At 39.2% G+C, this 57,671-nt stretch carries 56 protein-coding genes (2 of these 56 cut by a window edge); 38 read left to right on the top strand and 18 right to left on the bottom strand.

Annotation, left to right across the window (positions count from 1 at the left end):
• Positions 1-679: the 3' portion of an ATP phosphoribosyltransferase gene (hisG, locus tag AC1M83_RS12465; protein ID WP_481590807.1), read on the top strand. Its footprint begins 32 nt before the window's first position; the window shows 679 of its 711 coding nt (coding positions 33-711); its start codon lies beyond the left edge, outside the window; its stop codon occupies positions 677-679.
• 41 nt (positions 680-720) lie between these two features.
• Here the strand turns inward: hisG and AC1M83_RS12460 are convergent, their stop codons facing one another.
• Positions 721-1,371 carry a hypothetical protein gene (locus AC1M83_RS12460; protein ID WP_481590806.1) on the bottom strand — a complete coding sequence of 217 codons (651 nt, stop codon included), beginning with the start codon at positions 1,369-1,371 and terminating at the stop codon, positions 721-723.
• Between the two features lie 165 nt (positions 1,372-1,536).
• On the opposite strand from AC1M83_RS12460, the gene hisD reads away from it, so the two are divergent.
• Together hisD and hisC are read left to right on the top strand one after the other, a co-directional pair.
• On the top strand, positions 1,537-2,838 hold the full coding sequence (gene hisD, locus AC1M83_RS12455) for a histidinol dehydrogenase (RefSeq protein WP_481589579.1): 1,302 nt from the start codon (positions 1,537-1,539) through the stop codon (positions 2,836-2,838).
• Between the two features lie 150 nt (positions 2,839-2,988).
• Positions 2,989-4,080, top strand: a complete 1,092-nt coding sequence (gene hisC / locus AC1M83_RS12450) for a histidinol-phosphate transaminase (protein ID WP_035268929.1) — start codon at positions 2,989-2,991, stop codon at positions 4,078-4,080.
• Positions 4,081-4,128: 48 nt separating this feature from the next.
• Here hisC and pabB read toward each other — a convergent pair whose 3' ends face one another.
• Positions 4,129-5,475 (bottom strand): aminodeoxychorismate synthase component I, encoded by a 1,347-nt coding sequence (gene pabB, locus AC1M83_RS12445; protein WP_481590805.1) that lies wholly within the window; start codon positions 5,473-5,475, stop codon positions 4,129-4,131.
• Positions 5,476-5,721: 246 nt separating this feature from the next.
• Between pabB and filA the strand changes: the two genes are divergently transcribed.
• From filA to filF, 6 genes are all read left to right on the top strand, one after another.
• A complete protein-coding gene (filA, locus tag AC1M83_RS12440; protein ID WP_092768589.1) occupies positions 5,722-6,591 on the top strand; it encodes a putative pilus system protein FilA in 870 nt (289 codons plus the stop codon).
• A gap of 183 nt (positions 6,592-6,774) precedes the next feature.
• Positions 6,775-7,608 (top strand): putative pilus system C39 family peptidase FilB, encoded by an 834-nt coding sequence (filB, locus tag AC1M83_RS12435; RefSeq protein ID WP_481588027.1) that lies wholly within the window; start codon positions 6,775-6,777, stop codon positions 7,606-7,608.
• A 65-nt stretch (positions 7,609-7,673) separates the two neighbouring features.
• A complete protein-coding gene (filC, locus tag AC1M83_RS12430) occupies positions 7,674-8,882 on the top strand; it encodes a putative pilus system protein FilC (protein ID WP_481590804.1) in 1,209 nt (402 codons plus the stop codon).
• Positions 8,883-8,894: 12 nt separating this feature from the next.
• Positions 8,895-10,562, top strand: a complete 1,668-nt coding sequence (gene filD / locus AC1M83_RS12425; RefSeq protein ID WP_481590803.1) for a putative pilus system OmpP1/FadL family transporter FilD — start codon at positions 8,895-8,897, stop codon at positions 10,560-10,562.
• Positions 10,562-11,818 (top strand): putative pilus assembly protein FilE, encoded by a 1,257-nt coding sequence (filE, locus tag AC1M83_RS12420; protein WP_481590802.1) that lies wholly within the window; start codon positions 10,562-10,564, stop codon positions 11,816-11,818. The genes filD and filE overlap by 1 nt, the downstream gene beginning before the upstream one ends.
• 12 nt (positions 11,819-11,830) lie before the next feature.
• Positions 11,831-13,738 carry a putative pilus system protein FilF gene (gene filF, locus AC1M83_RS12415; protein WP_481590801.1) on the top strand — a complete coding sequence of 636 codons (1,908 nt, stop codon included), beginning with the start codon at positions 11,831-11,833 and terminating at the stop codon, positions 13,736-13,738.
• Between the two features lie 34 nt (positions 13,739-13,772).
• On the opposite strand, the gene AC1M83_RS12410 is transcribed toward filF, so the two are convergent.
• Positions 13,773-14,321, bottom strand: a complete 549-nt coding sequence (locus AC1M83_RS12410) for an NUDIX hydrolase (protein WP_035268253.1) — start codon at positions 14,319-14,321, stop codon at positions 13,773-13,775.
• 130 nt (positions 14,322-14,451) lie between these two features.
• On the opposite strand from AC1M83_RS12410, the gene AC1M83_RS12405 reads away from it, so the two are divergent.
• The 9 genes from AC1M83_RS12405 to AC1M83_RS12365 all read left to right on the top strand — a co-directional run bounded on the left by AC1M83_RS12405 (position 14,452) and on the right by AC1M83_RS12365 (position 22,741).
• Positions 14,452-15,066 (top strand): CoA pyrophosphatase, encoded by a 615-nt coding sequence (locus AC1M83_RS12405; protein WP_035268255.1) that lies wholly within the window; start codon positions 14,452-14,454, stop codon positions 15,064-15,066.
• Between the two features lie 27 nt (positions 15,067-15,093).
• Entirely contained in the window at positions 15,094-15,624 is a 531-nt protein-coding gene (locus AC1M83_RS12400; RefSeq protein WP_481590800.1) for a gamma carbonic anhydrase family protein, read from the top strand.
• A gap of 122 nt (positions 15,625-15,746) precedes the next feature.
• The gene (gene tsaB / locus AC1M83_RS12395) at positions 15,747-16,412 is read left to right on the top strand and encodes a tRNA (adenosine(37)-N6)-threonylcarbamoyltransferase complex dimerization subunit type 1 TsaB (RefSeq protein ID WP_481590799.1); all 666 of its coding nucleotides are present in this window, start codon (positions 15,747-15,749) and stop codon (positions 16,410-16,412) included.
• Positions 16,413-16,424: 12 nt separating this feature from the next.
• A complete protein-coding gene (locus AC1M83_RS12390; RefSeq protein WP_035268259.1) occupies positions 16,425-17,249 on the top strand; it encodes an undecaprenyl-diphosphate phosphatase in 825 nt (274 codons plus the stop codon).
• Positions 17,243-18,061: a class I SAM-dependent methyltransferase gene (locus AC1M83_RS12385; protein ID WP_481590798.1), complete on the top strand. Its 819-nt coding sequence runs from the start codon at positions 17,243-17,245 to the stop codon at positions 18,059-18,061. The genes AC1M83_RS12390 and AC1M83_RS12385 overlap by 7 nt, the downstream gene beginning before the upstream one ends.
• A 119-nt stretch (positions 18,062-18,180) precedes the next feature.
• Complete coding sequence (locus AC1M83_RS12380; protein WP_180028728.1) at positions 18,181-19,605, top strand: C13 family peptidase; 1,425 nt, start codon at positions 18,181-18,183, stop codon at positions 19,603-19,605.
• A 32-nt stretch (positions 19,606-19,637) separates the two neighbouring features.
• Positions 19,638-20,474, top strand: coding sequence for an S-formylglutathione hydrolase (gene fghA, locus AC1M83_RS12375; RefSeq protein WP_481590797.1), 837 nt, complete (start codon positions 19,638-19,640; stop codon positions 20,472-20,474).
• A gap of 219 nt (positions 20,475-20,693) precedes the next feature.
• Positions 20,694-21,704: a YjgN family protein gene (locus AC1M83_RS12370; protein WP_257219954.1), complete on the top strand. Its 1,011-nt coding sequence runs from the start codon at positions 20,694-20,696 to the stop codon at positions 21,702-21,704.
• Between the two features lie 11 nt (positions 21,705-21,715).
• Positions 21,716-22,741 carry a M48 family metallopeptidase gene (locus tag AC1M83_RS12365; RefSeq protein ID WP_481590796.1) on the top strand — a complete coding sequence of 342 codons (1,026 nt, stop codon included), beginning with the start codon at positions 21,716-21,718 and terminating at the stop codon, positions 22,739-22,741.
• 29 nt (positions 22,742-22,770) lie between these two features.
• On the opposite strand, the gene AC1M83_RS12360 is transcribed toward AC1M83_RS12365, so the two are convergent.
• Complete coding sequence (locus AC1M83_RS12360; RefSeq protein WP_481590795.1) at positions 22,771-23,061, bottom strand: DUF2218 domain-containing protein; 291 nt, start codon at positions 23,059-23,061, stop codon at positions 22,771-22,773.
• Between the two features lie 229 nt (positions 23,062-23,290).
• On the opposite strand from AC1M83_RS12360, the gene rpe reads away from it, so the two are divergent.
• The 5 genes from rpe to AC1M83_RS12335 all read left to right on the top strand — a co-directional run bounded on the left by rpe (position 23,291) and on the right by AC1M83_RS12335 (position 26,506).
• On the top strand, positions 23,291-23,977 hold the full coding sequence (rpe, locus tag AC1M83_RS12355) for a ribulose-phosphate 3-epimerase (protein ID WP_035268285.1): 687 nt from the start codon (positions 23,291-23,293) through the stop codon (positions 23,975-23,977).
• A gap of 614 nt (positions 23,978-24,591) precedes the next feature.
• A complete protein-coding gene (locus AC1M83_RS12350; protein WP_481588038.1) occupies positions 24,592-24,909 on the top strand; it encodes a DMT family transporter in 318 nt (105 codons plus the stop codon).
• Between the two features lie 54 nt (positions 24,910-24,963).
• Positions 24,964-25,281 carry a quaternary ammonium compound efflux SMR transporter SugE gene (gene sugE, locus AC1M83_RS12345; protein ID WP_180000188.1) on the top strand — a complete coding sequence of 106 codons (318 nt, stop codon included), beginning with the start codon at positions 24,964-24,966 and terminating at the stop codon, positions 25,279-25,281.
• Between the two features lie 31 nt (positions 25,282-25,312).
• Complete coding sequence (locus tag AC1M83_RS12340; protein ID WP_180028722.1) at positions 25,313-25,801, top strand: methylated-DNA--[protein]-cysteine S-methyltransferase; 489 nt, start codon at positions 25,313-25,315, stop codon at positions 25,799-25,801.
• 36 nt (positions 25,802-25,837) lie between these two features.
• Positions 25,838-26,506 carry a nuclease-related domain-containing protein gene (locus tag AC1M83_RS12335; RefSeq protein ID WP_481590794.1) on the top strand — a complete coding sequence of 223 codons (669 nt, stop codon included), beginning with the start codon at positions 25,838-25,840 and terminating at the stop codon, positions 26,504-26,506.
• A gap of 33 nt (positions 26,507-26,539) precedes the next feature.
• Here the strand turns inward: AC1M83_RS12335 and AC1M83_RS12330 are convergent, their stop codons facing one another.
• Positions 26,540-27,307, bottom strand: a complete 768-nt coding sequence (locus AC1M83_RS12330; protein WP_481590793.1) for a hydroxymethylpyrimidine/phosphomethylpyrimidine kinase — start codon at positions 27,305-27,307, stop codon at positions 26,540-26,542.
• A gap of 83 nt (positions 27,308-27,390) precedes the next feature.
• Here AC1M83_RS12330 and AC1M83_RS12325 point away from each other — a divergent pair, with 83 nt between their 5' ends.
• Positions 27,391-28,038 carry an HAD-IA family hydrolase gene (locus AC1M83_RS12325; protein ID WP_481590792.1) on the top strand — a complete coding sequence of 216 codons (648 nt, stop codon included), beginning with the start codon at positions 27,391-27,393 and terminating at the stop codon, positions 28,036-28,038.
• Between the two features lie 52 nt (positions 28,039-28,090).
• Here AC1M83_RS12325 and AC1M83_RS12320 read toward each other — a convergent pair whose 3' ends face one another.
• The gene (locus AC1M83_RS12320; RefSeq protein ID WP_092768640.1) at positions 28,091-28,555 is read right to left on the bottom strand and encodes a winged helix-turn-helix transcriptional regulator; all 465 of its coding nucleotides are present in this window, start codon (positions 28,553-28,555) and stop codon (positions 28,091-28,093) included.
• A 138-nt stretch (positions 28,556-28,693) separates the two neighbouring features.
• Here AC1M83_RS12320 and AC1M83_RS12315 point away from each other — a divergent pair, with 138 nt between their 5' ends.
• The 4 genes from AC1M83_RS12315 to AC1M83_RS12300 all read left to right on the top strand — a co-directional run bounded on the left by AC1M83_RS12315 (position 28,694) and on the right by AC1M83_RS12300 (position 33,075).
• Positions 28,694-29,953: a D-amino acid dehydrogenase gene (locus tag AC1M83_RS12315; RefSeq protein ID WP_035268298.1), complete on the top strand. Its 1,260-nt coding sequence runs from the start codon at positions 28,694-28,696 to the stop codon at positions 29,951-29,953.
• A 46-nt stretch (positions 29,954-29,999) separates the two neighbouring features.
• Entirely contained in the window at positions 30,000-31,103 is a 1,104-nt protein-coding gene (gene alr, locus AC1M83_RS12310) for an alanine racemase (protein WP_481590791.1), read from the top strand.
• Positions 31,104-31,159: 56 nt separating this feature from the next.
• The gene (locus tag AC1M83_RS12305; protein ID WP_481590790.1) at positions 31,160-31,519 is read left to right on the top strand and encodes a RidA family protein; all 360 of its coding nucleotides are present in this window, start codon (positions 31,160-31,162) and stop codon (positions 31,517-31,519) included.
• Between the two features lie 134 nt (positions 31,520-31,653).
• On the top strand, positions 31,654-33,075 hold the full coding sequence (locus AC1M83_RS12300; RefSeq protein WP_092768649.1) for an amino acid permease: 1,422 nt from the start codon (positions 31,654-31,656) through the stop codon (positions 33,073-33,075).
• Positions 33,076-33,128: 53 nt separating this feature from the next.
• On the opposite strand, the gene hemJ is transcribed toward AC1M83_RS12300, so the two are convergent.
• Positions 33,129-33,581 carry a protoporphyrinogen oxidase HemJ gene (gene hemJ / locus AC1M83_RS12295; RefSeq protein ID WP_481590789.1) on the bottom strand — a complete coding sequence of 151 codons (453 nt, stop codon included), beginning with the start codon at positions 33,579-33,581 and terminating at the stop codon, positions 33,129-33,131.
• Between the two features lie 28 nt (positions 33,582-33,609).
• A complete protein-coding gene (locus AC1M83_RS12290) occupies positions 33,610-34,839 on the bottom strand; it encodes a beta-ketoacyl synthase N-terminal-like domain-containing protein (protein WP_035268310.1) in 1,230 nt (409 codons plus the stop codon).
• Positions 34,840-35,111: 272 nt separating this feature from the next.
• On the opposite strand from AC1M83_RS12290, the gene AC1M83_RS12285 reads away from it, so the two are divergent.
• From AC1M83_RS12285 to rimI, 7 genes are all read left to right on the top strand, one after another.
• The gene (locus tag AC1M83_RS12285) at positions 35,112-36,539 is read left to right on the top strand and encodes an EcsC family protein (protein ID WP_481590788.1); all 1,428 of its coding nucleotides are present in this window, start codon (positions 35,112-35,114) and stop codon (positions 36,537-36,539) included.
• Between the two features lie 170 nt (positions 36,540-36,709).
• Entirely contained in the window at positions 36,710-37,084 is a 375-nt protein-coding gene (gene rpsL / locus AC1M83_RS12280; protein WP_004648013.1) for a 30S ribosomal protein S12, read from the top strand.
• Positions 37,085-37,264: 180 nt separating this feature from the next.
• Complete coding sequence (gene rpsG, locus AC1M83_RS12275; RefSeq protein WP_004648014.1) at positions 37,265-37,735, top strand: 30S ribosomal protein S7; 471 nt, start codon at positions 37,265-37,267, stop codon at positions 37,733-37,735.
• A 131-nt stretch (positions 37,736-37,866) separates the two neighbouring features.
• Positions 37,867-40,002 carry an elongation factor G gene (gene fusA / locus AC1M83_RS12270; protein ID WP_035268315.1) on the top strand — a complete coding sequence of 712 codons (2,136 nt, stop codon included), beginning with the start codon at positions 37,867-37,869 and terminating at the stop codon, positions 40,000-40,002.
• Between the two features lie 92 nt (positions 40,003-40,094).
• Positions 40,095-41,285 carry an elongation factor Tu gene (gene tuf, locus AC1M83_RS12265; protein WP_481590787.1) on the top strand — a complete coding sequence of 397 codons (1,191 nt, stop codon included), beginning with the start codon at positions 40,095-40,097 and terminating at the stop codon, positions 41,283-41,285.
• Between the two features lie 208 nt (positions 41,286-41,493).
• Entirely contained in the window at positions 41,494-42,375 is an 882-nt protein-coding gene (locus AC1M83_RS12260) for a metal-dependent hydrolase (RefSeq protein WP_035267371.1), read from the top strand.
• Positions 42,376-42,479: 104 nt separating this feature from the next.
• Positions 42,480-42,938 (top strand): ribosomal protein S18-alanine N-acetyltransferase, encoded by a 459-nt coding sequence (gene rimI, locus AC1M83_RS12255; RefSeq protein ID WP_180028765.1) that lies wholly within the window; start codon positions 42,480-42,482, stop codon positions 42,936-42,938.
• Positions 42,939-42,952: 14 nt separating this feature from the next.
• Here rimI and AC1M83_RS12250 read toward each other — a convergent pair whose 3' ends face one another.
• The 3 genes from AC1M83_RS12250 to trxB form a co-directional block, all read right to left on the bottom strand.
• Entirely contained in the window at positions 42,953-43,768 is an 816-nt protein-coding gene (locus AC1M83_RS12250; RefSeq protein ID WP_180028761.1) for an arginyltransferase, read from the bottom strand.
• A 17-nt stretch (positions 43,769-43,785) separates the two neighbouring features.
• Positions 43,786-44,517: a leucyl/phenylalanyl-tRNA--protein transferase gene (aat, locus tag AC1M83_RS12245; RefSeq protein WP_481590813.1), complete on the bottom strand. Its 732-nt coding sequence runs from the start codon at positions 44,515-44,517 to the stop codon at positions 43,786-43,788.
• Positions 44,518-44,623: 106 nt separating this feature from the next.
• Positions 44,624-45,571 (bottom strand): thioredoxin-disulfide reductase, encoded by a 948-nt coding sequence (trxB, locus tag AC1M83_RS12240; RefSeq protein ID WP_035267378.1) that lies wholly within the window; start codon positions 45,569-45,571, stop codon positions 44,624-44,626.
• 261 nt (positions 45,572-45,832) lie between these two features.
• On the opposite strand from trxB, the gene AC1M83_RS12235 reads away from it, so the two are divergent.
• The gene (locus AC1M83_RS12235; RefSeq protein WP_481590786.1) at positions 45,833-48,985 is read left to right on the top strand and encodes a DNA translocase FtsK 4TM domain-containing protein; all 3,153 of its coding nucleotides are present in this window, start codon (positions 45,833-45,835) and stop codon (positions 48,983-48,985) included.
• A gap of 44 nt (positions 48,986-49,029) precedes the next feature.
• Here the strand turns inward: AC1M83_RS12235 and AC1M83_RS12230 are convergent, their stop codons facing one another.
• The gene (locus AC1M83_RS12230) at positions 49,030-50,007 is read right to left on the bottom strand and encodes a helix-turn-helix transcriptional regulator (RefSeq protein ID WP_180028759.1); all 978 of its coding nucleotides are present in this window, start codon (positions 50,005-50,007) and stop codon (positions 49,030-49,032) included.
• Between the two features lie 359 nt (positions 50,008-50,366).
• Here AC1M83_RS12230 and AC1M83_RS12225 point away from each other — a divergent pair, with 359 nt between their 5' ends.
• Positions 50,367-52,760 carry a YadA-like family protein gene (locus tag AC1M83_RS12225; protein WP_481590785.1) on the top strand — a complete coding sequence of 798 codons (2,394 nt, stop codon included), beginning with the start codon at positions 50,367-50,369 and terminating at the stop codon, positions 52,758-52,760.
• Between the two features lie 111 nt (positions 52,761-52,871).
• On the opposite strand, the gene AC1M83_RS12220 is transcribed toward AC1M83_RS12225, so the two are convergent.
• The 6 genes from AC1M83_RS12220 to AC1M83_RS12195 all read right to left on the bottom strand — a co-directional run bounded on the left by AC1M83_RS12220 (position 52,872) and on the right by AC1M83_RS12195 (position 57,329).
• Positions 52,872-53,159 (bottom strand): PA4642 family protein, encoded by a 288-nt coding sequence (locus AC1M83_RS12220; protein ID WP_035267385.1) that lies wholly within the window; start codon positions 53,157-53,159, stop codon positions 52,872-52,874.
• Positions 53,160-53,347: 188 nt separating this feature from the next.
• Entirely contained in the window at positions 53,348-53,620 is a 273-nt protein-coding gene (gene minE, locus AC1M83_RS12215) for a cell division topological specificity factor MinE (protein WP_035267388.1), read from the bottom strand.
• Between the two features lie 2 nt (positions 53,621-53,622).
• Positions 53,623-54,435 (bottom strand): septum site-determining protein MinD, encoded by an 813-nt coding sequence (gene minD, locus AC1M83_RS12210; RefSeq protein WP_035267390.1) that lies wholly within the window; start codon positions 54,433-54,435, stop codon positions 53,623-53,625.
• 61 nt (positions 54,436-54,496) lie between these two features.
• The gene (gene minC, locus AC1M83_RS12205) at positions 54,497-55,210 is read right to left on the bottom strand and encodes a septum site-determining protein MinC (protein ID WP_092768178.1); all 714 of its coding nucleotides are present in this window, start codon (positions 55,208-55,210) and stop codon (positions 54,497-54,499) included.
• A gap of 116 nt (positions 55,211-55,326) precedes the next feature.
• The gene (locus AC1M83_RS12200) at positions 55,327-56,364 is read right to left on the bottom strand and encodes a preprotein translocase subunit SecA (protein ID WP_481590784.1); all 1,038 of its coding nucleotides are present in this window, start codon (positions 56,362-56,364) and stop codon (positions 55,327-55,329) included.
• Positions 56,365-56,399: 35 nt separating this feature from the next.
• Entirely contained in the window at positions 56,400-57,329 is a 930-nt protein-coding gene (locus tag AC1M83_RS12195; RefSeq protein WP_481590783.1) for an acyltransferase, read from the bottom strand.
• Between the two features lie 244 nt (positions 57,330-57,573).
• Between AC1M83_RS12195 and AC1M83_RS12190 the strand changes: the two genes are divergently transcribed.
• A protein-coding gene (locus AC1M83_RS12190) for a YiaD family glycine zipper/OmpA-like lipoprotein (protein WP_092768184.1) crosses the window boundary here: on the top strand, positions 57,574-57,671 show its beginning. It continues 556 nt past the right edge of the window; 98 of the gene's 654 nt are visible here — the first part of the coding sequence; it begins with the start codon at positions 57,574-57,576; its stop codon lies off the right edge, out of view.

Here is a 57,671-nt window from a genome sequence, read left to right as displayed (position 1 = left end):
TGACGTAATGGGCAATTTTGATCATGGTTTAACCTTAGCATTAAGTAAAGGTCGTATTTTAAAAGAGACATTGCCATTGCTAGAAACAGCAGGGATTAATCTTTTAGAAGACCCAGATAAATCGCGTAAATTAATTTTTCCTACGACGCATAAACATGTTCGAATTTTAATTTTACGTGCATCTGATGTACCAACGTATGTAGAAAATGGTGCGGCTGATATTGGTGTTGCAGGTAAAGATGTACTGATGGAACATGGTGCACAAAATGTCTATGAACCATTAGATCTTAAAATTGCAAACTGTAAGTTAATGACAGCGGGCAAAGTGGGTATGGAGCGTCCGAAAGGTCGTTTGAAGATCGCGACCAAGTACGTGAATTTGACGCGTCAATACTATGCGAGCTTAGGTGAGCAAGTTGATGTGATTAAACTTTACGGTTCGATGGAGCTTGCACCATTGGTTGGTTTGGGTGATTACATCGTCGACGTCGTGGACACAGGTAATACACTTCGCGCGAATGGCTTAGAGCCTCTTGAAGAAATCTGTAAAGTGTCTTCTCGATTGATTGTGAACAAAGCGAGCTTTAAGCGTAAGCAAGCCTTACTTAATCCGATTCTTGCACAGCTTGAAAAAGCGGTGGATGAACGAGAAAATGCAAAGCAAGTGAAAACTGCTTGAGTTTGTTGATTTTAAGAACCGCCCGAAAGGGCGGTTCTTTATTATACAAGACTGTATTTTCTGATTTGTTCTATTAATTGAAATTGTAATTTATCTAGATTTACATATACTGGGATAAAATCAATTTCATATTCTGGATGTTTTCTAAGTTTTAAATTTATTTGATTTATCTTTAGCTTTGTATTTAGCACTTTCAAATCTGATATGAAAATATTGCATCCTTGATTCCAATCATTAAGAAATCTATTTAATTGATTATCTAAAGTAAACCGTGATAAATCTGATATTAACGAGTAAATATAGGCAGTATTGTCTTTAATTTCTTGTACTTTATGATTAAAGTCTTCTGAAGATTTTAACTCATCATAAGAGTTTTTTCTTTCAGAAATCCAATATAATAAATTAAGCTGTTCCCTATAGTTGGTGTTTAGTAAGCTGATAATTTGAAAAGAAAGTTTTGAAATTTGTTGGGAGTTAAATTGTTTTTTCCATGAAAGAAAACCAACAATAGCAACTATTGGCGTCAGTACATAAGCTGTTGTGGTAATTATGGTATTTATTCGATGCATACTTACAGCACAAATCAATGATTGACCTTGACAGTAATAAAAGTATTGAAAGAATCCACAAATAGCTAAAACAACGACATAAACACCTAAATAGTAACCGACATTTTTTTCTATTTCTTTCATCTAAAACTCCCCCGAATAAAATCAAATCATGATAAGAACAGAGCTCAATAGAAAATTCAATTTAATCAAAAGTTATTTTCAATCATTTCTATCTGGGTTGCTTGAATGAAGATGCCCACAAATCAACAGAAAACAGGTAAACTAAAGCTTCCCTTTAATTTCATTGTGGATAAATTGATGCGACGTTTATCGACTCAAGATCAAAATTTTAAGCAAGACTTTGCTGACTTGCTCGCTTTTGAAACCGTGAGTGACCCAGAACTTTTAAAAACAGTAGACCAAATCATTGCCGATGTTCGTCAACATGGTGATGCTCATGTTCTCAAACTCACACAACAGTTCGATCGACATCCAGCGCATCAATTTTCAGATTTAGAACTGACACAAGAGCAACTTAAAGCTGCATTTGATCATTTAACGGCTGAAGTTCGAGAAGCTTTAGAGTTGGCTGCAAATCGTGTCCGTGAATTCCATCAGGCACAAAAACAAGATGGTTGGACCTATGTTGATGCTTTGGGTAACACCTTAGGCCAAAAAGTGACGCCGCTTGACCGTGTTGGAATTTATGTGCCAGGTGGTTTAGCTTCATACCCATCATCAGTACTCATGAATGCAGTTCCTGCACACGTCGCAGGAGTGCCTGAAATTATTATGGTTGTGCCTGCACCAAATGGTGATTTAAATCCATTGGTGTTGGCAGCTGCGTATTTGGCAGGTGTCACTCGAGTGTTTACGATTGGTGGTGCGCAAGCGGTTGCAGCATTGGCCTATGGTACTGAAACCATTCCAGCAGTAGATAAAATTACTGGACCGGGCAATCGTTTTGTTGCAGCAGCAAAACGCGCCGTATTTGGTCAGGTAGGTATTGATATGATTGCAGGTCCTTCAGAAATTTTAGTGTATGCTGAAGGGGACAATAATGCAGAATGGCTTGCAATGGATCTTCTGTCTCAAGCAGAGCATGATACTGTTGCTCAAGCTGTATTTATTACGCCAGACGAGCAACTGCTTCATGATGTCGCGATTGCAATTGAAGAGCACTTAAAAGCACTTCCTAAAGCAGAAATCGCACGAACTTCTATTGCTAATCGTGGTGCGCTTGTTTTAGTTAAAGACCGTGCCGAAGGTGCAGAATTGATCAACCAAGTTGCCCCTGAACACTTGATGCTATGTTTAGATGAAGCACAAGAAATGGCTGAAGGTATTCGCCATGCAGGTGCTATCTTCATGGGGCGTTATACGCCTGAAGCAATTGGTGATTACTGTGCAGGTCCGAACCATGTATTGCCAACCTCGGGTACGGCACGTTTTTCATCACCACTCGGAGTGTATGATTTCCAAAAGCGTTCAAGCTTAATCATGTGTTCAGAGGATGGCGTGAAAACCTTAGCGAAAACAGCAGATATTCTTGCACAGCAAGAAAACTTAGATGCTCACGCTCGTTCAGCACGATATCGTTATCAGTAATTTAAGCGATAAATTTAGAATGAATATTCCTCTCTAAATCTGTTTTTAAGCATTGCTTGAAATCGAAATGAAAGTGAGGTTAGGTGAAGGTAATTAAAAAATCTCTCCCTAACCTCCTTAGTCAGTGAGGGGAATTTAGAGAATTTAAAAATGAATATTACAGTAGAACAAATGCGTTTTTGGAGTCCCGAAGTACGTGAACTAGAGCCTTATGTGCCTGGTGAACAACCCAAGATCCAAAATCTTTTAAAATTGAATACCAACGAGAACCCGTATCCACCATCTCCAAAAGTTGTAGAAGCGGTACAACAAGTTTTAGCAAATGGCGCGGATGTTTTACGTTTGTATCCTGACCCTGACGCATCGGAATTAAAGCAAGCAATTGCGAAACAGCAACATGTTCCAGTGGGACACGTGTTTGTTGGTAATGGTTCTGATGAGGTTTTAGCTCATATTTTTAAGGCATTTTTTGTTCAAGATTTGCCAATTCTTTATCCAGATATTACCTACAGTTTCTATCCTGTTTATAGCCAATTTTTTGGTGTGAAAACTCAAATTTTGCCTTTAAACGAAAAATTTGAAATTGTTGTGGATGACTATAAGCAACCAAATGGCGGCATCATTATCACCAATCCAAATGCCCCTACCAGTATTGCACTTGGTTTGTCTGCAATTGAGGAAGTACTTCAATCGAACCCAAATTCAGTGGTTGTGATTGATGAAGCATATGTAGACTTTGGTGCTGAATCTGCAGTGGCTCTCGTAGAAAAATATGACAACTTGGTGGTCTGTCAAACAACTTCGAAATCACGTTCGCTTGCGGGATTACGGGTCGGGTTTGCGATTGCACAGCCGCATTTAATTGCAGCGTTAGAAGCGGTAAAAAATAGCTTCAATTCATATCCAATGGACCGTTTTGCGATTGCCGCTGCAGTGGCGTCTTTCGAGGATCAAGCCTATTTCGAAGCGCAAAATGCCAAAGTGATTGCTAGTCGTATAAAGTTAGTTGAGCAACTGAAATCCTTAGGGTTTGATGTGTTGCCTTCTGCCGCAAATTTTATATTTGCAACACTGCCTAGCAAAGATGCAGGTCAGCTTGCAAATGAATTGCGAGAGCGTGGCATTATCGTAAGATATTTTAATAAACCACGTATTAATCAGTATTTGCGTATCACCATTGGTACAGATGAGCAAAATCAACGTTTAGTAGACACCTTGAAGAATGACATTTTAAAAGTGTGAGTGCTGCAAATTTTTGTTGTTGAAAAAGCGACCAGATAGGTCGCTTTTTTATGATTCGTACCATTGATTCATCAGTTTTAGCATGGCTTCAACCTTATCAAAACATTCTTGATATTCTGCATCGCAATCTGAACTGATTGTGACACCACCACCAGCCCAAATAGACACATCTTGCTGATATTTTTGAATTGTTCGGATCAAAATATTCCAAGAACCAGTACCATCAAAATTGAAATAACCAATAGAGCCACAGTATGCACCGCGTGGGGACTCTTCAAGTTCTTCAATAATTTCCATCGCTCGAATTTTGGGTGCCCCCGTTATTGAACCGCCGGGGAGCGCTGCGTGTAAAACATCTAATTGATGAACATCGGATTTTAACGTCGCTTCAATTTCACTGACCATGTGGTGGACTTGATTAAAGCTTTCAATGTTAAATAATTTTGGTGTCTTGACAGTGCCAGTTTCTGCATAAATGCTTAAATCATTTCTGAGAAGGTCAACAATCATTAGATTTTCGGCTTTATCTTTCTCAGAGTTGATGAGTGTTTGTTTTGATTCTTGGTCTTTTTGAGGATCTTTAAAGCGTGGCATGGTGCCTTTGATCGGTTTAGTGATCATTTTTTTATTGGGTCTAAACTCGATAAATAACTCAGGTGAACAGCTCAAAAGTTCAAGGTTATCAATTTTAAGATAAGCAGCATAAGGAGCATTTGTGAGTGCCCAAAAAGGTTTAGCTATACTCAGTAGCTCACCTTCAGCTTGTGCTACAAATTCTTGAGTTAGGTTAATTTGGTAACAATCCCCAGCAACAATGTAATCTTGTACTCGTTGAAATGCAGTTCGATATTGTTGTTTAGTCCAACGTGCTTGCATGGGTGAACTGAGTTGAAATGATGATGGACTAGATTGCTGAAAACAGTCTAATAATCGTGTATAAAGGCACTCGGCATTATGTTCAGTGCTATAGAAAACCCAATCATTATTTTCATAAATCAAATAGCTTTCATACAAGCCAAAAAACAATTGTGGTTGTTTTTTTACCTTGGTGTTGATTTGAAAATTTGCTGCAAAATTATAATCATAGTAACCAATGTAACCGCCTCTGAAATAATGGCTTGCAGAATCTGGAAGTGAATTTTCGCTACATTGAACAAAATCTTTGAGTGAAGAAAATTGGCTTTCATACTGATAATTAAAATCAGAGCAACGCACAAATTGACTGAATCCGCCGTTTATATAAACGCAATATTTTTTTGGCAAAAATCCGATAATCGGTAAATCCTGATTTTCAAGATATACCAATCCTGTCAATGAACCAATTTTTTGCAAAAAATCAGCTTTACTTAGTCCTGAAATTTTTAAGTTTTGTTTAAAAAATGAAGCACTTACCATTTGTGACTTGTTACACTCTTTTCAGAAAATTTGCATCACCCATTTAATACTAGTTCACACTTATGCCATTTATCGGGAATAGGTCGAATTTTCTTAACAGATATTGATCATAAGATAACATAAGGTTAACTTAATACTGCAAAGAGAACTGCTCAAGGATGAAGTTTCAGTCGTTAAATTATAAAAACTTCAGAAACACGGAGAGCAGTCAAAAAAATGAAAAAAATGCTCTTGGGAGAGTACATAATGAAATTATTCACAAAATTGGCTTTAGTTTCTTCAATGGCGGTGAGCGTGAATGCTATGGCGATGCAGGCAATGGATGATGCATCACTCAGCGCAACGACTGGTCAAGATGGTATTACTATTGCCATTGATACAACTGCTGGTATCGAAATCGATAAGTTATATATTCATGATAATGATGGTTTTACAAATAGCGCTTTGACATTCGGTGATACGACCATTAATACAGCTGGCACTGCTGATCCAACAATTGGTGCTGGTGCAATCACGGTTAACGGTTTAACGATTTCAAAGGGTACTGGAAATACTCAAAACTTAGCAACGTTGAAAGTTGATGCCGCAGATGTTGGTGGTCAAGCGGTACTTAATGTTCTTGCTGAAACTGGTGCTTTAGACATCAATGTTGGTTCTATTGGGGTTGCAAGCTCTGGCACTTACAGTTCTGATGACAATGTTCGTGGTGTTGTTGAAGGTTCTGAAAAACAAATTATTACAGGTTTAACATTATCATTGGGTGCAACCAAAGCAAACGTTCAATTAGGTAATGCACCTCAAGGCGCTATGATTGTCGTTGATTCTGAAATCACTGGTGGTTTATCTACAAGCTTAACTATTAATGATACATCTACATCGGGTGGTGGTAGCATTGGAATCGAGGGCTTGAAAGTTACAAGTTCAGGCAGTAAAAACCTGAATGCTGACGCCAAAATTGGTGTAACAAAAGATGGATTATATATCAGCCCAGCTCAATCACCATTGAATGCTTACATCCAAAAAGTTTCTTTAGGTGAAGCTAATAAGAGTATCGGTTCAATCGAAGTTCAAGGTTTGAATTTGGGTAGCACTTCAATCAAAATTTCTGGTCACTAAGTTTTTATACAAAAAACGCGTGTTGATCACGCGTTTTTTAAATTTTGCGAATTTGAAACTAAAAAGTAAAAGTACTGTATTTTTAGGATGAAAAAGGTATTCTGAATATAAGAATAAATGTGAGTGCAAACTCCAACTACAGAATCATAAAGGCAAGTACGCCGAACTAGAACAGTTAACATTATGATAGAAATTACTTTAGGCTCTGCAATTATGTATTTTTTTGCGAGTCATGCTCTCGAAATTAAAGAAAAACCACGCGAAGCAGTTTATTACAGTGAGATTGCAGACTCACGACATCTATCTTATACAAAAAATCACCGTGAACCTGTAGCTATCAAGCCGGCTATCGAAAATCAGTTTAGAGGAATAGTTCGTCAAGCGTATGACTATAGTTGTGGTTCTGCGGCGTTGACGACAGTTCTTAATGGTCACGCTGGTCTAAATTTGACAGAACAACAAACCATGGAGGGATTGTTGCGATTTGGCGAGTATGATCGAATCATTGAGCGTAGAAGCTTTTCATTATTGGATATGAAGCGCTTCGTCACTGCTTTAGGTTATGAAAGTGGGGGGTACCGTGGTGAATTCAAAGACCTGATTAAACAGACACAACCTGCTATTGTTCCAATTCACTATGCAGGTTTTAAGCACTTTGTTGTATACAAAGCATATAAAGATGGACGGGTTTATGTTGCTGACCCTGCATTAGGAAATATCAGTTTTGATGAAGCACGATTTAAAGAAATTTGGGAAAACAATACCTTATTTTTAGTGAACGTTCCTGAATCTCAACAGAAAGATCTATTGGCATTACAAGAAACAGATTTAAGACATGTCGATGATGCAACAATTAACCGTTACGCCTTAGTTGATGCACAATTTTCGTCAGATTATATGAATAAAATCGCAGATAAAGCCTCAACTATGCGTAAAGTATTAGATCTTGATCCCAAATCTCCAACGTATAATCAACCCATTACAACATATATGCGGCTTTACTATAAACGTAAGTAATTTAAATGCAATTAAATTGAATTGAAACAAAATCCAAATAATGAAGAATTGTGGTAGGAAGTAAAATGAATAATCAATGGACGAAAAGAACGCTACTCGCAATCAGTATTCAAATGATTGTCACAGGCGTCTATGCAGCACCCGAAACAGTTGAAGCTCCATCAGAAGAGAATATTTCTCAAGATACTCAAAATAATACTGAAAATAGTTCGGCGACCCAGCTTGAACAAGCACAATCAAGTTATACGGCAGAATCTACTGAAAATGTTGATGCAACACCTTCTCTTAAGCCAGGTGTTGAAGGGCAGGCTGCAAATGCGCTCCAACAAAAAGAAGGTGATGCGACGCAAGAGACTAACTTGCAGGAAGTTTTTTCCTCTAATGAGCGACAATATTCACTGATTAAGCGTGGTGAGTTTTCAACGTTCTATGATCTTGATTATTCGTACTATCGGGATTCACAAATAAATGCTTCGATCGATGAAGGACAGTTGTATCAACTTCGTATTGATGAAGATGCAAATCATACGATTACCAATACCATCACAGCGCAATATGGTTTAAGAGATAACATCACGCTAAACGCTTCAATTCCATTGGTTGCAAAGTCTGATAGTGTCAAAGATACGACCACTGCTGGTTTGGGTGATATTAGTTTAGGGGCGCGTTGGGAGCCATTTCCACTGAAAGAAGGTCGTTTGCCACTTATTTTGTTTGGTAATCTATCGACAAAAACAGGTGATAGCCCCTATGAAATTAATCCTTTGACGGATCTCTCAACAGGTAAGGGGTATTATTCAGTTGGTGTTGGTGCAAGTACAAGAAAATATATTGATCCAGTTGTATTGTTTGCGTCAGTATCAACAAATTATGGTTTTAAAGAATCTGGCTTAAATCAAATCCGAGGGGGAGGAAATACTCAAGGTGAAGGTTTAACTGGGCGTAACCGTGTTTTAGATACTTTTGAACCCGGTGTTACGGCTGGATTCTCGTTCGGGTTTGCATATTCATTTAACTATGATGTCTCCTTGACCATGTCTTATCAGCAATCGATGAACATGGGTACCAAATTTACATATGATACAGGTGAATATTACGAGCCTGCGACTCAGACCAGCTCTATGTTTGCGGTGGCACTCGGTGTACGTGTTAGTCCGAAAACGATTGTCAATGGAACGATAGGTATCGGTTTAACTGAAGACTCTCCAGATGTTTCTCTCGGCCTATCGTTCCCATTAGATATACTTGGCTTCGGTAAGAAAAAAGCAAGCTAAAGGAGTTCGGAAATGAGTCAATTCCGTTTGCATCCTTTAGTTACAGCAATTGTTCTGAGTGGATGTAGTACGCAAGTCTTTGCACACCTTGGGCAGAATTTATCTGTAGATGTACGCTCATTATCAATGGGTAATGCTGTCACTGCAGATCCACCCGGGATTAGTGCAATTCACTTTAACCCTGCGGGTTTAACCAAACTCAAAGGGTTACAAACCGACGTTCAAGGCTTAGTTGCTAATTTTGATATTCAGCGTGAATTTTCCGCGCCATCAGGTTATGACGTCTTTGGATATTCTGATGATCCATTAATCTGTAATGATGCGCTTGATAATCCATCAAACCTCTGTACTGATTTTAAGGATTCTGTGAGAGGTGATGTCGAGTACGCATCCTTATATATTCCTGTATTGAAAAAAATGGTGGATTTAGGAGAAGGATGGCCAGTAGCAGCTCCAACTGGAGGGATCTCCTACAATCCACCAGGATCTAAGTTTACTTTCGCTACTGCAGTTTATGCACCTCTGGTTGCAGGTTTCGGTGCAGAAGATGGCAATCCGGGTAACTTCATGGGGCAGCAAGTTGCCATGGAGCGTATTACATATTTATCGCCATCGATTGCTTATCAAGTAAATGATGATCTTTCGATTGGTGCTTCAGTGGGAATGTCTTATCAAGCCATTGCCATGAAAACAGATTTGCGATTTCCAAATGAAATGATAGGTCTTCTTAGGATGGTGGATGAGTCTGTCTGTGCCCCTTTCCGTGGAGGAAATGACAATATTGTCACGAATATTTTGCTATTCGGCTTATGTAATACCAATGAGGGCATGAATCCATTTTCAACCTTTGGAAAGATCAATGTTGAACTGGAGCAGAGTTTATCTCCAAGCTACAACCTAGGTGTCTTGTGGGAACCTACTGAAGAGTTTGGTTTGGGGCTAGTTTACCAAAGCGGTGCTAAAATGCGCTTAAAGGGTAAATATATTGTAGAAAATGGAAACGCATCCCGAGAATTAATCAAAGGACTAAACTCCTCACCTACGGGGCAAGTTTTGGCAACAATACTTGGTTTTCCGAACTATGTACCTGCGATTGAAACTGGTCTAATGTCTATGGATTTAGAATATCCAGCACATTTCCAAGCAGGGATTAAGTACAAAGTATTCCCGGACTTACAGGTAAATTTCGATGTGGGATGGACTGACTATGCGGCTTGGGATAAGTTTAAATTTGAGTTCGATCGTCAAATTTCTGCTCTGAAAATTGCAAAACTGTTATCTAATGATGTAACAGACTCATCTTTATCTCTGCCTCTAGGTTTTCAATCTCCATGGAGTTGGGGCGTTGGCGTTGAATATTCTGCCAATGACCGTTTGAAATTCCGTGCTGGTTATGAACCTAGAACAAGTGCGATCCCAGATGGAAAGCGGAATACAATGGTACCGATCAATAATGCACAATTGTTTGGATTGGGTATTGGTTACCGTTTTGATGAAGATACAGATATTGATTTATCAGTCGGGTTCCTTCGTAGCCGCGATAGAATTCCAGCGGGATCAAGTAGCCTAGCCAATCTAGACGCCGTGGATAATTTATTACTTAATCCATATGCTGGCTTAAATGTATCGACGAATACCAAAGTTACGATTTTAGGTATAAATTATAGAACGAGATGGTAATGGACTTAAATCTTGAGCAATTTAAACAAATAAAAACAAGAGTGAGCCAGTCTCTCGGTTGTGTTATATGTGCAGGTTCTTTTTTAGTAAGTCCTACATTGTATGCCCAAGACTTTTACACAATTATAGGTCCAGATGGCAGACCGATTGTCATCGAAAGAGCTGCATCTAGTGCTCAAAAAAACGAATCTATTAAAAATCGAAAATCAATTCAAAGAGAAAATATTCAGCCAAAATTCATTCAAAAAAAACCAGCAGATGAGCCTAAAAAAATACATGTTGAAATCGCTCAGCCGAATATTAAAGCTCCTACAGCGAGCAAATCAGTTGGGCGCAGTCAAAATGACAATGTTGAACAATCAACAGTGAGTGTTGAAAAAAAGACTCAAGATCAAATGACGAAAATTGATCTTGCACAGACTAAAGTCAATACGAAACATGAGCAGTCATTAACAAAAAATAAATCTACACACGATCAAAATGCTAAAGAAAGCCTTCAACGTGTTGAGCAGATTTCAGATAGCAAAAACGCAGGTGGTTCACTGAAAGCTGAAACAGGAAGTCCTGTAACTGTGATTGATGGTGTTGAATACATTTATCATGAATATCTTGAGGATCATGAGTTTAATCTGGAAGGTAGAAAACGGTTTTATGTAGTTCCTGATACGCAGGGTGTAGGTGCAGCTCGTTTTGAAACGATTGAGCGACAAAAAGGGATTACCAAAGCCGTTTTATCTCAGTTCCTACGGCCGACAGAGCCTACAGCGAAAGAAGCAATGGCTTTATCGAGTACGTACATGCGTATTGAAGCAAAAGATCTTGCAGAATCTTTGGAACATACATGTTTTGAAGATAAAAAAATTCAGAAAGCTAAGCGTTTGAAGGGTGCTCAAGGTGAAATTGGTTTATGGCCAGTTGCGCCATTGAAAGAACGTTTTGCTTACGAGGTGGTGGAGTTAGATGAATCAATTGATCAGATTCAAATTCAATCATTTGCTTCATCTCAAAATAACCCAACTTTTTATTGGCCGATTGCAGTATTTTTGGATCAGCAAGGTTGCATTTTAGAGGGAGCGACTGGTTTTAAAAGTATAAATACTCAAGCCAACGTCACGACATACTCTGCACTCGAAGGTATATTAAAAAAACCACCTCAAACACGATATTTATTACTCACCCCTTTAGTCAAATCAATTGATATTCAAAATCAAAAACTCGTGAATACTGGTCAGCTAAAGCTCAAGGCCATCAAATAAAAGAGAACTATAATGAAAAAGTCTAATATTATCCCATTCACGTTTTCCACGCTTTTTTTAGCATTGACTGGATGTGGTGGAGAGAGTGCTAAAATAAATGAAGATCCTAACCGTGGTTCCGTTACAACCTCTAATGGTTGTTTAACCTCAAATGATGCTAATTGTCTGGGATTTGTCTTGGACTATCCTGTAGAGGGACTAAAGTTCGATTGTAGTACTGACAAATTGAATCACTATCGAACTGAACTCGATCCTAATGTTGCGATTGGTTCATGCAAAGTGGGAGACAAAGTTACATTTTATATTCAGGGTGAAGCCAGTGCTCGAAAAATTGAGTTAGGGACGGTCGATCTAGGTTCAATTGTGCCTAAGAAAATGAGCGATGTTTATATTCAGATTGGTGTGCAAGATATGGCTCAAGGGCTAACTGGTAAGCCAATTGAAAATTTTAATATGTCCGATCCTACCTATAATGCAATGGTCGGAATTACACGAATTTTGCAAACATTAGGTGTAGATCAAATCAGTAATGTGCCTGGTGATATACAGCAAGTTGTGCTGTCAAAAGACAATTTGGATGGGCTTCAAGTGATCAGCCAAAATATAACGGCCAATGAGTTCAAAAATGGCAGTTATGTTCAGATCCTGAAACCATGGTTAGATGTCGATAAGGTATCAATTGATGATGCGGAAAAAGTAGCACAACAGATCATTAGAATGAGAAGTGTGGGTATTTATCAGGCCAATCACTTACTCTTTATTGGACAAAATACTAATTTCGCAGGGTTTCACGGCTCAAGCCTAAACAATAATCAAGCAATTGCTGATATGAGCGTAATTACTACGCGCGAAGGTTATGCGAGTGGTTATCTCTCACAGTGGAGAGGGAAACCAATTGTTACGGGTAGTAATACTTCAGAAGAGTTAGCACGAGTATTATTAATCAATCAAGTACCACCTGAAAAATTAGATGTCGTTTCTAATTCAAAAGATTGGTTGAATAATATCTCACAAAAAATACAAAAACCTTTAGTTTTTAAAAGTATTGAATCTTCAAATGACAAATTAGAAATCTATAAAGGAACTCTGTTTGGTCAATCCATTATTCCTGGTAATCAGTATGCTTATCAAGGATTCTTAGGCAGCAAGGATACACCTACAAGCACTGAGGTATATGGGGAGTGGCGTCAAGATGTCAATTCTGAGCGCTATACAGGTAAGCTTGATATTCTAAAATACAGTCCAGTGAGCTATTTAGATCGTAAAGTGTTCAAAACACGTAAAAATGTTGAAGCTGGGGATCAAATTATTTTCCCATTATACGCAGATTTAGTGTTTAACTTTAATGATAAAACGATTCCATCACAAACAGTGAGTATTGTCATTGATGAAAATGGAGATATACGAACCAATCGTACTGCATCGAGTTTAAAATCTACCACTTGTCCAAGCATTAAGAATACTTCAACCATGACCGATGAATTGGATGTTCAACAATTCATTATTGGTACGACAGGCACAACATATTCAACTGCAAATGATAAATCTCTGACAATACGTATGATTCTAGCGAATCCAATTTTTGGGAACCTAAATGGGGTCAGAGCTGGACTAAATAACAGACCAGACTTTGGAGTCGATTCTAATAGTGAACTTGTGTCATCTGGAGGCGTACGTTTAAATTTACAAAACTTAATCGTAAATAATGACATAAGAGCGGGTATTAATATCACGAGTTGGGATAATAAGGGCTCTACAGCCGCAGCTGAATGGGTGAATACGCATGCGACATACCAACACACGTACAATTCGATTCCAGAGAATAAACCAACGACTGAACAACTTAATCTAGCAAAGCTTAGAACAGGAACAATTGAAATTGCTTTAACACCTTGTTATCAAATAGGTCGAAAAGCTTAACCAAAAAAACTTCATCTTATGAGATGGAGTTTTTTTAACCTGTTTGATCAAGTCGAGTACCTAAGGTCTCTAAGTGTGTAGGAAAATGATTCGATTTTCGGTCTTCAAAATAATGACGAAGCGTTCGTTCAACACTTGGGAAAGCTAAACTATCCCATGGAATCTCGTGTTCTTCAAATAAACGACTTTCGATGGTTTCTTCACCAGCTCCAAATTTACCTTCAACAAGGTGAGATTTAAATAATACGTAAATTTGACCAATACGAGGGATATTGTACATACAGTACAATTGCTCAATTTCCACTTCAGCTTCAGCTTCTTCACGAGTTTCACGAGCTGCACCTTGCTCCATTGTCTCGAAGAGTTCCATATATCCTGCTGGTAGCGTCCAAAGACCATAGCGCGGCTCAATCGCTCTACGACATAAGAGTACTTTATCTTCCCAAATCGCTAAGGCTCCACAAATGACCTTTGGATTCACATAGTGAATGGTTTTACAATGCGTACAGACTTGGCGTACTTTATGATCACCTAAAGGAATCTGTTCGGTCGTCGGTTGCCCACAGGCCGTGCAAAAAGGCATATGCTGTCAAGTAAAAATGAGATGATTCAGCATACCCCAAAAAAATAACTTTCGCATCATTTATAGCCTTATGCACAAAATTTCATATATGATGGGATGAGAATAAAAAAGAGAGATCGAGCTATTCAAGATGATGGATCATTCATTAACATTGCAACTGCAACAACACCTTAGGTTTTCTAAACGCATTCAAAAAGCTGATGCTGCAGTATTACTTGCAATCACCAATGAAGATGATCCTAAAATTCTGCTGACGCGTCGCTCTATTTATATGAATAATCATGCGGGTGAAGTGTCATTCCCAGGAGGAAAAAGAGATCCGAACGACACCAGTAATATTGTTGTTGCACTCCGAGAAGCGTGGGAAGAAACGGCTTTGAATCCGTTCGATGTAAAGTTGCTAGGTGATCTGCCTTCAGAGCGCTCGAAAGCGGGTGTTTTAGTAAAACCTGTGGTTGGATTGATACCGCCTAATGTGAAGCTTGTCCCACAACCTACAGAAATTGATCGTATTTTTTTTGCTTCAATCCGCGAAATGATGGATGCTCGCCCAACACCTTATGAAGTTCGATTGGCTAAGCAATCAATCTATTTTCCAAGTTTAAGAGTTGAGAATGAGGTGATATGGGGTCTTACAGCAAGGATCCTGATTTCGTTGTTTCAGTATGGCTTAAATTATAAAAAAAACTGGCCCTTTTTGCTCAATTCCCCAAGTTTTAAATCTTCAATTTTCAAACAACATTAAAATATTAAATGCATAGGATTGCTGCATATGATGTACAAATTTCAAGACAAAACCCCTTCAACGACGATTCAACCATGGAATGGATGGATTGCAGAAAATGCCACTGTGATTGGCGATGTTGAACTTGGACAAGAGGTGAGTGTTTGGTTTGGTGCGGTAATACGCGGGGATAACTGCAAAATTTGTATTGGTGATTTCAGTAATATTCAAGAAAATGCCGTCTTACACACTGATCCGGGCATTGAATTGAATGTTGGGCAATATGTCACCATTGGTCATCAAGCAATGTTACATGGTTGTACGATTGGAGATAATAGTTTGATTGGTATCAACGCCGTCATATTAAATAATGCTGTAATCGGTAAAAATTGCATTATTGGCGCGAATGCGTTGATTCCAGAAGGTAAAATCATCCCAGATAATTCATTGGTGATGGGCTCTCCTGGCAAAGTAATAAAAACATTAGATGAGTTTGCAGAAGCTAAACTCAAAATGAGTGCGATGCATTATGCGCATCATTTCAAAAATTTCACTCAGCTTGAAAAATTTGAATTTTAAATATAAGTGTTGAGATTGATACCAGCGTTCAATAATCACTAAATCTGAACAGATCTGCTCTCGCAGGAATAATTCGAGTGGAGTATGATTAGCACCATTTTTAACGATTTATAGGGGCATGCATGAAATTGCTTGCATTAGAAACTGCCAATGAGCAGTGCTCAGTTTCGTTAATTGATGAGAATCAAGTACTTTTTTATCAACTAGATGATCGTGCAAAAGCGCAGACCCAATCTATCCTCCCAATGATTGAAGCAGCTTTTCAGCAAGCTGAAGTACACGTTTCAGATTTGGATGCGATCGCTTTTAGTCGTGGTCCTGGCTCATTCAGCGGTGTGCGTATTAATGCAGCGGTCACTCAGGCGCTTGCATGGTCACATGACGTGCCTGTGATTCCTGTTTCATCCCTTCAAGCTCTGGCACAGGCTGCTTATCGAATGTATCAACTGACAGAAGTTACGGCTGTACTTGATGCAAGAATGAGTGAGGTCTACATCGCAAGTTTTCAGTTAAATGCTCAAGGTTTAATGCAGTTGGTAGATGAAGAGCAGTTATTAAATTATGAAAATGCTGCAGCCTATCAAAAGTATCAAATGATTGGTTCGGGAACAAAATGTATTCATCCCGAATTAAATGATTATTCAAATGTCCAAGCAACTGCTGAGGATATAGCGACGATTGCACGTGAACATGCTTTAAAAGAACAATGGCTCAGTGCCGATCTCGCACTACCCGTTTATTTACGTGACAATGCGTGGAAAAAAATTCCAGAACAAGGCAAAGCATAATTAGGAATTTCTATGGATCTTTTACTGCTGCTTAAAGCGGCAATTATGGGTATCGTTGAAGGTATTACTGAGTTTTTACCCATTTCTAGTACAGGCCATTTAATTTTAGCCGCTGAACTCATGAATTTCTGGACCAAGGAAAAAAGTGATGTCTTTGTGATTGCCATTCAAATGGGGGCAATCGCAGCGGTTATTTATGAATATTGGTCGCGCTTATGGGGTGCTGCAACGGGTATGGTCACTGGCGAAGCACAAGGTAGAAGACTCGGATTTGGTTTAATCTTGGCTTCAATCCCAATTGTTGCAATAGGTTTGACCTTTGGGCAAACAGTAAAAGAGCTATTATTTAATAACTACGCGATTGCAATTGGCCTGATTGTGGGTGGTTTAATTATCATTTGGGTAGAAAAAAATCCCCCAAGAATACGTGTCAAAGAAGTTGAAGAGCTCAGTTATAAAGATGCAATTTGGATTGGTTTAATTCAAGTGCTCTCTTTGATCCCAGGTACATCACGTTCTGGTGCTACGATCATCGGGGCAATGTTTTTAGGCGTTTCCCGCAAAGCAGCGACCGAATTTTCATTCTTTCTTGGAATTCCAGTCATTATTGGTGCTGGATTATTAGATTTATATCAAAGCTATGATGTGTTCCAGACTGCTGAAGATTGGGCAGTGTTGACAACTGGGTTGATTGTTTCATTTGTCTCAGCTTTATTACTCATTCGAGCTTTGGTTGCCTATGTCGCAAAACGTGATTTTATGATTTTTGCTTGGTATCGAATTGCTTCAGGTTTAGTGATCCTTCTCTTTGCATTTACAGGTTGGAAATTATGGTAAGCGAAATACGCTTATTTGCTGAACGAGATTTTCTTGAGAAAGCACAGCATTTTAATGCTGTGCTTTCTTCTCGTGGGGTGCAGTCAACAATCGAAGAGGTTGAAAAATTGAATGCTCGATTTTTCAGACATCATCCTGAACTTGCGCTTTGTGTTGATCAAGATGGGTTGTGGCTGTGCGCACAGGGCATGCGTATGCAACCTGATTGGAAAGCCGAAGTCGGTCGCTTAAAACGTGCTAGCTTGAAATCTGAAATGATTGCGAGGGCATGCCAGTTATCTGAAAAACCCCAGCTCATTGATGCCACCGCAGGGCTTGGGCATGACAGTTTACTGATGGCACATTTAGGGGCAAATGTCACATTAGTTGAACGACATCCAATTTTATATACTTTGTTAGAATCTACTCATCAACAAGCGAGTCTTGACCCATTTTTAAAGAGTATTGTTGCGCGTATTCAGCTGGTTTTTTCAGATTCTGCTGATTATCTTAAGCAATGTGCAAACCAACACGTCGATGCCGATGTAGTATATTTAGATCCAATGTTTCCACAGCGCGATCAAAATCAAAATGCCATTAAAAAACAAGCGCAAGTTAAAAAACAAATGCAGCTGTTACATCTTCTGTTACCAGAAGATGGAGAGATGGATTTAGGTGATGAATTGTTGGCATTGGCTCAAAGCGTTGCTAAGCGAGTTATTGTAAAGCGACCAAGGCATGCTATTTATCTCAATGCACAAAAACCTAATCATCAATGGTTAGGTGATGCATGTCGATTTGATGCCTATTTTCAAACGATTGTTTCTGAGTAGTTTGGTAAATGACTCAAAAATAATCGAAAAATTGTTATATAGTTAAAAGTAGCATTGATAATTATTTAACCGAGCATAAACTTAAAAAAAGCTGATCCAAGCACCTACACAGTAATCTTATGATAGACCTTAAACCTTCAATTAACTTTTGGCATGATTTAAAAAGTAACCAGCTTGCAGGGATTTGGTTATTTTTAGGTTCAAGGAAATCACTTCAGATTGTAAGGCCATCAATTCTTCAACTTATTTTTTGGGGAATTCTTGGAGGTTCAGCGAGCTCTTTATTTAGCTGGTTGTTATCGAATGGTGCTGGAGAATTTAATTCTCAAGGATTAGTAAGTTATGCGCTCTGGCCATTTATTGCTTTAATTGTTGGGATTTTCCTTTCACAGCGTACTAATAATCCACGTTTGATGTTGGTGCCAGCATTACTTTGGTTAGTACTAGACACACATATTGTTTTGATTCAGTGTCTTATCCAATATTATTTTAATAACTTTGACTATCAACCTAATTTCCTTGTTGATCATTTGCAGCACATATTTTCTTTATTGTTTGTTTGGCAAAGTTTAGCTGTTGTTTGGGTTTTTTCGCGTGAATTAAAATGGCCTTGGTGGGAGCGACTGCTCATCATGATCGCCACGTTTTTTACACTTTTTGTGTGGCAGATTTCGTCACAAAGTCAACCAATTTGGAAGGTAGATGAGGCGCCTCCAAGTATTTCAGAACAATCATTTTACGCGCAAAGCAGATTATTAAATCAGGCGCTTGAACAGATCCAATTTGGAGAGTTTGCGAACTCGCATTGGTATTTTATGGGCGTAGCTGGTGCAAGTTATCAAGATGTATTCAAATTGGAAATTCAAAGATTTAAAGATCAATTTGATACGCGTTTCGGAACCTTTGGTCGTTCAATTGCGTTAATTAATAATCCTGCGACTCGCGAAGAATATCCAATTGCGTCAAAGACCAGTATTGATTTGGCATTGCAACGTATTGGCGCTCAGATGAATCGTGAAAGTGATGTCCTGTTTCTTTATATGACTTCCCATGGATTGAGTAACCAATTTCAAATGGAAAATACGCCAATTGATTTGGAAGACATAGATCCAAAATGGTTGCGCCAAACGCTTGATAAATCAGGGATCAGATGGAGAGTCATTGTGATTTCATCATGTTTCTCTGGTAGTTTTATTCCAGCGTTGCAATCACCAGATACATTAGTCATTACTGCAGCTGCAGCAGATCGAGAGTCTTTTGGTTGTTCAAATGATGCAGACTCGACTTATTTTGGACGTGCTTTCTTTGATTTAGCGATGCGTGAAAAAAATAGTTTACGTGAAGCCTTTGAAGATGCATCAGTTAATATTGCACATTGGGAAAATGCACAAGGGTTTATGCCATCAGAGCCACAATGGGTCATTGGTAAGAATATGGAAATTATGTTGCCGCAACTTGAAAAGAGATTATTTCCTCAGGTTGGATTATCAACCGTAAGTAGTGAACACCAGAGTGATAGTGCTCAGTTTACGAATATGCGATGATGTTTTAAAAATTAAATGTGTGAGGCAGTGCAATGGAATTGGTTCAAAAGAATAAATGTTTTGATGGTGAACAAAGAGTTTATCAGATCAATTCAAAGTTTTTGAAAAATCCCACTAAATTTTCTGTATTTTTACCTTCACAGGCATTAGAAGGTCAAAAATGTATTGCGTTGTACTATCTTGCAGGTTTGACTTGTACTGAAGAAACTTTTGTTATCAAAGCACATGCACAACGTTTAGCTGCACAATTGGGAATTATCTTGATTACTCCAGATACATCGCCTCGTGGTGACGACGTGGCGGTCGGGGATTCTTGGGATATAGGGCAAGGGGCTGGATTCTATTTAAACGCAACTCAAGCACCTTGGGCTGAGCATTATCAGATGGAGTCGTATCTTATACAGGAGCTGTATCCTCTAGTTCTTACATCGTTTCCTGTACAGGATGATGGGATTGGTATTTTTGGTCACAGCATGGGAGGGCACGGTACACTCACGCTTGCTTGGAAGTATCCAGACTTATTCAAGTCAGTCTCAGCATTTGCACCGATTTGTGCGCCCTCAATTTGCCCATGGGGTGAAAAGGCATTTTCAGCTTACCTCGGAGAAGATCGTGAGTTATGGAAAGCACATGATGCGAATGAGCTCGTGAAAGCTAAGGGTGCTCTATATCACGAAGTTTTAATTGATCAGGGTGTTGCAGATCAGTTTTATGCTCAACTTCATCCAGCACTATTTGCTGAATCATGTAAAGCCGTAGGGCAAAAGCTCACATTGCGTGAGCACGAGGGTTATGATCATGGATACTTCTTTATCCAAAGTTTTATTGATGATCATCTGCAATTCCATGCTTTACAATTGCAAAATTAATCTCATTTGAATTTTAAGATATTCATACTTAAGTTCGTTATAATGTGTGCGATATCACATTTAAACCATGTTGAATGATGACATCTCTCGGGATGTCATTTTTTATAATCAGAGAAAATAATAATGAATTCATCAGAACACTCCGCTGAACAAGCACCCTTACCATTGATCAACGATCCATTTCCATTATCTGATGCAGATGAAAATCGACCGATTTATATGGGGAAAGTATTTAAATTTAAATTTCATGGCAATGCGATGGAGTACTTTGGCATATGGATCGTCAACATTCTGTTGACGATTGCGACATTGAGCCTATATGCGCCATGGGCGAAAGTACGTCGTTTAAGATATTTTTATAACAATACCGAATTTTTTCATCGCTTTTTTGATTTTACTGGTTTACCGACTAAAATTTTGATTGGTCGACTGATAGCCATTGGCATTTGGGCAATATTTGCGATTGCCTCATATATGGATATGACGATAGCAGCATTTGGTGGACTGATTATTTATATTGCTCTTCCATGGTTGGTACGTGCCACAATTCGATTTAATGCGCGCAACAGTAAATTTGGGAACAGCCGTTTTTATTTTTCTGGCACGAATAAAGAAGCCTATAAACAATTTTTAATTGCGCTTGCTATCACCATTTTTACATTAGGTATATTTAGCCCTGTCGCAATTTGGATTTATAAAAAATATACGCTTAATCATTTGTACGTTGGACAACTCAAATTTCAATTAAACAATGACTGGCCTAGTTATATGCGAGCAGTATATGTTCCCATGATTCTCTTTGTATTGATTCTTATGCTCATCGGATTTGGTGGTTCGACATTATCAATACTCAGTGGTCATGGAATGGATATGATGCTGATGATGATCTTTGCCGTTTATGCGATTGGAATGTTGTTTATTGGTCCGTTAATACAGGCACGAATTTTTATTACTACGTGGAATAGCACAACACTCAACAGCAGTCAGTTTAAGACCAGTTGTAATCAATGGCGCTATGCATGGATTGTTGCGAGTAATTGGATCGCTAGAATCTTAAGTTTAGGATTATTGTCAGCATGGGCTGCTATTCGCATTTATCGATACCAAGTTGAATCGATGAGCTTAGAATTAAATGATGATCCAAACCTGATGATGAATATTGCGCAAAGTGATCATAGTGCCATCGCGGAAGAAATTAGTGATATTTTTGATATTGATATTTCACTTTAGGAGTTAATTCAATGAATCAACCTCTCACAGTGACATATTATGATGGTGTTCTTTCTAAGCCTTTTACAGCACAGATTCGCCCTGCTAATCAAGACAGTATCGCTGTCAGTTATACAGATAAAGGCGAAGTGAAAACAGTCTACTATCATGCAGATGAAATGGTATTGCTTGGTAAAATTGGTCGACGTAATCCAGCATTAGAGTTAACACATGACGCTAGAATTGAATTTCATGAGCGTCAGCTTCCTGAATGGTTGCCTGTTGAGCATAAAAATTTTCATCAAAAAGTATGGAAACTTGAACGTACACCATCGTTGATTATTTTTAGTGTTATTTTCGTGGTCGCACTTGGTTTCTCCGTCATTAAATGGGGAATACCGACGGCATCTCATATTGTTGCTTTCCAGCTGCCAGAAAAAACGTTGAATCGTTTGGGTGGTCAGGCAGAAGTTTATTTAGCCGAATACACTAAACCTTCCCAGTTATCACAGCAAAGACAGGATCAGATTCTTGCGGATTATCTGAAATATGTTGCTGATGGTCGTCCCGCTCAGTTGAAATTTAGGGAAGGTGTCTCGCTTGGAGCCAATGCGCTCGCATTGCCAAACAATACAATTTATCTCACTGATGAATTAGTGAAGCTCGCCAAGAATGATCAGGAAATTATCGGCGTTTTGGCACATGAACAAGCACATTTATTAAAACGTCACAGCTTACAACAAGGTCTTTCGAGCCTAGGATTCAGCGTACTTTATATTGCTATCACTGGTGATGGATCGGATTTAATTGCGACTTTGCCAGTTGCCATGATTGGTGCAGGATATTCACGGAAGTTTGAGTTAGAATCAGATCAGTATGCGCTAGAACTCATGCATAAACATGAAATGGATACAGTGCATTTTGCAAACTTTTTAAAACGTATGAGTGATGATATGGGAGAAGACGAAGATCAATCAAAAATTCTTGATCTCTTTGCAAGTCATCCTGCCACTGAAGAACGAATTCGCCGTGTTACTGAATTTAAACAGCAACAATAATGAAAAGCCGACTTTATGTCGGTTTTTCTTTAACTTTCTCTAGACCATATAACTTGATAGTCAGCTTGAACCATGCGATTGATATGATCAAGCACGACATTTTCTAGTCGTATTAATTCTTCTAAAGATATTTCTTCTTTATTCACAATACTGACATGAAGTTGATCAGGTTGTATTGATAATTCAACTGTCACTTTTGGCATAAAAATTTGATATTGGTCATCGGTATTGGCGACATCAAATTTATGTTTCCAATGATTGCTTAATCGTTTAGCGATACGGAATGCTTCGGAGCTGTCTATCGTTGTGGTTGTTTTCATTATTTACCGTAATGCTTGAAATTTATTGTATCTTAACATTCATCTCACCATAAGGTTGTTCCGAATATGCAACATAGCTTTGCATAAGTCATATTCCGTCCTTGAAGATTTTTTTATCAACGATTTGCATTTTGAGTTGAAATTTAAATAGCAGTAATTTCGAAGGAATGAATAAACGAAGTTTTGCTATAATCATCTTTTGAATTCTAATTTCCCGCCAGGTCCTGACATGTCCAAGCCATTCTTAATTGCTCCATCGATTTTATCTGCTGATTTCGCTCGCTTAGGTGAAGAAGTCGAAAACGTACTTGAAGCAGGTGCAGATGTGGTCCATTTCGATGTAATGGACAATCATTATGTACCAAATTTAACTTTTGGTGCTGGTGTATGTAAGGCACTTAAAAAATATGGTATTCAGGCCCCAATTGACGTTCATCTTATGGTGAAACCAGTCGATCGTATGATCGGAGATTTCTTAGAAGCGGGTGCAGATATCATCACTTTTCATCCAGAAGCATCAGACCATATCGACCGTTCATTGCAGCTGATTAAAGCTGGTGGTGCTAAAGCAGGTTTAGTTTTTAACCCTGCAACGCCTTTACATTACCTTGATTATGTACTGGATAAAGTGGATCAAGTCTTATTAATGAGCGTCAACCCTGGCTTCGGTGGACAAAAATTTATCCCAAAGACACTAGATAAGCTTCGTGAAGCACGCAAAATTATTGATGCATCTGGTAAAGATATTCGCTTAGAAGTTGATGGTGGTGTTGGTCCAGCAAATATTCGTGAAATCGCTGAAGCTGGTGCTGATATGTTTGTGGCTGGTTCTGCCATTTTCGGAAAGCCAGATTATAAAGCTGTAATTGATGAAATGCGTGCAGAGTTGGCGAAAGTAGGTTCAATTAACGTTTGATCCGAAACATGTATAACACTACACACATCTGTGGATAAGTTTATGGATAACTTGGTGGATATCTGTGTTGATAACAGTCTGGATAATTTGATTAGATTATAATCATATTTAGTTCAATGGTTTGTTTATTAGACAATAAATGTATAAAAAGGACTCATTTGAGTCCTTTTTTACAAAAAATGGATCTTCTTATCCTTTCTGTTGAATTGTTTGGGGGAGAAATTTTCGTTGCTCATTATTTGGCTTATCTTCGTGAATAAGTCTTAAAAGAGCGAGATAAAAAATCAATTTAAATTTAAACATCCTAGACCAGTGATTTTCTATAGTGCAGTGAAGTATTCTAATTTGGTGCGGATTTATTCTTCCATCTGACAATAGCGATCGCCTTCGCAATGCAATAGCCTAAAAATGCAGAAATAATCTAGAAAAGCTAGTCCAATAATGACCTATTTTTTGTAGGTGTATTTTGGGTCAAAAATTGTAAAATTGCGCCTATTTTGTGCGTGTGTTGATATAATTCAACCATCATTTGGAGGAACGACCTCCCTCATTTCTATGAGAAAAATCGTCAGGACGGCCTGACTCTTAAATTATTTTAATTGGGAGCAGGCATCATGGCTTGGTTTATTCTTATTCTCGCGGGTTTATTTGAGATCGTTTGGGCATATAGTATGAAAATGTCTGAAGGATTTACTAAATTCACACCCACTGCAATTACTCTATTTTTTATGGTTCTCAGTTTTGGGTTGTTGGCACATGCCATGAAAACATTCCCTCTGGGAACTGCCTATACGATTTGGACGGGGATTGGTGCAGTAGGGTCTTTTTTAGTCGGCATTTTTATTCTGGGTGAGCCTGCGACAGCAATGCGGATGATTGCGGCTATTCTGATTATTTCAGGTTTAGTCATGATGAAATTAGCATCAGCGTAAGATTTAAGGCAGCGTATCCATACGCTGCTTTTTTTAATTGAGAGAGGGTTTATTTTGGCTTGGTTAGTCTTGATTGTTGCAGGGTTGTTGGAAGTGGTCTGGGCCTATTTTATGAAAGTTTCAGATGGATTCACCAAATTGACACCCAGTATTTTGACGATCGTTTTCATGATCGCAAGTTTTGCTTTACTTTCCCATGCGATGAAAACTTTGCCACTCGGGACAGCTTATACCGTATGGACAGGCATAGGCGCTGTAGGTTCATTTGTGGTTGGGATTTTTATTCTTGGAGAACCTGCAAATGCAATGAGAATGATCGCTGCAGTATTGATTATTTCGGGTTTGGTCTTGATGAAGTTATCATCAACATAGTTAGATGATTCAACTTTCAGGCGATTAAAAAATGACTCAATTTTATTTAAAAAAAATAATGACACCTGTCGGTGAACTTCAATTGGTTGCTCATGATCGAGCATTGATTGTTGTCGCTTGGGAGAATGCACTTCCTCAGTTTATCCGAAATCAAATCGTAATTCAGCGGGATGATCACGAGATTTTATGCATTGCCGAAACACAGCTTCGCGAATATTTTTTAAAACAACGTCAGGTATTTGATTTGCCCATAGAACTTTATGGGACAGAATTCCAACGCTCGGTATGGAATGCGCTGTTAAAAATTCCTTTTGGAGAGTCTAGAACGTATAAGCAAATTGCTGAGGATGTTGGGAATGTAAAAGCGGTTCGAGCGGTCGGGTTGGCCAATGGGAAAAATCCTATCGCGATCATTGTACCTTGTCATCGTGTAATAGGTGTCAATGGCAAGCTGGTCGGATTTTCAGGAGGTGTGGAAAATAAGCTTAAGCTGCTGCAGCTTGAAGATGATAAGTGGTGATGTTATAACAGCATAAACATATGAAATACAAAAATTATGTCTAATGAAAATCCTATAATTACAATTGTTTTTAATCTCATATCGCAGTTATGGTGGTTGATCTTAATTCTAGCAATCATCCCTGTATTCAAAATGTTTGTACCTTATATCAAAGGAAAATTGGGTGAATACATTGTCCAATATCATGCAAAAAAATTTTTGAATGAGGACTATATTTTACTGAATGATCTAACATTTTTGGATCAGGACAATCAGACCACACAGATTGACCATATTTTATTGAGTCCTTATGGAATATTTGTGATTGAGAGCAAACACTATAAAGGTTGGATTTTTGGCTCATCACATCAAAAAATGTGGACTCAAAAAATTTATAAATCTAGCCATAAATTTCAAAATCCATTGCACCAAAACTACAAGCATATAAAGGTTTTAGAGGGATTATTAAAAGATTTAATCGATTCAAATCTGTCGATACATGGGTTAATAGTTTTCGTGCCTAATTGTGAGTTTAAAACACCAATTCCTGTACATGTTCATTGGGGTAAAAGTTGGATTGAAGAAGTTAAAAGCTATAAAATGAAAGTGATCGATGATCGTAGACTACAGAGAATTAAATATCGTATTGAAAAAGCAGCGCTTCAAAAATCGTGGAAAACCAATAGAGAACATATCCGATCAGTCAAAGAAAGACTAAAAGATTAATAAAAAAAAGCCCACAGTCAGTGGGCTTTTTATTTAGAAGCGTTTTGGAATTCTTTGGCCACCTTCAACTGGGATTTCAGCACGTTTTAATACACCAAATAGCCATGTTTCCGCATGGTGAACTGCATTTTTAATTTGATCACCTTGTGCCAACCTCCCTGCAATAAAACTAGCAAGAGAACAGCCTGAACCATGATACTCACCTTCAAGACGAGGACATTTTGTTTCAGAGACCATATCACCGTTGATGTAGAGTGCATTTCTAATATAAGTCGGTGTGTCTTCGTGACCACCTTTGACTAATACAGCTTTAGCACCCATTTCAAATAACTTCTGTGTAGCTTGATCTAAATCTTCACAGCCTGTTAATGCACGAAGTTCAACGGTATTTGGTGTAAGAATCGTAGCAAGAGGAATCAATTCAACAAAAGCCTTGACCAATGTTGCTTGATTTCCTAATGAGCCACCACTATTGGCAACCAAAACTGGATCGAGTACGTATTGGAAATCAGGATGTGCTCTTAGGAATTCTGCCAAAGCGGCGATATTGTCGGTAGTGCCGAGCATGCCAGATTTCACTACTTTGATAGGAAGATCATTCACTACAGCATTCGCTTGAGCCAGCAGTAAACCTTTTGAGGTTGCTTCAAATCCAAAAACTTGTTGAGAGTTTTGAATGGTTAACGCTGTACATGCGATTGCTGCATGAGCACCACTTTGGCCGATCGCTTCAATATCTGCTTGTAAGCCAGCACCACCAGATGGATCTAAACCAGAAAAGCACAATACAGTAGGGCGCACAACAATGTCCTTCATCGATCAATTTGGAGTAGTATAGGCAAGTTTCTGAGAAGTCTCGATAGCATTTCTAAAAAAGGTACAGCATGATTAAAAATATTCTCATTGATTTAGATGGAACGCTAACTGATCCTAAAGTGGGTATTACGACTTCTGCACGTTATGGTTTAGAAAAAGTAGGTCATCTTATCGCGGAGGATGAGAATATTGATTGGATTATTGGACCACCTTTAAAAGCCTCGTTGGCCAAAATTTTGAAGGTTGATGTGAATGATGATTTGGCGGAACAGGCTTTACTTGGTTATCGTGAACGCTTTGCTGTAAAAGGTTTATTTGAAAATTTATTATTTGAAGATGTAACAGAGACATTGGCAACACTTAAGAATAAAGGTTACAGATTGTTTTTAGCTACTGCAAAGCCTGAAGTGTATGCTCAGAAAATTCTTGAACATTTCAATCTTACACCGTATTTTGATTATGCCTATGGCAGTGAGTTAAATGGTGACCGCACCAATAAAGCTGAACTTATTGCATATATTTTAGAGCAAGAAAAAATTAAGCCTGAAACCTGTTTGATGGTAGGGGACCGAGAGCATGACATTATCGGTGCTCGAAAAAATGGAATTGAAACGATTGCGGTGGAATACGGTTATGGCAGTGATGCAGAGTTAGCCGCTGCTGCACCCAAAGCCAGAATTCAAGCTTTCCATCAAATTTTAAATTATGTTGATTAATCTAAACCGACATTCGAGCTAAAGAGCAATTCACGAGATTGCTCTTCGCAGCTTAGCTTAAATCTAAATATAAGGATTCTTTGACCTCTTCCATCACGATGTAACTATGGGAGGATGCTGAGGACGGAAGCATTTTAAGCAGGTCACCCAGTAGTTGGCGATAAGCACTCATTTCTTTTAGTCTCGCTTTCACCAAGTAATCGAATTCACCTGAAATTAAATGACACTCTAATACCTCAGGTATCTCAACTAAATTCTTGGCGACTTGATCAAAAACATCTCCAGATTTCGCCGATAATTTAATTTCTAGAAAGACGAGTAAATTACGCTCCAATAACTCCGGATTTAAGCGGGCGTAATAGCCCATAATAATGCCATCTCGTTCTAGTCTTTTCACTCTTTCCGAGCATGGGGTTGTAGAAAGATTTACTTTTGCAGCCAGTTCACTAATGGCAATACGACCGTCCTTTTGCAGAATATCTAAAATCATACGATCAGTGCGATCTAATTTCCGCATGAATAATTTCCTTATTTTTTAATTTTTTCAGGATAAAACCCTTAAATTACCTAAATTATAACGATTAAAAGAGTGAAAAAAACTATTAAAGCAAAAATATACTAGTGAAATAAACTACACAGTGCTGAGGGATAGTTCATGCGCGTTATTGTATTAGGTAGTGGTGTCATTGGTGTTGCAAGTGCGTATTACCTAGCGCAACAAGGAGCAAGCGTCACTGTATTAGATCGTCAATCAGGTCCTGCCGAAGAAACGAGTTTTGGCAATGCAGGACAGATTTCTCCTGGGTATTCTACACCATGGGCCGCACCAGGAATTCCATTTAAAGCGGTTAAATGGATGTTTCAACATCATGCACCATTAGCAATTAATGTAGATGGAAGCTTGTGGCAGCTGAAATGGATGGCTCAAATGTTGAAGAACTGCAATGCGGCACATTACGCTATCAATAAAGAGCGTATGGTACGTGTTGCTGAATACAGTCGAGATTGTTTAAGAGAATTACGCGAAAATATTGGCATATCTTATGAGAATCGTTCAAAAGGAACATTACAAATTTTTCGTAAGGATGCGCAATTAGACGCAGTTCAACGAGACATTGAAGTTTTAAAAGAAACAGGTGTCGAATTTGAGTTATTAGATCGTGAAGGTCTAGGTCGAGTTGAACCTGCATTAGCGGAAGTTAAAGACAAATTAGTCGGTGGCTTACATCTTCCAAATGATGAGACTGGTGATTGCTATATCTTTACCAACGCGCTGGCTGAATATGCAAAAGGTATTGGTGTTGAGTTTAAATTTAATCAAAATGTTGAAAAACTCGTAGTTGAGGGCGACGAAATTAAAGGCGTTATTGTAGACGGTCAGGTACTCACGGCAGATCGTTATGTACTTGCCTTCGGTAGCTATTCACGAGATTTTATTAAACCATTAGGTCTAGATTTGCCCATTTATCCTGTAAAGGGATATTCATTAACTATACCTATCGTGGATGCGCAATATGCCCCTCAATCAACTGTCTTAGATGAAACCTACAAGATTGCAATAACTCGTTTTGATCAACGAATTCGTGTTGGTGGGATGGCTGAGTTAAGTGGTTTTAATAAAGAGTTAAATGAGGATCGCCGTGGCACCTTAGAGATGGTAACGCGTGATTTGTTCCCAGGTGGAGATATGGCACAAGCCAGCTTCTGGACGGGACTACGACCAATGACGCCAGACAGTACGCCTATTATCGGTGCGACGAAATATAAGAATCTATTTTTAAATACTGGACATGGCACGCTCGGTTGGACCATGGCATGTGGTTCTGGAAAGTTGATTAGTGATTTAGTGCTGAATCGGACTCCAGAGATTAGTACCGATGGACTTTCAATTCAACGTTATAACCACGCAGCATAAAGGCTGCGTGGTTTGCTATTAAAAAATAAATAATAGGACAAGGAATATGTCTCGCCCAATACAGGCTGTTATTCACTTAAACGCGATCAAGCATAATTTGAAAGTTGCTAAGCAACATGTACCGAATGCCCAAGTTTTTGCTGTTGTTAAAGCTAATGCTTATGGTCATGGGATCGAGCGCATTTATTCAGCCTTAGTGGATGCAGATGGAATTGCACTTCTAGAGCTGAGTGAAGCACAACGAATTCGAGATTTAGGTTGGAAAGGCCCAATTTTGCTTTTGGAAGGTATCTTTCAGGAAGCGGACTTACAGTTGTGTCACGATTTAGATCTTCAATTTACCGTTCATAACGAGATTCAAGTCGAATGGATTAAGCGGTTTAGTCTCGATGCTCATTTTAATATTTTTTTGAAAATGAACAGTGGCATGAACCGTTTAGGATTCCAACCTCAACGTTACCCTGAAATTTGGAGTCTGTTAACTGAATTGCCGCAAGTGGCATCAATCACTCACATGACACATTTTTCTGATGCTGATGGCGAGCGCTTGAATCAGGTTGGGGTTGACTATCAAATTTCAGTATTCAATCAAATCGTCAGCGTTTTAGGTGGTCCTTGTTCACTAAGTAATAGCGCAGCCATTCTTAGACATGCCAATCATGTCCACTCTAACATTGTACGTAGTGGCATTATGTTGTATGGGAGTTCACCGGATTATCCAACCCATACTATTCAAGATTGGGACTTAAAACCAACAATGTCTTTAAGAAGTGAATTGATTGCAATTCAAGAAATTAATCCTCAGCAAAGTATTGGCTATGGATCGACATTTTTTGCAGAACAAGCTATGAAAATTGGCATTGTCGCTTGTGGATATGCAGATGGATATCAACGGATTACTCAATCTGGCACAACAGTGCTTGTGAATGGACAAAAAACTTCTTTGATTGGTCGTGTAAGTATGGACATGCTAGCTGTTGATATCACGCATATTGAAGATGCAAAAATTGGCAGTGAAGTCGTACTGTGGGGCGTCTCAAAGTACGGAAGTTTGTTACCGATTGATGAGGTCGCTGCAGGAGCGAGTACTGTGGGATATGAGTTAATGTGTGGCGTAACGACGCGGGTTCCATTTGTTCTAGAAATCTAATGTTAAAAATTCAACGATCAACACTAGGATCGATACTGAGTAATCAAGGAATTAATATGCAAAATCAGGATATTCAAAAATTCAATAGTAATGGCGTGATGAGTGCAGTTACAGTCTTTAATCAAGTGGCTTATCTTTCTGGTCAAGTACCTAAGATTACGACGCCTGATATCGCCTTACAAACGAAAGATGTGCTGAATACGATCGACGCTCTTTTGGCTCAAGTAGGCACAGATAAATCTCGTTTATTGTCAGTACAAGTTTTCGTGAAGAATTTGGAAGATTTTCAAATCTTCAATCAAATTTGGATTGAATGGATGGAGGATTCAATACCACCATCACGAGCAACCATTCAGGCTGACCTCGTTAATCCAGAATGGTTAATTGAAATCGCAGTGATTGCTGCATTGAAATAACTGAATATAAGTAAGACTTCACGAGGAAGAGTCATTTATGGCTCCTCTCATAATAACAAAATCTCTCGAATCTCAGTTTGAAGCGGAATTTAGGCTGATCGATTAGATTAGATGGTGTAAAAGGATGTTGAATAATGACAACCACAAATATTGATGAACAATCATCTCCCAATGAATTACAGCGTAAGCTTTCAAATCGACATTTACAACTCATCGCCATCGGTGGAGCGATTGGTACAGGGTTGTTTATGGGCTCAGGAAAAACGATTTCACTTGCAGGACCTTCAATCATCATCATTTATATGATTATTGGTGCTATGTTTTTTTTCTTGATGCGTGCCCTTGGTGAAATTCTTTTATCTAATCTGCACTACAAATCATTTATTGATATGGCACATGATCTCATTGGACCAGGTGCAGGGTATTATATTGGTTGGTCCTATTGGCTGGGATGGATTTTGGTCGGTATTGCTGATTTAGCAGCAATTATCAATTATCTCAGTTTTTGGTTACCTCCAGATCAAATGTTTACCCCAATGGGGCAAGCAGCGATTAGTGCAGGATGTGTCTTATTCATACTCGCAATTAACTTAGTCACTGTAAAACTTTTTGGTGAAATTGAGTTTTGGTTTGCATTAATCAAAATTCTAGCCATTATTGGATTGATCTTGGTGGGTGCCTTCATGGTGTTTACGAGTTTTCAGTCACCAAGTGGTGCTGTTGCAAGCTTCAGTAACATTTGGTCTCATGGTGGAATGTTCCCGAAAGGTACCATGGGCTTTTTGGCAGGCTTTCAAATCGCAATGTTTGCCTTTGTTGGTGTAGAGTTACTCGGGACGATGGCTGCGGAAACCAAAGATCCTGAAAAAAATTTACCAAAAGCGGTTAATGCTATTCCGACACGTATTATCATTTTCTATGTGCTTTCGTTGATCATGATTATGTCTGTGACACCTTGGATCAATATCCCAGCAGATCAAAGTCCATTTGTGACATTATTCTTATTTGCGGGTATTGGTTCAGCTGCTGTGATTATGAACCTAGTGGTTTTGTCTTCTGTGATGTCTTCCATGAACAGTGGTGTCTTTTCTACCAGTCGAATGTTATTTGGATTGGCACGTGACGGCCAAGCCCCTCAAAAGCTAGCAGAACTTTCAAGTCGTGCCGTACCTGCTAAGGGATTAATCTTTTCATGTACATTTATTATGGCCGGTGCAGCATTTCAGTATTTTGTGCCAAATACGATGGAAGCTTTTACATTAGCAAGTTCGCTGTGTGTGATTCTTTTCATTAGTATTTGGGCGATTATCATGGTGTGCTATATACGCTACCGTAAATTGCGACCTGAGCTACATGAAAAGTCGAATTTTAAGATGCCGGGTGGAGTGGCAATGTCATACGTTGTATTGGCATTTTTGCTATTTGCATTAATCATTTTAAGTTTAGAGCCAGACACGCTGAAAGCTTTGATGATTAGCCCAATCTGGTTAATTCTGTTGGCTGTAACATACCGTGTTCTTTATAAACCACGTATGCGTAAGCGTAACCATAATTAATTTTTAGAGAAAGAAAAAACCTCCACGAATGGAGGTTTTTTTATATTCTTTAGTTAGAATGTAGGTTTGACCACAACTAAAATTACAACTGCGAATAAGATCAATGTGGGCATTTCGTTGAAATAGCGCCAGAACTTATGACTTTTATAGTGTGCATTATCAATGAGTTTTTTACGGTAATATCCACACACTAGGTGGTATATGACCAGTAATACGACTAAACCAACTTTTAAATAAAACCATAAAGCTTCATGATAATGTCGAGTTGCATCACCCCAGTCCACTAAAAAATGTGCAGTGATCAATGTTGCGATCATCGCAGGCCACATAATGCCACGATAAAGCTTACGTTCCATGACTTCAAAGCGTTGATGACTTATGGCATCGTCACTCATCGCATGATAAACATAAAGCCGTGGTAGATAGAACAAAGCAGCGAACCAACATACCACAGCAATAATATGTAATGCTTTTACCCATAGGAAAGCATCTGAAGGAGCATCCATCTAATCACCCATTATGGGCGGAATTAAATTAGCCTTCCCATTTCTTGAAAATGAGGCAGGCATTTACGCCGCCGAAACCAAAACTGTTACTCATTACAGTATTCAGTTTTGTATCGCGTTTTTCAAGTACGATATCAAATGGTTTTGCACCTTCATCAAGCTCAGTAACGTTGATATTTGGTGCAATAAAGTCATTCTGCATCATGAGAATAGAGTAAATCGCTTCTTGTACACCTGCAGCGCCTAAGCTATGACCTGTCATAGATTTTGTTGAACTTAAAGGTGGTACTTGACCTTCACCGAATGCGCGTTCCATTGCTTTCAATTCAGTCACATCACCAGCTGGTGTAGATGTGCCGTGTGTATTTACATAATCAATTTTTTCAACACCATGCTGTTTTGCTTCATCAAGTGCCATCAAGATGCAACGTGTTGCACCTTCACCTGATGGTGCGACCATATCAGCACCATCAGAGTTGGCTGCATATGCAACGACTTCAGCAAGAATATTTGCACCGCGCGCTTGAGCATGCTCAAGAGATTCAAGTACCACGAAACCACCGCCGCCAGCAATGACAAAACCATCACGATCAGCAGAGTAAGGGCGAGAAGCGGTTTCTGGTGAGTCATTATATTTTGAGCATAAAGCACCCATTGCATCAAATAATAGACTTTGTGACCAATGGTCTTCTTCACCACCACCAGCGAGCATTAGATCCTGTTTGCCAAGTTGAATCAGGTTGTATGCGTAACCAATGGCATCAGCTGAGGTTGCACAAGCACTTGTAATAGAGTGAGCGATACCTTGTAATTTGAATGCCACACCAACGTTAGCTGTAATAGTATTTGACATATTGCGTGGAACAAAGAAAGGGCCAATTTTACGTGCGCCTTTCTCTTCAAGAAGTTCAATCATTTCAGCGACAGAAGCTGTAGAGTTGCCGCCTGAACCACCCGCAATACCATAACGAGGATTGCCCGCAAGATCTTCAGCTGTTAGACCCGCATTTTCAACCGCAGCGACTGCAGCGTTATAGGCATACATCGCACATACACCCATGAAGCGTTTCAGTTTACGGTCAATACCGTCAAAATTTTGTTCTGCTGCAGCACTAACATGACTTTTAAAATTAAGTTCAGCATAAGTTGGGTTAAAACGTGTGCCTGAAATACCATTTTGTAAGGCATGATTTACATCTTCTAATGTATTACCAATGCATGAGTTAATGCCCATACCAGTGATTACAACACGTTTCATTTACAATTCCCTATTATGGTGAAGTCATTTTATGGAAAAATTCACATCGATTTGATTGGATGTAAAAGACCATAAGATCTTGTCAAAAATTCGTATCATGATATCAGAATCTATTTTAAATTCTTATGGCAAATCAATATCGCAGCGTTAAAACGCTTATTGGCAGATATGTTCACTATATTGCAACCGAATAAAACACGATAAAGTTGAGATAACTCTTGACTGCACATAGAATTTTAAACATAAGTGATAAATGCGAAGGAGGGTTGTAAATGGCAAATTCTAATAATAAGCAATCTAGCGGACTGGTATCAAAAGCATTTGGAGTGGCTAAAAAGCTCAGTGCTACTGGATTTGAACTGGCACAACATGTTGCACCAGGATCAATTGCGAAATTGACGCAACAACCTGATCCACAAAAAATTATTGACATAACTTTAGATGAGAGAAAAATGACTGAACAAAAAAAGTACGAAACCCCTCAACAATTATTTCGTGATCATGTCCCTCAAATTTCTCAAAAAATTTTTGGTCGTCATTACAGTAAATTAAATAATGTTGCTTCTTTTATCTCTCCGGACTTAAACAACAAAGTTGCAGATTATTTTTTTGATAAATTAAATGATTTTGTTTCTGAGTTAAGTTCAGTTGAGCATGTATTAAAGGAAGTTGGTGCAAAAAGCTTGGATGAACTTAAATCAAGCCCTGATCGTGCGAATCGTATCGGTGAAGCATTAGCCAATCAAAATAAGTTGATTGCAGCGGTTCAGGGGGCGGTGTCTGGTGCGACAGGCGTAGTTGGTACGGCCATCGATATTCCTTTCTCGTTGGCATTTACGTTGCGTTGTATTTACCAAGAAGGGCGCGCGCACGGTTTTGAACTTAATCATCGTCAAGAGCAAGAGATCGTTGAGTATGTATTCAAACAAGTCGATTTAGGTGTTATTGCAGAAAAGCAAACACTTTTAGTGGCATTAAGAACAGTCGCAAATTTATTGGAAACACAAGATACTCATCAGCTACAAACCCTATTGGGCTCTAGTAACGACTTCACGGCTTTAAAAAATTGGCTGAGTAATCCTGAAGGTGGTTATAAATGGAATTGGTTGAATCAGATTCCTCAAATTTCAATTTTATCTAAATTAGCACCTGTGGCTGGTGCTGGTATTGGTGCAGTATATAGTTGGCGTTTGGTGGAAGAGGCTCATTCTAAAGCTAGAGCTGTTTTTTCAGGAGCACAGCAGTACATTCTCCAACATCCAGATGAGCAGGTATCTGTTCAGGAGGCCTTTGAGCGCGGTACAGAATTATTAAAGCAATCTTCACTCGCATTGAATTCCACAGTGTCAATCAATAATGAGTTAGTGGTTGAGGTTGAAGAGTTTGCAAAAAAACTTGAAGGAGAAGAGTCTATTCAAGTTGATGAGTCTGCAGTTCATAATGATTCAATTTCAGCAATTAAAATTGAAGCAAAATCTGCCGAGTCTGAAAAAGAAGAAGCGGTCAGTGTTGAGGATGGTCTTAAGGCCTTAGCTGAAAAACATGTGGAATCGGCTTCTAATGAAAGTGCTCAAGACGCTGATAAAGACCAGCCTCAAGGCGAACCTGTTGTGCAGGTAAAAGCGCCCCCTAAGCGTCGTAATTCAAAAAAGAAAGACGAAGCAGCAAACTCACTACCTACGTCACAGAAAAAACAATAAATTTAGTTATGAATGGTTGATCAAATCATTCTGAAATTTCGTTGTAAGCACACAATGGTCAATATTTGATGTCATGTTGAATGTTGACCATTTTTACTTCTTGGCTTACAATTGCATGCCCTCAAAAAGTAGTATTTTTTGGGGCTTTTTATTAACGGGAGAATTGCCACATGGCAACAACAAATCAGTTGATCCGTAAGGGTCGTACTACTTTGATTGAAAAATCAAAAGTTCCTGCGTTGAAGGCTTGTCCACAACGTCGTGGTGTTTGTACACGTGTTTACACAACTACACCTAAAAAACCTAACTCAGCAATGCGTAAAGTTTGCCGTGTTCGCTTAACTTCAGGTTTTGAAGTATCTAGCTATATCGGTGGTGAAGGCCATAACCTACAAGAGCACAGTGTTGTTCTTATCCGTGGTGGTCGTGTTAAAGACTTACCTGGTGTACGTTACCATACCGTTCGTGGTTCTTTAGACTGTGCTGGTGTTAAAGATCGTAACCAGTCTCGTTCTAAATACGGTACTAAGCGTCCTAAGAAATAATCTAACTAGATCATTTTCTTAAACGTATAGAACTGCAATCCTTTATCGTCTCGCTTGTCTGATTTCTGCATTTAATTTTGTGAAATTCAAGCGACGTGTAGTAAGGCCAGCGAATAGTACATGACACTTTGTACTGCTGCTGGATAAACCTGAAGTGTCATATTTATAGGTAGTATTAAAATGCCAAGACGTCGCGTAGTCGCTGCTCGTGAAATCCTTCCGGATCCTAAGTTCGGCAGCCAAACAATCGCTAAGTTCATGAACCACGTAATGCAAGATGGTAAAAAATCTATTGCTGAAAGTATCGTTTACGGTGCTTTAGACCGCGTTCAAGAAAAATCTAAAGTAGACCCAGTTGAATTTTTCGAGACTACTCTTGAAAAAGTTCGTCCTATGGTCGAAGTAAAAGCACGCCGTGTTGGTGGTGCTACATACCAAGTTCCTATGGAAGTACGCCCATCCCGTCGTACTGCTCTAGCGATGCGTTGGTTAGTAGATGCTGCTGCTAAGCGTTCTGAAAAAACTATGGCGTTACGCCTTGCTGGTGAGTTGCTTGACGCAGCTGAAGGTAAAGGTTCAGCGATCAAGAAACGTGAAGATGTGCATCGTATGGCTGAAGCCAACAAAGCCTTCTCTCACTACCGTTTCTAAGCGGATAAAACAGCCCCTATTCAGGAGGGTGGTAAGTCGGGTTTCACTGATTTGTCATCGAATCGCTTTAAGCTGCTCAGCAGCTTAAAGCGTCCTGTTTTAAACAACAAAATTTAGGAATGCAAGAAATCATGGCTCGTCAAACCCCAATTTCTCGTTACCGTAACATTGGTATCTCAGCACACATTGATGCTGGTAAAACAACGACTTCTGAACGTATTTTGTTCTACACAGGTGAGAGCCACAAACTAGGTGAAACTCACGAAGGTTCAGCAACAACTGACTGGATGGAACAAGAGCAAGAACGTGGTATTACCATTACTTCAGCAGCAGTAACTTGCTTCTGGAAAGGTATGGGTAACCAGTTCGAACAACACCGTATTAACGTAATTGACACACCGGGACACGTTGACTTCACGATCGAAGTTGAGCGTTCTATGCGTGTTCTTGACGGCGCGTGCATGGTTTACTGTGCTGTAGGTGGTGTACAACCTCAGTCAGAAACTGTATGGCGTCAAGCAAATAAATATAAAGTACCTCGTATTGCGTTCGTTAACAAAATGGACCGTACTGGTGCAAACTTCTTCCGTGCTGTTGAACAAGTAAAAACACGTCTTGGTGGTAATCCAGTGCCAATCGTGATTCCTGTTGGCGCAGAAGAAAACTTCCAAGGTGTAGTAGACCTTATCGAAATGAAAGCGATTATCTGGGATGAAGCATCTCAAGGTATGAAGTTTGAATACGGTGAAATTCCTGCTGACCTTGTTGAGCTTGCTCAAGAATGGCGTACGAACATGGTTGAAGCTGCTGCAGAAGCATCAGAAGAACTCATGGATAAGTACCTAGAAGAAGGTGATTTGACTAAAGAAGAAATCATCGGTGGTCTTCGTGCACGTACATTGTTGAATGAAATTCAACCAATGCTTTGTGGTTCAGCGTTCAAAAACAAAGGTGTTCAACGTATGTTGGATGCTGTTATTGAATTCTTACCAGCACCTACTGACGTTGAAGCAATTAAAGGTATCTTAGACGACAAAGATGAGACAGAAGGTTCTCGTGAAGCGTCTGATGAAGCACCGTTTGCTGCGCTTGCGTTCAAAATTATGAACGACAAATTCGTTGGTAACTTGACATTCGTTCGTGTTTACTCAGGTGTTCTAAAAGCTGGTAGTGCAGTTTATAACCCTGTTAAATCTAAACGTGAACGTGTTGGTCGTATTGTACAGATGCACGCTAATGACCGTCATGACATCGAAGAAATTCGTGCGGGCGATATCGCGGCATGTGTAGGTCTTAAAGATACGACTACAGGTGATACACTTTGTGATGAAAACAACGTGATCACATTGGAGCGTATGGAATTCCCAGAGCCAGTAATTGCACTTGCAGTTGAACCTAAAACTAAAGCTGACCAAGAAAAAATGTCAGTTGCTTTGGGCCGCTTGGCGAAAGAAGATCCATCATTCCGCGTTCGTACTGATGAAGAATCTGGTCAGACTATTATTGCTGGTATGGGTGAGCTTCACCTTGACATCATCGTTGACCGTATGAAGCGTGAATTCGGTGTTGAAGCGAACATTGGTAAACCAATGGTTGCTTACCGCGAAACGATTAAAAAATCTGTTGAGCAAGAAGGTAAGTTTGTTCGTCAAACTGGTGGTAAAGGTAAATTCGGTCACGTATATGTACGTTTAGAGCCAATGGATCCTGAAGCTGGTAAAGACTACGAGTTCGCTGAAGAAGTTGTTGGTGGTGTTGTACCTAAAGAATTCTTTGGTGCTGTAGACAAAGGTATTCAAGAACGTATGAAGAATGGTGTCCTAGCTGGTTACCCAGTTGTTGGCATCAAAGCGACATTGTTCGATGGTTCTTACCATGATGTCGACTCTGACGAATTATCGTTCAAAATGGCGGGTTCTTACGCATTCCGTGATGGTTTCATGAAAGCAGATCCTGTTCTTCTTGAACCTATCATGAAAGTTGAAGTAGAAACTCCAGAAGACTACATGGGCGATATCATGGGTGACTTAAACCGTCGTCGTGGTATGGTTCAAGGTATGGATGATTTACCTGGCGGTACTAAAGCAATCCGTGCTGAAGTTCCACTTTCTGAGATGTTCGGTTACGCAACACACATGCGTTCTATGTCTCAAGGTCGTGCGACTTACTCTATGGAATTTGCTAAATATGCTGAAACTCCACGTAACGTGGCTGAAGGCATCATTGCTAAGTTCCAAGCTGGTGGTAAAAAAGGTGACGACGAGTAATCTTTCGATTACTATAAGCCCAACTAATTCATAGTTTAAAACCAAGTGCTCATGGAGTGATCCTCCATGAGTAGTTTAAAAAGGAAGATCTCATGGCTAAGGCTAAGTTTGAACGTAATAAGCCACACGTTAACGTGGGCACAATCGGTCACGTTGACCATGGTAAAACAACTTTAACTGCTGCTATCGCAACTGTATGTGCGAAGAAATTCGGTGGTGAAGCTAAAGACTACGCTGCAATCGACTCTGCACCAGAAGAAAAAGCACGTGGTATTACAATTAATACATCACACGTAGAATACGATTCTCCAACTCGTCACTACGCTCACGTAGACTGCCCGGGCCACGCCGATTATGTTAAAAACATGATTACTGGTGCTGCTCAAATGGACGGCGCGATCCTTGTATGTGCTGCGACTGATGGTCCAATGCCACAAACTCGTGAACACATCCTTCTTTCTCGCCAAGTAGGTGTTCCATACATCGTTGTATTCTTAAACAAATGTGACCTTGTAGACGACGAAGAGCTTCTTGAGCTAGTTGAAATGGAAGTTCGTGAACTTCTTTCTACTTATGACTTCCCAGGTGATGACACTCCAGTTATCCGTGGTTCTGCTCTTGCTGCACTTAACGGTGAAGCTGGTCAGTTTGGTGAAGATGCAGTTGTTGCTCTTGTTGAAGCGCTTGACACTTACATCCCAGAGCCAGTACGTGCTGTAGATCAGGCATTCTTGATGCCAATCGAAGACGTATTCTCTATTTCTGGTCGTGGTACAGTAGTAACTGGCCGTGTAGAAACTGGTATCGTTAAAGTAGGCGAAGAAGTTGAAATCGTAGGTATCAAAGACACAGTTAAAACGACAGTAACTGGTGTTGAAATGTTCCGTAAACTTCTAGACGAAGGTCGTGCGGGCGAGAACTGTGGTATCTTATTACGTGGTACTAAGCGTGAAGATGTACAACGTGGTCAAGTACTTTCTAAACCAGGTTCAATCAAGCCACACACTAAATTCGATGCAGAAGTATACGTACTTTCTAAAGAAGAAGGTGGTCGTCACACTCCATTCCTTAACGGTTACCGTCCACAGTTCTACTTCCGTACAACTGACGTAACTGGCGCGATTCAATTAAAAGAAGGCGTTGAAATGGTTATGCCTGGTGACAACGTAGAAATGTCAGTAGAATTAATCCACCCAATCGCAATGGACCCAGGTCTACGTTTTGCGATCCGTGAAGGTGGTCGTACAGTTGGTGCTGGTGTTGTTGCTAAAGTAACTGCATAAGTATTGATTGTGTGAAAGAAACGCCCCTTTGGGGCGTTTTTTTTATGGAATCTATAAAATTGTTAGACAATAAGAGTTGTAAGCTGTCCTTAACTGATAATGATGTGACCTATAAGGCATTTATCATAAAAATAATAAATCACTAAGATGAAGTAATGAAAAGAATCATAAAACTAGATTTGGATAGATCCCGAATAGGAGTCCAGCAATGAATGCTAAAGTAAATATTACAAATCGTGCCGGTGCATCATTTCCAGTACGTCGTATGCAATTTGATTTTGATCACGTACCAGAATATTGGATGAATGGTTCAGCAGGATTAACTCATTTCATGACAGCGTTATCTGCATTATTTCCTGCAGGTGAAAAATTCTTTATCGATTCAGTGCGTGCAGTTCGCCAACATCCAGCCATTAAAGATAATGAAGATCTCCAAAAAGAGATTTCAGCATTTATTGGTCAGGAAGCAATGCATACACATGAGCATGCTGGCTTTAATGCATCAGCACAAAAATTTGGTCATGATGTTGCTGCACTTGAAAAAGCCACAGATACGGTCATTCAAACTTTTCGTAAGTCAGCTAGCACCGTTATGAAACCATTTGGTATTTCACAAGAAATGATCGATCTGATGGGAACGACTGCGCTAGAACATTTTACAGCAACCATTGCCTCAGAATTATTGCGTAACGAACATATTCAAGCATTAATGACTGATGAAACAATGGCGACGATGTGGGCTTGGCATGCCATTGAAGAAAATGAGCATAAGGCTGTCGCATATGATGTATTTGAAGGTGTGTTCGGTAAAGGAATCAAATCTTATCTTGCTCGAACATCTTCTTTAGTGGCAGCAATGGTTGTGCTATTCATGGTGCAGACTTATTTTGTAGCGCGTTTATTGAAAGACGATAAACAGTTAAATATTGCATCTTTGAAAGATATCTATACCTATGGATATAGTCCATCTAAAGGCATTATTTCTGGTATGGGTAAGGAAATGTTGGCTTATTTTAAACCAGGCTTCCATCCGAATGATTTGGATACCGTGGGTTTATTGGCAACATGGAAAGCAAAACTCGGTTTTTAAGTATTTACTTTTGTGCATTCGGGCAGCGTAAGCTGCCTTTTTTTATTTCATTTATTTTCGAACTTTCTATAATGTACTAACTTAAAAAATGCAATGTAATGATTATGATTCGACCGATGCTGACATCAGATGTTGAGGTGGTATATGAAATTGAAAGTTTGGGGCAGACGCATCCTTGGACAAAAAAACAATTTTCAGAAGCGGTTGATTCATATCAATCCACAGTGATTGAATACCAGAATCGTGTTGTTGGTTTCTGTATTTTACAGCCTGTATTGGATGAAGCAAATTTGCTGTTGATGGCAGTTCATCCGGAAATGCGTGGAAAAGGGTTGGGATATCAATTGCTTGAAGCTTCAATGGCTCAACTCAATAATGATCCCGTACAAATCTTTTTAGAGGTCCGAGAAAGTAATAAGGCTGCGATTGCACTATATGAGAAATCCGGATTTCATCAAATTGATATGCGTAAAAACTATTATCCAACATTAGATGGTGGAAAAGAGCATGCCATCATTATGGTAAAGGCATGCAGTGATAATTTTGCAGATTTATTCAAGTGACAAAATTCAATACCCTACTTTACAATAAAGTTATTCCATTCAGAGGGAAGTGTCGTCATCAGCATATGACCTAATTGATCGATTTCTTCGTTGCTGAGCATTTTATTAACACGTCGCCATTGACCATCCAGTAATAATTCAAAAGGCGCATATTGGGACTTATAGTTCATTTTGAATGAATGGGGTACCCAATATCCTAAATATACAAACTCTTGATTGTGCTGCTTTACATATTCAATTTGCTTAAGGACTGCAAAAACACCTAAAGAACGTTTGGATTCATCTGGATCAAAAAATGTATAGACGGCGGATACTCCATCATCTAATACATCGCAGGTTGAGACACAAATGAGTCGATCATCTTTCCAAAGTTCTATAAAGAAACTATTGCTACAACTGTGAATCAAAAACTTCTCGAATTGATCATAGCTAGGGGGGAACATATCTCCATCTGAATGACGCTCATTGATGTAACGTTCATAGAGTTGATAGTGTAAATCAGTAGCATCTTGAGTTTGGGTTATTCTAACTTCTAAGTCTTGATTACGTTTCCAAGCTTTCTTTTGTTGACTGTTCATTTTAAAAGCATCAACAGGTACACGACATGAAAGGCATTGTCGACACAAATGACATTCAGGTCGATAGACAAAATCTCCGCTTCTTCGAAATCCTACACGAGACAATTCTGATAAAGTTACAACGTCGATTTTATGAGCAGGATCTAAAAAGACCATCCGTGCTGATTTCTCGGGAAGATAACTGCAGTCATGGGGTGGTGTAATGTAATACTGCAGTTCATTTAATAGGGACTGGGGTTGATAAGAATTCATGTTGTCCCTCCTATTTCTCAATCCATGAGTCGTTGATCAAATGCTATTGTTTTACTTGAAAATACACCGTCTTTATACTTTTGCCAATCAATCTGAGGCTGTTTTATCACATCTTGTAACGAATTAAGGTAGTCTTGGCGAGAAATTGTGCAAGCACCTAAGCTCATGAGATGATCATTCACCAATTGACAGTCAACCCAGGGTGCCTGGTTTTCAAGGCTAATCAACATGAGGGTATAAAAAGCCATTTTTGAAACATCAGTCTCTCGACTAAACATGGACTCACCAAAAATACCCTGACCTATAGAGACACCATAGAGCCCGCCGACAATCGAATTTTCTCTGCGTACTTCGACACTATATGCATAGCCTGACTCAAATAATGCACAGTAACCCTGAATGATATCTTCAGTAATCCATGTTTCATTGGCATAACTTCGTGGTAATGAGCAAGAACGTATCACATGTTCAAAATCACGGTTAATGGTAATCGTATAATCATGTTTTTTCATGTTACGAATGAGTGATTTACTTGGATGGTATGACGAAGGGTAGATAATGCAGCGAGGTACTGGACTCCACCAGCAGATCGGCTCACCTTCGGAAAACCAAGGAAATAAACCATGTGTATAAGCTTCAAATAATGTAGAAGGGGAGAGGTCAGCACCTATACAGATTAGTCCTTGACCTTCGGGATCGGATTCAATTGGATTAGGGAAAATAAACTCAGAAGGAGGGAGCATAGGGATTAAGTTCTAAAAATAATAATGAAAAACCGAAGATAAAAATGTTTAAAATGATTATGCCAAGTTGAAAGAATAAAAAAACCACCCGAAGGTGGTTTTTAAATAAATATTAGTTGTCTAAATATTTCTCAGCGTCTAAAGCAGCCATACAACCTGAACCTGCTGATGTAATTGCTTGGCGGTAGATATTGTCTGCAACATCACCTGCAGCAAATACGCCTTCAACAGAAGTCGCAGTTGCATTACCACGTGTACCACTTTGAACTTGGATATAACCATCACGTAGTTCAAGCTGACCTTCAAACATTGCAGTATTAGGTTTGTGACCTATAGCGACGAACAATCCAGTCACTTCAACGTTTTGTGTTGTAGTATCAGTTGTAGATTTCAAGCGAACACTAGTAACGCCATCTTGAGGGTTACCAAGTACTTCTTCAACTTCATGGTTCCAGATGATGCTGATTTTGCCTTCTTTCTCTTTTGCAAAAAGATGATCTTGAAGGATTTTTTCAGAACGTAATTTATCGCGACGATGTACAAGTGTTACATGTGAAGCAATGTTTGATAAATAAAGCGCTTCTTCAACCGCAGTGTTACCACCACCGACAACCATGACTTTTTGATTTTTATAGAAGAAACCATCACAAGTTGCACACGCACTCACACCTTGACCCATATAAGCAGCTTCGGATTCTAATCCTAAATATTGAGCCGTAGCGCCTGTTGCAATGATCAAAGCATCACACGTGTATTCTTCCATATCACCTTTTAAAACGAATGGACGTACATTTAAGTCAACTTCGTTAATGTGATCGTAAACCAATTCAGTACCAAAACGTTCTGCGTGAGCTTGCATACGCTCCATTAAAGCAGGACCTGTTAAGCCTTCAGGATCACCTGGCCAGTTATCAACTTCTGTAGTTGTGGTGAGCTGACCACCCAATTGCATACCAGCGATCAAAGTTGGTTTTAAATTTGCTCGTGCAGCATATACAGCTGCGCTATAACCTGCAGGACCAGAACCTAAAATAATCAATCTTGAGTGACGAGCGCTCATGTATAAGCATCCTTTTAATTTGATATATCGATTTACTGAAAATTATACGTGAAACTTCACCACAGTTGTGTGGAATGAATGTGGATTATATTGATCAACTAAATCGAATTGAGCTATATAGTTAAAAGTGTTAACAAGGAAACCTTAGAAAGCTGCACCTTTTTTTAATGAACAGGTGCATAATAGTAAGTTTTCTATAATGAAGAAATTGTTCCATTTCAACATTAGAACATTAATGAATAATCGTTTACAGGACAGTATATGACTGCGGTGTCGAGTGTATATGCACAGCGCTTAGTTTTAACATTCTTCTTAATATCATTTGGTATTTATCTGTTTTTAGCAACAGTGACTTATACGCCATTTGATCCGGGTTGGATGCATATTTCGAGTGATACTCAACAAGTTTCAAATGCAAGTGGTGTCGCAGGTGCTTGGATTGCAGATCTCTTATTTGGATTTCTGGGCTGGGCAAGTTTACTGATCCCAATTTATTTATTCATTGAAGCGATTCAAGTGTGGTGGCCAAGAAGTTTTTTGAGTCGTCCATTTCGTTTTGCTGCTCAATTTTTCATTCTACTTACCGTCGCGAGTTTGTTTTATTTACTTTGGTCAGTGCCTGCAGATACGCTTGCTAACGCTTCAGGTGGAATCATTGGTTACGAATTGGGTGAGAGTTTAAAACAGCTTTTGACGATTTATGGCGCCGTTTTTTTTCTGATCGTACTTAGCATCGTTCTAATCACACTGGCTTTTGGTATTCAGTGGAACAAGACATGGTCTACTTTGAAGGCGACACCCGCTTATTTGCAAGATTTATTCTATAAAAATGTACCTGAGACTGAATCAGCTTATGATTTGACGACTCAGCCAAAAGCGAAAAAAGAAATTGAAACTCCTGTAAAAGATTCAGCTCCAGTCCCTCATCAAGCTGAGCTCAATGATGTCGATCATTTAGAAGAGAAAGATCAATTACAAGTGCGTCATGAACGTACTGCTGAAAGACTATTTGAAGATATGCGTTTCCAAGAGTCTCAACAAAATCATCGTTTTGATGAAGATGATGAGGCAGAGCTCGAGCGTACCATCGCGAAAGCGCATGAGTTAGAGCGTGAGAGTCAACGTATTGTTCCAACGGGTGAAGTTTGGAAAGCCTTGCATAGCGATGAAGATCATAAAAGAGAAATTGATGAGCTTTTGCGCGCAGCAGAGGAGGATCAGCTTGATCAACGTACTTCAGAAATTAATGATTTAAGTAAAAACGTTCGAGTAGAGCAGCGCTCAACTGTTCAAGATACTGCTTTGGACTGGAATGATGATCAAATCTTTGATGAATTGCTTGAAGTTGTTCCACAAGGACAGCATGCCAAAGATATTCATACTCCTTTTCATCATCAAACAAATCCTTCAGGTCAATCTGCTGATGATCAAAATACAGCATCCCTAATCCAAAATACCTCAGCTATTGGTGCAAGTGCTGTATACGCAAGTCAATCGAGCGCAGCTGCGGAAGCGATCACTAAAGCAGATTTGTTAGCTTCTGAGCTTGATGGTCTTGCATCACTTGCGGATGAAGCAGAAGCTTTGTCTCATTCAGAGGTCAAGCGTCCAAATTTGGTGACGCCAAATATTAAATTTATGACTTCACCTAAGTCAGATACAGTCGCGGAATATGAATCAGAGCAAGACACTATTGCCCCATCACCACAAAACATTGTTGAGCAAGAGGGATCATCAATTCCTGTTACTAAAGTGAGTGATGAGGAAAAACAACGTATATCTTCAGATAAAGATGCTTTTAGAGAAGCTTGGCAAGAAACGGTAGGTAAGCCTGAAGTTGAAGAGGATGAGTTTGATTTCGATGCGCCATTAACAGATGCTGCTGGTCGTCCAATGTCTCGTGCAATGCAAGTTGCGGAGCGCCGTAAAGATTTATCACCACTTCCTGGTTTGGATTTACTTGATGAAGTAGACCCAAACAAAAAAGTAAACTTCACTGCAGAACAATTATCAAGATTATCAGAACTGTTAGAAATTAAATTACAAGAATTTAATGTCAAAGCGAAAGTGATTGAAGCTCAACCGGGTCCAGTCGTGACCAGATTTGAACTGGATCTTGCGCCTGGTGTGAAAGCCTCGAAAGTAACTAATATTTCTCGTGACTTAGCACGATCAATGTCGATGGCATCAGTACGTGTTGTTGAGGTGATCCCTGGAAAACCTTACATTGGAATTGAAGTTCCGAATAGCATACGTGAGATGGTGCGCCTGATTGAATTGGTAAAAATTCCAAAATTTAAGGATCCAGATGGAATCTTATCCATGGCCATGGGTAAAGACATTTCTGGTAACCCAGTCATTACTGAGTTGGGCAAGGCACCACATATGTTGGTTGCGGGTACCACAGGTTCAGGTAAATCTGTTGCTGTAAACTCGATGATTCTATCGATGCTTTTAAAATATACGCCAGATCAATTGCGCCTTATTTTGATTGATCCTAAACAACTTGAATTGGCGAACTATAACGATATTCCGCATTTACTCACGCCTGTTGTGACTGACATGAAAGATGCAGTCAGTGCTTTAAATTGGTGTGTGAATGAGATGGAGCGTCGTTATAAGCTGATGTCGTTCTTAAAAATACGTAAATTGAGTGACTATAACCGTAAAGTTGAAGAAGCAATTGCCAATGGTGAAGATCTATTTGATCCAACTTGGAAAGCCAGTGAGTCAGTTGCTGGAGAACGTGCACCTAGACTTACACCATTGCCTTCGATTGTGATTGTTGCAGATGAATTCGCAGATATGATCATGCAGGTGGGTAAGAAAGCGGAAGAGATGATCACTCGTCTAGCTCAAAAATCACGTGCTGCAGGCATTCATTTATTACTTGCGACACAGCGTCCATCCGTCGATGTAATTACTGGCTTAATTAAGGCGAATATACCGACGCGTGTTGCACTACGTGTAAACTCTAAAATTGACTCGCGTACGATTTTGGATGCGGGTGGTGCAGAAGATTTGCTTGGACATGGTGATATGCTGTTCTTAGGACCAGGTAAAATTGAGCCTGAGCGTGTGCATGGTGCATTTATTGCCGATGACGAGGTGAACCGTATTTGTGATGCATGGCGTGAGCGTGGTGCACCAAACTACGTGGATGAAATTCTCACCCCATTTGATGAAGAACCAGCATCACGTGGCTTTGAAGATGGGGATGGTGCTTCAGACCGTGACGCACTTTATGATCAATGTGTTGCTTTTGTTTTGGAAACCCGTAAAGCATCCACATCATCTTTACAGCGTAAGTTTAGTCTGGGTTATAATCGTGCCGCACGTATTATTGACCAAATGGAAGAAAACGGTATCGTGAGTGCAATGGGCGCAAATGGTAAACGCGAAATTTTAGTTTAATGAAGACTGACTCAGAAAAAGCAACCATAGGTTGCTTTTTTTATTTAACTCAAAAAAGTGTTGTTTTTGGGGGTAGTCCATTGGCTCGCAAATGTGATCAGTTCACTCACAGAGTGAACATTCAAGCTTTGATAAACTGACTTGACACAATCTTTAAATACCGCAGGGCTAATGGATAATTTTTGTAAAATTTCACTTTTATTCATGCCTGTAATTAACGAAAAAGCCACTTGGCATTCTCGGGGTGATAGATCAAGTGCTTCTAGTTTTTTTAAAATAATGAGGGAGCGTGGTAATGAGCGCTTTAAGTATAAGGCGATATTTGTATCGGTTGTATTTTGACTACTTAACCATTCAGCACGAAGGGTTAATATTCCATTAGGAATGGTCAAACTAAGCTTGGGGATTTGTTGCCCATATTTAAGCTCATTGATGACTTGATAGCATGATTTTGGCAACGCTTTATATGGTTCCCAAAATTCATAATGTATCGGGAAGAGATTCAGTAAATCCTTTGCAGCATCAGTCATCATGACTAAATCATTTTGAGAATTCACGATTAACAACGCTTGATCTGATTCAATTACATCGTCGCCATCCTCCATTTGATTGTTAAGCGCATATTCGATATAGACACCAGCTTGTTCTAATAAACGATGATCTTGTAATTGGAAGGGTTGTGACATACGCCTATAGAGGGTAATACCTCCTGCAGGAATATGATTGCGTTCTAATCTTAGATCTAGTGTATGGTGAAGACCGCTTTGGCGCACAATCATCTGGTAGGTTAAGCTATGAAAATACGGATCATCTGGGCGTAAAAGATTTCCGACTTTGGGTAACATAGGGCAGTTGAGCCAGCGGATATGGCTTTCGGTTTTTAAGTTTAAGAATAATTCAGTATTTTCTTGGACATACCTCATCGACTGAGGGTTAAGATTTTTGTAATACAGTATATAAGGTTCACCATTTGGATAGGTCAGTGCCATACCGTAGGCATCATGTGGAATCAAAAAATTCAAATAGTCAAAAATACTGGGCGCAATGGTAAGGAGCGGAAGTTGAGTACAGCAAAGATTTCTCAGGCGATGGAGGGTGCCGAGCCTTGTTCGATCACTTTTACGAAAACTTATTGAATTCATCTTCGATTGAACTGTTTTGATTATAACAAATTCAAATTATAGATTTTTTTAAAAAAATTGAGATAAAAAAGTAAATATTAATCATTTTTTCACAAAAATATTTTTTTCATCCCCCCTTAAAGGGGGGCTTCTAGATTATCAGCTTTATGGTTTGATTTTCCTCATTATAAAAGGTCTTTCTTGCAAACTATGGAAAACCTGCAAGTGACATGACCATGTCAAAAACTAAGGGGAATTACATGAACCATATATACCGAGTTATCCGTAATCGTAATGGAAAATTAGTCGTAACAGGGGAACTTGGACGTACACGTTTTACACAATCTTTAAAAAATATTGGAATGACGACAGGTTATCTGATTTTAATTGGGGCATTAACCGCAATGACGAGTCAGGTGCAAGCTGATGAATGTGAGGGTTCAACAGGCACAGCGACGAATTCAGACACTACATCGTTCATCTGTGGTGAAAATAACTCAGTGGTTGCACCGAACAGTGTGGTTATGGGACAAAGCAATAACGTCAATATTGGGATGAATCATACTGTTTTTGGTTTGAATAATACCGTTACACCAAACGCTGTAACGACAACGCAAAATAATGTGGTCATTGGAAATCAAAACACAACGCATCATACAAGTAATATTGCCATTGGTAATAATCAAGTGGTTAAGGGGGAAGGGAATATTGCGATCGGTAGTTCAAATACTGCTGAAGGTGGCATCACGCTTGGTGTTTCAAATATTAATAAGTCTTTGCACTCTATTGTTATTGGTATGAATAATACTCATGATGTCGCAAGTAATGGCTCGATGATTTTTGGTAGATTTAATGAGGTTGATGCGACGAATTCTTATGTAATTGCCTCCGACAGTAATGTGGATGGTAGCAAAAATGTGGCTGTCGGTGGTTCTATTATTATTCGACCAGGACCAAATTATACATCCGTAAGAGAGTCAGTCGCGATAGGTGAGCTGAGTCAGGTTTATGCGAGCAACTCTGTTGCTTTAGGTAGTGCATCGGTTGCAGATCGAGAGAATGTTATTTCAGTCGGTAGTGATCAATTAAAACGCCGAATCATGAACTTAGCATGGGGATTAGATACTCATGATGCTATTAATGTTGATCAATTGACAGACAGTTTACAAAGAATTCTGGGTACTGGGGTGACTATGTTTCAGGGGAGTGTGATGCCCCTTTCATTTGAAATGCAAGGCTCTACATACCAAAACGTAAATCAAACAATTAGAGGGATTGATATTGAATTTACAGCGTTAAAAGACCGTGTCTCTGCACTCGAAAATAATGGTGTTGGTGGTGAAACAGGTACAGGTACCACTGGACCAGCTGGACCAAGTGCGTACGAGGTTGCTGTGAGTAATGGATTTGAGGGCTCTGAAACAGATTGGCTTACATCATTAAAAGGTGAAAAAGGCGATAAGGGAGATAAAGGTGATCAAGGTCCACAAGGATTGAAAGGTGACAAAGGGGATCAAGGTATACCAGGTACAAGCGGTGGACCTGGTGGCGGTGTAGGACCACAAGGTGATAGTGCTTACCAAGTGGCGGTGAATAATGGATTTGTAGGAACAGAGCAAGATTGGCTGACGTCACTCAAAGGAGATAAAGGTGACCAAGGTCCTCAAGGATTGAAAGGTGATAAGGGAGATCAAGGTGATCAAGGACTTCAAGGCTTAAAAGGCGACAAGGGCGATAAAGGTGATCAAGGACTTCAAGGCTTAAAAGGTGACAAAGGTGATCAAGGATTTAGTGCTTTTGAGATTGCTGTACAAAATGGCTTTAATGGCACCGAACAACAGTGGCTAACGTCTTTGGCTAGTGGTGGAACTGTCGCAATATCTGTTGGAACAAATCCTAGTGAAAATGCAATATTACCAAATGCAACAGGTGAAGATGCTCTTGCAATCGGAAGTTCATCAGTAGCATCGGGTCGTGAGAGTATTGTCATTGGGGCTGAATCACAAGTCGCTGGTGAACATGCAACAGCTTTAGGAAATCACAATACGGTTACGGGTGAAAATACGCATTCAGTTGGTAATTTCAACAATATTTCAGGAAATAGTACTGTAGCTCTTGGGAATAATATAACGTCTGACGCAAATAATGCTGTTCTTTTAGGAAATGCTTCGTCTACCGATCGGGACAATACGGTTTCAGTGGGTTCCTCTACGCAACAGCGCCAAATTGTTAATGTGGCAGCAGGTACAGCGGATACCGACGCAGTCAATGTAAAACAAATGCGTCAAGCAGATCAGCAAGTTTTGAGCGATGCACAGGAATATACGAATATACGAACCAATGAAATATTGAATCAGGCCAATGAGTATACTAGTCGACGTGTAAATGCTTTAGAACAGAGTTTTGCCGATGAACGACGTGACACTCGAGCAGCTATTGCAGCATCTTTGGCTGTCGCTTCATTACCCCAGCCAACTTATGCTGGTGCAAGTATGTTCAGTGCAGCTGCTGGTACATGGGATGGTGAGCAAGGTATTGCCATTGGATTTAGTGGGGTTTCTGAAACGAATCGCTTTGTCTATAAAGCATCTGGAACCGCAAGTTCACAAGGTGATGTTGGTGGTGCTATTGCATTGGGTTGGCAATGGAAATAATCTAAGTTTCACCCAAACGTAAAAGTAACCTTAATACGAAACTATTTTTTAACAGGTATAAGATAGATTTAAATCAAAAAGCCTGCTCAAGCAGGCTTTTTTATCTGTTTTTTAGGCAAATTTTGCTAAAACAGCAAGGAATTCTGCACTTTGGCGTGGGAATTCTGCGATCACATCATGAATACGTTTGCCTTCAGGATTTTGAGCGTTAAGATCACGACCATCTGCTATAAATTTAGTGAGTAAACGCTCATAGTCATTAGCACGCATATGTTTAAAAGCATGATAGAGAACATGAAAATCAGCGTTTACACCTTCAGGAGGTAACTGATTTAAATAGGCAAAAACACGCTCGTCTGACCATTCTTCATTGAACGTGGCTGGCTGTGATAATGCCATCACAATCTCCTTGGTATTTTTAATCAATAAAAAAGGGCAAAATATGAGACTAGATGAGCAAAGCGCTGCTTTGTCTAGTCGCAAGACTTGAAGCTCTGCTTCAAGTGGGCGGAATATAGCTAATAGCCTATTTCTGCCACTCTCATATTTTGCCCTGATTCAATTTGCTTGACTAATCAAAAATCAGATTAACGTTCTTCAGGCAAATTGATATTCATTTCTAGCATTTCGATATTTGCTTCTGAGCGAACCGACATTTGTATATGCTGTTCATCTACACCACGCACATAACGATTCACAACTTGCATGATTTCTTTTTTCATTAAATCAATTTTATCTTGGCTTAAACGCTTACCTAGACCATTTTCAGATGCCACGATAACTTTTAAGCGATCTTTAGCTGTTTGTGCACTTGATGGTTTGTCATCACTACTAAAAAGTTTACTCCAGAATCCTGCCATCTTTATGCTCCAAATAAACGTGCTAACCAGCCTTTCGGCTTCACAGAGATGTGACGATATGGACGTTCTTCACCAAGGAAGCGTGCAACAAGATCGTCATAAGCTTGTCCAGCTGCTTCTTCAGTATAAAGAATAACAGGCTTACCTTCATTCGAAGCTTGTAACACGCTTTTACATTCAGGAATTACACCGAGCGTTGGCACGCGAAGGATATCTTTAGAAATATCATCGACTGTTAACATTTCTTGCTTGTCAGCACGTTCAGGGTTGAAGCGTGTGATACAAAGATGCTTACGAATACGACCTTCGTTATTTTCTACTTTCTTCGTTTTACTGTCCAACATACCAATAATACGATCGGAATCTCGGACAGATGAAATTTCAGGGTTCGTTACAATGATTGCTTCATCAGCATGGTACATTGCTAAAATCGCACCACGTTCAATACCTGCAGGAGAGTCACAAATGATGTAGTCGAACTCTTGAGAAAGTTCGTCCATAACACGTGCAACACCTTCATCGGTCAACGCATCTTTATCACGGGTTTGTGATGCAGGTAAAATATATAGATTTTCGATTTCTTTATCGCGAATAAGTGCTTGTTGTAATCTCGCTTCGTTATTTAATACATTCACAAAATCATAAACAACACGACGCTCACAACCCATGATAAGGTCGAGGTTACGTAAACCTACGTCAAAATCGATTACAACAGTTTTGTGGCCACGAAGGGCTAAACCTGTTGCAAAAGATGCACTGGTAGTTGTTTTACCTACGCCACCTTTACCTGATGTTACGACAACAATTTTCGCCACCGAATCCACTCCTGTTATGTTTATCCCCAATACTATAGGGGTTCTCATGTTTAGTTATACATTAAAATTCGAGTGCTTCAAAGACAAGCTCTTGAGCATCATTTAAATAGATATGTACTGACTTTTTTAGCATATGTGGTGGAATATCATCTGCAACACAATATGTTCCTGCGATAGATACTAATTCAGCTTCTAAAACATGACAGAAAATTCGTGCTGCTGTATTGCCACCGGCGCCGGCGATGACTCTACCACGAGCAGAGCCATAAATATGTATATTTCCTGAAGCGATGATTTCAGAGCCACTATTAATTCCAGCAGTTAAAATAATATCGCCGTGATCTTGTACCAGACATTGTCCTGTTCTAAGCACTTCATCGTGATACGAAGTTTTATGTGTGGTTGCTGGAGCTATGTGTGTTGGAACCTTCTCAGCTTCAGGTGTATTTGCTGGGGCTTCTACCACTTGTTCTTTTGTTGCTTTGATCCGCTGCAAAGGACGATCAGCCGCAAGAACTGGGAATTGGATCGCACGTGCTTCATCACCCATTAAACCATCAACGACAGCCATTGGCTGTAACCCTAAACTGATGACCAATTGAATGAGTCCAATGAGTTCTTGTTCAACGGTTGTGTCTAGAATGACAAGCGCACCTTCATAAGAGGTTTCACTCATCATGGCACTTAATTGTTGGCGGATAACATTATGATCATTGGTGTCAAAGGTAATTCGGGTAAAATTCACCATTCTACCGGTAATCCGAATATCTGCCATATTCATTCCTTGCTTGCTTCGCGCTTTATAATCGAAGTAAAAATTGTTAATTGTGCAAATGCTAGTTCAATTCTCAAGAATTCTCTAGCGGATATATTAAATTAATAGAGAAATGATCATTCCTTGACTTGATTGTTTTTTGATAACTCTATTTGCCATTGTTTTACTGCCACCTGTTTTCTTAAAGACTCAAGACTTTCATAAACGACAGATTCAACGAGTTGTTCTAATGCATGATTATCGATATTGAGTTGGCTAATTTTTTCAGCAATGAGTTGATAATGCGCATTCGGTTTATCAATGGCTCCAGAAATAAAAGGTTCAACTAAACCGTCGGTAATATTTTCACCTAATCGTTGACCAATGTTGTGGATTTGCTGTTCTATACGACCACCCACCAATGGAATCAGCTTTAAGAGCTGTGTTAGCTCTGGTGTGTCTTCAATTGCTTTAATGACAATGTGACCAACGCCTTTTGAGATATTATCTTTTTGAAGTTTTAATTCGGTTGCCAAAGATTCTTGTAAGACTTGCGCCAATGTCGTGGCAAACATGTCTCGATGGTGATTCACCAGATCATGAATGATTTTTTTATGGGTCGAGCTAGTGTCTAACTCTTTTTTTACACTATCAATAACAGTAATCACCACACGATCAGAGAGCTCTTCCATGATCACGTTATAGTAAAAATTAAGACGTCTGAACCATTTATTAGGTATGACTTTATAGCCTAGCTCATGCAGTCTATAGGCAATCACTCCGACGCGAATTAAACGTAAAAAGCGAAGGTAAGGGATAATGGCTAATATTTCATACCAATGAATGAAGGGAAAGAAAAACCAACGCTGATGATGTTTATTGACAATTGCAATCAGCCATCTTACAGCGAGTTCAACAATTAAAAATGTGATAAACCAACTTTCGGTAATGATGACCCATGGGTGAAGCTCGGATTTATAAAACTCCAGAATTTGAGGTAATTGAACCGTGTCAAATACCCATGAACCAAAATTACTCATTAAAAATGCATTGGCACATAGACAAAACAAATTGACTAAAATAATGAGCATCATAAAGATGTCATAAATCAGGAACATCTTCCAAAATAACGTGTCATGACGCTGTGGACGGAAAGTTTTTCGAGAATTAGTCATGCGATCTGTCATATGCAATACATTCTGAGGACAGCTTAATTTACAGATTCAGCTTGAAGCTGTTGTTTTAACTGTGTAATTAACTGATCTTTTTCTGTCCAAAGCTCATCAACCCATTTTTGGAAACGAGCGCGATAGTCGGCATCATCCTCATAATTGCCGCCATGAACCCAAGCAGGAATTTCAATTTTTCTTAAATTGACGGCAATTTGAGAAACTTCTCCTAACCAAAAATCTCCATAACCTGGCACACCATCTGGATAGACAATGGTCATATCGACTAGCGCATCAATTTCACTTCCTAGAATATTTAGGGCAAGTGCTAAACCACCTGCTTTGGGCCTAAGTAAATTTTTATACGGAGATTTTTGTTGGGCGTGTTTTTCAGGGGTATAGCGTGTACCTTCTAAATAATTTAATAAGGTAAAAGGTTGGCTGAGCAGTTGTTCACACGATTTACGCGCTTCTTCCATATCACGATATTTCAGCGCAGGATTTTTTTCGATTTGCGCTTTGGTATGACGTTTCATCATAGGAAAACCAAGGATCTTGAATGCTTGCCCAACAAAAGGAATAAAAATGAGTTCCCATTTCGTAAAAAAACGTGTGAGCGGCATACGTTTAAGACCAAAATATTGAGTAACAGTTGTATCCACCCAGCTTTGGTGATTACAGGTCATGATGTAACGACCTTGTAGATTGAGATCTAGATCTTCATCAATCGTGATGTGCCATTTAAGCTCAGGGAGAACTTTTTCAATGAGCCAGTTATTCGTACCAATCCAACCATTGGCGATATTGATATTGGTTTCATCGATTTTTGATGATTTTTTTACGAGTTTAGTCAAACCTAATGCAAGAATAGGTGGGCCACGAAAAAATGTATTTCCTGTGATCACAGAACCTACGGTTAAACCCTTAGAAATTTTTTTTAAAATAGGTTGTTTCTGCTTCTCTGCTGCCATTGCACAGTCCTAAAAAGTGATTGCATGTGATTGAAATTTTTAAAACACTATAAATCGAGTCGCTCAAATCACAAAGCCCGTTTTCTTAACTATGTATAAAATATGATGAAGCATTAACGAAAGATGCTACAAAAGATTACATATTGTTAATAAACTGTTTATTATTAACAAAATAGTAATGGTTAAATTGTTTCTAACAAATCATTATTCATCACATACAAAAACATATAAAAGGAGTCATCCCATGCGTGCATTAGCTATTTCAGCTGCAGTGGTTGGGGCAATGGTACTTTCTGGTTGTCAAACAACTGGTAACAATATTGGTGGCGTCGAGTATGACAA

Source organism: Acinetobacter sp. 25-47-130, assembly GCF_056779705.1.
This window is presented reverse-complemented; position numbering and strand designations above follow the sequence as displayed.

Coding starts and splice junctions, on each gene's coding strand:
- AC1M83_RS12460 (WP_481590806.1), bottom strand. CDS start 1,371: ATGAAAGAAATAGAAAAAAATGTCGGTTACTATTTAGGTGTTTATGTC.
- hisC (WP_035268929.1), top strand. CDS start 2,989: ATGAATATTACAGTAGAACAAATGCGTTTTTGGAGTCCCGAAGTACGT.
- pabB (WP_481590805.1), bottom strand. CDS start 5,475: ATGGTAAGTGCTTCATTTTTTAAACAAAACTTAAAAATTTCAGGACTA.
- filA (WP_092768589.1), top strand. CDS start 5,722: ATGAAATTATTCACAAAATTGGCTTTAGTTTCTTCAATGGCGGTGAGC.
- filB (WP_481588027.1), top strand. CDS start 6,775: ATGATAGAAATTACTTTAGGCTCTGCAATTATGTATTTTTTTGCGAGT.
- filC (WP_481590804.1), top strand. CDS start 7,674: ATGAATAATCAATGGACGAAAAGAACGCTACTCGCAATCAGTATTCAA.
- filD (WP_481590803.1), top strand. CDS start 8,895: ATGAGTCAATTCCGTTTGCATCCTTTAGTTACAGCAATTGTTCTGAGT.
- filE (WP_481590802.1), top strand. CDS start 10,562: ATGGACTTAAATCTTGAGCAATTTAAACAAATAAAAACAAGAGTGAGC.
- filF (WP_481590801.1), top strand. CDS start 11,831: ATGAAAAAGTCTAATATTATCCCATTCACGTTTTCCACGCTTTTTTTA.
- AC1M83_RS12410 (WP_035268253.1), bottom strand. CDS start 14,321: ATGCCTTTTTGCACGGCCTGTGGGCAACCGACGACCGAACAGATTCCT.
- AC1M83_RS12405 (WP_035268255.1), top strand. CDS start 14,452: ATGATGGATCATTCATTAACATTGCAACTGCAACAACACCTTAGGTTT.
- AC1M83_RS12400 (WP_481590800.1), top strand. CDS start 15,094: ATGATGTACAAATTTCAAGACAAAACCCCTTCAACGACGATTCAACCA.
- tsaB (WP_481590799.1), top strand. CDS start 15,747: ATGAAATTGCTTGCATTAGAAACTGCCAATGAGCAGTGCTCAGTTTCG.
- AC1M83_RS12390 (WP_035268259.1), top strand. CDS start 16,425: ATGGATCTTTTACTGCTGCTTAAAGCGGCAATTATGGGTATCGTTGAA.
- AC1M83_RS12385 (WP_481590798.1), top strand. CDS start 17,243: ATGGTAAGCGAAATACGCTTATTTGCTGAACGAGATTTTCTTGAGAAA.
- AC1M83_RS12380 (WP_180028728.1), top strand. CDS start 18,181: ATGATAGACCTTAAACCTTCAATTAACTTTTGGCATGATTTAAAAAGT.
- fghA (WP_481590797.1), top strand. CDS start 19,638: ATGGAATTGGTTCAAAAGAATAAATGTTTTGATGGTGAACAAAGAGTT.
- AC1M83_RS12370 (WP_257219954.1), top strand. CDS start 20,694: ATGGGGAAAGTATTTAAATTTAAATTTCATGGCAATGCGATGGAGTAC.
- AC1M83_RS12365 (WP_481590796.1), top strand. CDS start 21,716: ATGAATCAACCTCTCACAGTGACATATTATGATGGTGTTCTTTCTAAG.
- AC1M83_RS12360 (WP_481590795.1), bottom strand. CDS start 23,061: ATGAAAACAACCACAACGATAGACAGCTCCGAAGCATTCCGTATCGCT.
- rpe (WP_035268285.1), top strand. CDS start 23,291: ATGTCCAAGCCATTCTTAATTGCTCCATCGATTTTATCTGCTGATTTC.
- AC1M83_RS12350 (WP_481588038.1), top strand. CDS start 24,592: ATGGCTTGGTTTATTCTTATTCTCGCGGGTTTATTTGAGATCGTTTGG.
- AC1M83_RS12340 (WP_180028722.1), top strand. CDS start 25,313: ATGACTCAATTTTATTTAAAAAAAATAATGACACCTGTCGGTGAACTT.
- AC1M83_RS12335 (WP_481590794.1), top strand. CDS start 25,838: ATGTCTAATGAAAATCCTATAATTACAATTGTTTTTAATCTCATATCG.
- AC1M83_RS12325 (WP_481590792.1), top strand. CDS start 27,391: ATGATTAAAAATATTCTCATTGATTTAGATGGAACGCTAACTGATCCT.
- AC1M83_RS12320 (WP_092768640.1), bottom strand. CDS start 28,555: ATGCGGAAATTAGATCGCACTGATCGTATGATTTTAGATATTCTGCAA.
- AC1M83_RS12315 (WP_035268298.1), top strand. CDS start 28,694: ATGCGCGTTATTGTATTAGGTAGTGGTGTCATTGGTGTTGCAAGTGCG.
- alr (WP_481590791.1), top strand. CDS start 30,000: ATGTCTCGCCCAATACAGGCTGTTATTCACTTAAACGCGATCAAGCAT.
- AC1M83_RS12305 (WP_481590790.1), top strand. CDS start 31,160: ATGCAAAATCAGGATATTCAAAAATTCAATAGTAATGGCGTGATGAGT.
- AC1M83_RS12300 (WP_092768649.1), top strand. CDS start 31,654: ATGACAACCACAAATATTGATGAACAATCATCTCCCAATGAATTACAG.
- hemJ (WP_481590789.1), bottom strand. CDS start 33,581: ATGGATGCTCCTTCAGATGCTTTCCTATGGGTAAAAGCATTACATATT.
- AC1M83_RS12290 (WP_035268310.1), bottom strand. CDS start 34,839: ATGAAACGTGTTGTAATCACTGGTATGGGCATTAACTCATGCATTGGT.
- AC1M83_RS12285 (WP_481590788.1), top strand. CDS start 35,112: ATGGCAAATTCTAATAATAAGCAATCTAGCGGACTGGTATCAAAAGCA.
- rpsL (WP_004648013.1), top strand. CDS start 36,710: ATGGCAACAACAAATCAGTTGATCCGTAAGGGTCGTACTACTTTGATT.
- rpsG (WP_004648014.1), top strand. CDS start 37,265: ATGCCAAGACGTCGCGTAGTCGCTGCTCGTGAAATCCTTCCGGATCCT.
- fusA (WP_035268315.1), top strand. CDS start 37,867: ATGGCTCGTCAAACCCCAATTTCTCGTTACCGTAACATTGGTATCTCA.
- tuf (WP_481590787.1), top strand. CDS start 40,095: ATGGCTAAGGCTAAGTTTGAACGTAATAAGCCACACGTTAACGTGGGC.
- AC1M83_RS12260 (WP_035267371.1), top strand. CDS start 41,494: ATGAATGCTAAAGTAAATATTACAAATCGTGCCGGTGCATCATTTCCA.
- rimI (WP_180028765.1), top strand. CDS start 42,480: ATGATTCGACCGATGCTGACATCAGATGTTGAGGTGGTATATGAAATT.
- AC1M83_RS12250 (WP_180028761.1), bottom strand. CDS start 43,768: ATGAATTCTTATCAACCCCAGTCCCTATTAAATGAACTGCAGTATTAC.
- trxB (WP_035267378.1), bottom strand. CDS start 45,571: ATGAGCGCTCGTCACTCAAGATTGATTATTTTAGGTTCTGGTCCTGCA.
- AC1M83_RS12235 (WP_481590786.1), top strand. CDS start 45,833: ATGACTGCGGTGTCGAGTGTATATGCACAGCGCTTAGTTTTAACATTC.
- AC1M83_RS12225 (WP_481590785.1), top strand. CDS start 50,367: ATGAACCATATATACCGAGTTATCCGTAATCGTAATGGAAAATTAGTC.
- AC1M83_RS12220 (WP_035267385.1), bottom strand. CDS start 53,159: ATGGCATTATCACAGCCAGCCACGTTCAATGAAGAATGGTCAGACGAG.
- minE (WP_035267388.1), bottom strand. CDS start 53,620: ATGGCAGGATTCTGGAGTAAACTTTTTAGTAGTGATGACAAACCATCA.
- minC (WP_092768178.1), bottom strand. CDS start 55,210: ATGGCAGATATTCGGATTACCGGTAGAATGGTGAATTTTACCCGAATT.
- AC1M83_RS12200 (WP_481590784.1), bottom strand. CDS start 56,364: ATGACTAATTCTCGAAAAACTTTCCGTCCACAGCGTCATGACACGTTA.
- AC1M83_RS12195 (WP_481590783.1), bottom strand. CDS start 57,329: ATGGCAGCAGAGAAGCAGAAACAACCTATTTTAAAAAAAATTTCTAAG.